At 43.7% G+C, this 57,671-nt stretch carries 55 protein-coding genes (2 of these 55 running past the window's edge); 37 read left to right on the forward strand and 18 right to left on the reverse strand.

Annotated features, from left to right (window positions below):
* The 7 genes from AC5JPO_RS11330 to AC5JPO_RS11360 form a co-directional block, all read left to right on the forward strand.
* Positions 1–219, forward strand: the 3' portion of a protein-coding gene (locus AC5JPO_RS11330; RefSeq protein WP_443525785.1) for a C13 family peptidase. It extends 1,236 nt beyond the left edge of the window; the window shows 219 of its 1,455 coding nt (coding positions 1,237–1,455); its start codon lies off the left edge, out of view; its stop codon occupies positions 217–219.
* 139 nt (positions 220–358) lie between these two features.
* On the forward strand, positions 359–1,249 hold the full coding sequence (gene fghA / locus AC5JPO_RS11335; protein WP_443525787.1) for an S-formylglutathione hydrolase: 891 nt from the start codon (positions 359–361) through the stop codon (positions 1,247–1,249).
* A gap of 223 nt (positions 1,250–1,472) precedes the next feature.
* Positions 1,473–1,754, forward strand: a complete 282-nt coding sequence (locus tag AC5JPO_RS11340; protein ID WP_443526050.1) for a TIGR03643 family protein — start codon at positions 1,473–1,475, stop codon at positions 1,752–1,754.
* Between the two features lie 100 nt (positions 1,755–1,854).
* Positions 1,855–2,547, forward strand: a complete 693-nt coding sequence (rpe, locus tag AC5JPO_RS11345; protein WP_319051446.1) for a ribulose-phosphate 3-epimerase — start codon at positions 1,855–1,857, stop codon at positions 2,545–2,547.
* A gap of 63 nt (positions 2,548–2,610) precedes the next feature.
* Complete coding sequence (locus AC5JPO_RS11350; RefSeq protein WP_443525789.1) at positions 2,611–2,988, forward strand: hypothetical protein; 378 nt, start codon at positions 2,611–2,613, stop codon at positions 2,986–2,988.
* A gap of 113 nt (positions 2,989–3,101) precedes the next feature.
* Positions 3,102–3,413: a hypothetical protein gene (locus AC5JPO_RS11355; RefSeq protein WP_443525791.1), complete on the forward strand. Its 312-nt coding sequence runs from the start codon at positions 3,102–3,104 to the stop codon at positions 3,411–3,413.
* A 250-nt stretch (positions 3,414–3,663) separates the two neighbouring features.
* The gene (locus AC5JPO_RS11360; RefSeq protein WP_443525793.1) at positions 3,664–3,975 is read left to right on the forward strand and encodes a hypothetical protein; all 312 of its coding nucleotides are present in this window, start codon (positions 3,664–3,666) and stop codon (positions 3,973–3,975) included.
* Positions 3,976–4,109: 134 nt separating this feature from the next.
* Here the strand turns inward: AC5JPO_RS11360 and rpmG are convergent, their stop codons facing one another.
* Both rpmG and rpmB read right to left on the reverse strand, forming a co-directional pair.
* Complete coding sequence (rpmG, locus tag AC5JPO_RS11365; RefSeq protein WP_010201403.1) at positions 4,110–4,265, reverse strand: 50S ribosomal protein L33; 156 nt, start codon at positions 4,263–4,265, stop codon at positions 4,110–4,112.
* A 126-nt stretch (positions 4,266–4,391) separates the two neighbouring features.
* A complete protein-coding gene (rpmB, locus tag AC5JPO_RS11370; RefSeq protein WP_057761372.1) occupies positions 4,392–4,628 on the reverse strand; it encodes a 50S ribosomal protein L28 in 237 nt (78 codons plus the stop codon).
* A gap of 483 nt (positions 4,629–5,111) precedes the next feature.
* Between rpmB and AC5JPO_RS11375 the strand changes: the two genes are divergently transcribed.
* Complete coding sequence (locus tag AC5JPO_RS11375) at positions 5,112–7,238, forward strand: Ig-like domain-containing protein (protein WP_443525795.1); 2,127 nt, start codon at positions 5,112–5,114, stop codon at positions 7,236–7,238.
* A gap of 201 nt (positions 7,239–7,439) precedes the next feature.
* Entirely contained in the window at positions 7,440–8,360 is a 921-nt protein-coding gene (gene purU, locus AC5JPO_RS11380) for a formyltetrahydrofolate deformylase (RefSeq protein ID WP_443525796.1), read from the forward strand.
* An 87-nt stretch (positions 8,361–8,447) separates the two neighbouring features.
* Here purU and AC5JPO_RS11385 read toward each other — a convergent pair whose 3' ends face one another.
* On the reverse strand, positions 8,448–9,239 hold the full coding sequence (locus AC5JPO_RS11385; RefSeq protein ID WP_443525798.1) for a cytochrome C assembly family protein: 792 nt from the start codon (positions 9,237–9,239) through the stop codon (positions 8,448–8,450).
* Positions 9,240–9,755: 516 nt separating this feature from the next.
* On the opposite strand from AC5JPO_RS11385, the gene ffh reads away from it, so the two are divergent.
* The 6 genes from ffh to AC5JPO_RS11415 all read left to right on the forward strand — a co-directional run bounded on the left by ffh (position 9,756) and on the right by AC5JPO_RS11415 (position 16,077).
* The gene (ffh, locus tag AC5JPO_RS11390) at positions 9,756–11,300 is read left to right on the forward strand and encodes a signal recognition particle protein (protein WP_443525800.1); all 1,545 of its coding nucleotides are present in this window, start codon (positions 9,756–9,758) and stop codon (positions 11,298–11,300) included.
* A gap of 300 nt (positions 11,301–11,600) precedes the next feature.
* Positions 11,601–12,302 (forward strand): tRNA (adenosine(37)-N6)-threonylcarbamoyltransferase complex dimerization subunit type 1 TsaB, encoded by a 702-nt coding sequence (gene tsaB, locus AC5JPO_RS11395; RefSeq protein WP_443526052.1) that lies wholly within the window; start codon positions 11,601–11,603, stop codon positions 12,300–12,302.
* Between the two features lie 115 nt (positions 12,303–12,417).
* Positions 12,418–13,260: an undecaprenyl-diphosphate phosphatase gene (locus tag AC5JPO_RS11400; RefSeq protein WP_319051453.1), complete on the forward strand. Its 843-nt coding sequence runs from the start codon at positions 12,418–12,420 to the stop codon at positions 13,258–13,260.
* Between the two features lie 57 nt (positions 13,261–13,317).
* Positions 13,318–14,217 (forward strand): class I SAM-dependent methyltransferase, encoded by a 900-nt coding sequence (locus tag AC5JPO_RS11405; RefSeq protein WP_443525802.1) that lies wholly within the window; start codon positions 13,318–13,320, stop codon positions 14,215–14,217.
* A gap of 290 nt (positions 14,218–14,507) precedes the next feature.
* Positions 14,508–15,425 carry a 4-hydroxybenzoate octaprenyltransferase gene (ubiA, locus tag AC5JPO_RS11410; protein WP_443526054.1) on the forward strand — a complete coding sequence of 306 codons (918 nt, stop codon included), beginning with the start codon at positions 14,508–14,510 and terminating at the stop codon, positions 15,423–15,425.
* Positions 15,418–16,077 carry a DUF4112 domain-containing protein gene (locus AC5JPO_RS11415; protein WP_443525804.1) on the forward strand — a complete coding sequence of 220 codons (660 nt, stop codon included), beginning with the start codon at positions 15,418–15,420 and terminating at the stop codon, positions 16,075–16,077. Before ubiA ends, AC5JPO_RS11415 begins: the two co-directional genes overlap by 8 nt.
* Positions 16,078–16,319: 242 nt before the next feature.
* Here AC5JPO_RS11415 and AC5JPO_RS11420 read toward each other — a convergent pair whose 3' ends face one another.
* The 6 genes from AC5JPO_RS11420 to ispZ form a co-directional block, all read right to left on the reverse strand.
* Entirely contained in the window at positions 16,320–16,961 is a 642-nt protein-coding gene (locus tag AC5JPO_RS11420) for a hypothetical protein (protein ID WP_443525806.1), read from the reverse strand.
* A 79-nt stretch (positions 16,962–17,040) separates the two neighbouring features.
* Positions 17,041–17,475 (reverse strand): secondary thiamine-phosphate synthase enzyme YjbQ, encoded by a 435-nt coding sequence (locus AC5JPO_RS11425; protein ID WP_443525808.1) that lies wholly within the window; start codon positions 17,473–17,475, stop codon positions 17,041–17,043.
* Between the two features lie 103 nt (positions 17,476–17,578).
* Entirely contained in the window at positions 17,579–19,651 is a 2,073-nt protein-coding gene (gene mnmC1 / locus AC5JPO_RS11430) for an FAD-dependent 5-carboxymethylaminomethyl-2-thiouridine(34) oxidoreductase MnmC1 (RefSeq protein ID WP_443525810.1), read from the reverse strand.
* Positions 19,652–19,786: 135 nt separating this feature from the next.
* The gene (locus AC5JPO_RS11435; protein WP_443525812.1) at positions 19,787–20,224 is read right to left on the reverse strand and encodes an SH3 domain-containing protein; all 438 of its coding nucleotides are present in this window, start codon (positions 20,222–20,224) and stop codon (positions 19,787–19,789) included.
* A complete protein-coding gene (locus AC5JPO_RS11440; RefSeq protein WP_443525813.1) occupies positions 20,221–20,538 on the reverse strand; it encodes a YciI family protein in 318 nt (105 codons plus the stop codon). The genes AC5JPO_RS11435 and AC5JPO_RS11440 overlap by 4 nt, the downstream gene beginning before the upstream one ends.
* Positions 20,539–20,658: 120 nt before the next feature.
* Complete coding sequence (gene ispZ / locus AC5JPO_RS11445) at positions 20,659–21,210, reverse strand: septation protein IspZ (protein WP_443525815.1); 552 nt, start codon at positions 21,208–21,210, stop codon at positions 20,659–20,661.
* 408 nt (positions 21,211–21,618) lie between these two features.
* Between ispZ and AC5JPO_RS11450 the strand changes: the two genes are divergently transcribed.
* Positions 21,619–22,500 carry a PHP domain-containing protein gene (locus AC5JPO_RS11450; RefSeq protein WP_443525817.1) on the forward strand — a complete coding sequence of 294 codons (882 nt, stop codon included), beginning with the start codon at positions 21,619–21,621 and terminating at the stop codon, positions 22,498–22,500.
* 290 nt (positions 22,501–22,790) lie between these two features.
* On the forward strand, positions 22,791–24,248 hold the full coding sequence (locus tag AC5JPO_RS11455; protein WP_443525819.1) for a GGDEF domain-containing protein: 1,458 nt from the start codon (positions 22,791–22,793) through the stop codon (positions 24,246–24,248).
* 109 nt (positions 24,249–24,357) lie between these two features.
* Here the strand turns inward: AC5JPO_RS11455 and truD are convergent, their stop codons facing one another.
* On the reverse strand, positions 24,358–25,608 hold the full coding sequence (gene truD / locus AC5JPO_RS11460) for a tRNA pseudouridine(13) synthase TruD (protein WP_443525820.1): 1,251 nt from the start codon (positions 25,606–25,608) through the stop codon (positions 24,358–24,360).
* Between the two features lie 234 nt (positions 25,609–25,842).
* Between truD and AC5JPO_RS11465 the strand changes: the two genes are divergently transcribed.
* Together AC5JPO_RS11465 and AC5JPO_RS11470 are read left to right on the forward strand one after the other, a co-directional pair.
* Positions 25,843–27,486 (forward strand): FAD-dependent oxidoreductase, encoded by a 1,644-nt coding sequence (locus tag AC5JPO_RS11465; protein ID WP_443525822.1) that lies wholly within the window; start codon positions 25,843–25,845, stop codon positions 27,484–27,486.
* An 86-nt stretch (positions 27,487–27,572) separates the two neighbouring features.
* Positions 27,573–28,196, forward strand: coding sequence for a GNAT family N-acetyltransferase (locus AC5JPO_RS11470; RefSeq protein WP_443525823.1), 624 nt, complete (start codon positions 27,573–27,575; stop codon positions 28,194–28,196).
* A 52-nt stretch (positions 28,197–28,248) separates the two neighbouring features.
* On the opposite strand, the gene AC5JPO_RS11475 is transcribed toward AC5JPO_RS11470, so the two are convergent.
* The 4 genes from AC5JPO_RS11475 to AC5JPO_RS11490 all read right to left on the reverse strand — a co-directional run bounded on the left by AC5JPO_RS11475 (position 28,249) and on the right by AC5JPO_RS11490 (position 31,433).
* Complete coding sequence (locus AC5JPO_RS11475) at positions 28,249–28,410, reverse strand: hypothetical protein (RefSeq protein ID WP_319051467.1); 162 nt, start codon at positions 28,408–28,410, stop codon at positions 28,249–28,251.
* 249 nt (positions 28,411–28,659) lie between these two features.
* Positions 28,660–30,015: a glutathione-disulfide reductase gene (gene gorA / locus AC5JPO_RS11480; RefSeq protein WP_443525826.1), complete on the reverse strand. Its 1,356-nt coding sequence runs from the start codon at positions 30,013–30,015 to the stop codon at positions 28,660–28,662.
* Positions 30,016–30,191: 176 nt separating this feature from the next.
* Complete coding sequence (locus AC5JPO_RS11485) at positions 30,192–30,644, reverse strand: threonine/serine exporter family protein (protein WP_319051469.1); 453 nt, start codon at positions 30,642–30,644, stop codon at positions 30,192–30,194.
* Entirely contained in the window at positions 30,645–31,433 is a 789-nt protein-coding gene (locus AC5JPO_RS11490; RefSeq protein WP_443525828.1) for a threonine/serine exporter family protein, read from the reverse strand. It lies immediately after the preceding gene.
* A 131-nt stretch (positions 31,434–31,564) separates the two neighbouring features.
* Between AC5JPO_RS11490 and AC5JPO_RS11495 the strand changes: the two genes are divergently transcribed.
* On the forward strand, positions 31,565–31,846 hold the full coding sequence (locus AC5JPO_RS11495) for a DUF503 domain-containing protein (RefSeq protein WP_443525829.1): 282 nt from the start codon (positions 31,565–31,567) through the stop codon (positions 31,844–31,846).
* Between the two features lie 137 nt (positions 31,847–31,983).
* Here AC5JPO_RS11495 and AC5JPO_RS11500 read toward each other — a convergent pair whose 3' ends face one another.
* From AC5JPO_RS11500 to uvrA, 3 genes are all read right to left on the reverse strand, one after another.
* Positions 31,984–33,285 carry a PDDEXK-like family protein gene (locus AC5JPO_RS11500; RefSeq protein ID WP_443525831.1) on the reverse strand — a complete coding sequence of 434 codons (1,302 nt, stop codon included), beginning with the start codon at positions 33,283–33,285 and terminating at the stop codon, positions 31,984–31,986.
* A gap of 877 nt (positions 33,286–34,162) precedes the next feature.
* A complete protein-coding gene (locus AC5JPO_RS11505; protein WP_443525833.1) occupies positions 34,163–34,432 on the reverse strand; it encodes a hypothetical protein in 270 nt (89 codons plus the stop codon).
* A 319-nt stretch (positions 34,433–34,751) separates the two neighbouring features.
* Complete coding sequence (gene uvrA, locus AC5JPO_RS11510; protein WP_443525835.1) at positions 34,752–37,658, reverse strand: excinuclease ABC subunit UvrA; 2,907 nt, start codon at positions 37,656–37,658, stop codon at positions 34,752–34,754.
* 699 nt (positions 37,659–38,357) lie between these two features.
* Between uvrA and AC5JPO_RS11515 the strand changes: the two genes are divergently transcribed.
* From AC5JPO_RS11515 to AC5JPO_RS11580, 14 genes are all read left to right on the forward strand, one after another.
* Entirely contained in the window at positions 38,358–39,722 is a 1,365-nt protein-coding gene (locus AC5JPO_RS11515) for an MFS transporter (protein ID WP_443525836.1), read from the forward strand.
* Between the two features lie 149 nt (positions 39,723–39,871).
* Positions 39,872–40,429, forward strand: coding sequence for a DUF3833 domain-containing protein (locus tag AC5JPO_RS11520; protein WP_443525838.1), 558 nt, complete (start codon positions 39,872–39,874; stop codon positions 40,427–40,429).
* A 374-nt stretch (positions 40,430–40,803) separates the two neighbouring features.
* Positions 40,804–41,427 carry a single-stranded DNA-binding protein gene (gene ssb, locus AC5JPO_RS11525; protein WP_443525840.1) on the forward strand — a complete coding sequence of 208 codons (624 nt, stop codon included), beginning with the start codon at positions 40,804–40,806 and terminating at the stop codon, positions 41,425–41,427.
* Positions 41,428–42,040: 613 nt separating this feature from the next.
* Positions 42,041–42,688, forward strand: coding sequence for a hypothetical protein (locus tag AC5JPO_RS11530; protein ID WP_443525842.1), 648 nt, complete (start codon positions 42,041–42,043; stop codon positions 42,686–42,688).
* A gap of 140 nt (positions 42,689–42,828) precedes the next feature.
* Positions 42,829–43,347: a BLUF domain-containing protein gene (locus tag AC5JPO_RS11535; protein WP_201607541.1), complete on the forward strand. Its 519-nt coding sequence runs from the start codon at positions 42,829–42,831 to the stop codon at positions 43,345–43,347.
* Positions 43,348–43,404: 57 nt separating this feature from the next.
* Positions 43,405–43,842 carry a BLUF domain-containing protein gene (locus AC5JPO_RS11540; protein WP_201607542.1) on the forward strand — a complete coding sequence of 146 codons (438 nt, stop codon included), beginning with the start codon at positions 43,405–43,407 and terminating at the stop codon, positions 43,840–43,842.
* Positions 43,843–44,187: 345 nt separating this feature from the next.
* Complete coding sequence (locus tag AC5JPO_RS11545; RefSeq protein ID WP_201607544.1) at positions 44,188–44,511, forward strand: H-NS histone family protein; 324 nt, start codon at positions 44,188–44,190, stop codon at positions 44,509–44,511.
* A 229-nt stretch (positions 44,512–44,740) separates the two neighbouring features.
* On the forward strand, positions 44,741–45,586 hold the full coding sequence (gene gspN, locus AC5JPO_RS11550) for a type II secretion system protein N (RefSeq protein WP_443525845.1): 846 nt from the start codon (positions 44,741–44,743) through the stop codon (positions 45,584–45,586).
* Entirely contained in the window at positions 45,587–46,483 is an 897-nt protein-coding gene (locus AC5JPO_RS11555) for a type II secretion system protein N (protein ID WP_443525846.1), read from the forward strand.
* Between the two features lie 78 nt (positions 46,484–46,561).
* Positions 46,562–48,805 carry a type II secretion system secretin GspD gene (gene gspD / locus AC5JPO_RS11560; protein ID WP_443525848.1) on the forward strand — a complete coding sequence of 748 codons (2,244 nt, stop codon included), beginning with the start codon at positions 46,562–46,564 and terminating at the stop codon, positions 48,803–48,805.
* A gap of 214 nt (positions 48,806–49,019) precedes the next feature.
* Positions 49,020–49,190 carry a hypothetical protein gene (locus AC5JPO_RS11565; RefSeq protein ID WP_443525850.1) on the forward strand — a complete coding sequence of 57 codons (171 nt, stop codon included), beginning with the start codon at positions 49,020–49,022 and terminating at the stop codon, positions 49,188–49,190.
* Positions 49,191–49,373: 183 nt separating this feature from the next.
* Positions 49,374–50,327: a TatD family hydrolase gene (locus AC5JPO_RS11570; protein ID WP_443526056.1), complete on the forward strand. Its 954-nt coding sequence runs from the start codon at positions 49,374–49,376 to the stop codon at positions 50,325–50,327.
* 126 nt (positions 50,328–50,453) lie between these two features.
* Positions 50,454–51,323 (forward strand): tRNA threonylcarbamoyladenosine dehydratase, encoded by an 870-nt coding sequence (locus tag AC5JPO_RS11575; RefSeq protein WP_443525852.1) that lies wholly within the window; start codon positions 50,454–50,456, stop codon positions 51,321–51,323.
* A gap of 21 nt (positions 51,324–51,344) precedes the next feature.
* On the forward strand, positions 51,345–53,123 hold the full coding sequence (locus tag AC5JPO_RS11580; protein WP_443525854.1) for a GAF domain-containing hybrid sensor histidine kinase/response regulator: 1,779 nt from the start codon (positions 51,345–51,347) through the stop codon (positions 53,121–53,123).
* Between the two features lie 162 nt (positions 53,124–53,285).
* Here the strand turns inward: AC5JPO_RS11580 and efp are convergent, their stop codons facing one another.
* A complete protein-coding gene (gene efp, locus AC5JPO_RS11585; protein WP_443525856.1) occupies positions 53,286–53,858 on the reverse strand; it encodes an elongation factor P in 573 nt (190 codons plus the stop codon).
* A gap of 148 nt (positions 53,859–54,006) precedes the next feature.
* Here efp and epmB point away from each other — a divergent pair, with 148 nt between their 5' ends.
* The 3 genes from epmB to AC5JPO_RS11600 all read left to right on the forward strand — a co-directional run.
* Entirely contained in the window at positions 54,007–55,014 is a 1,008-nt protein-coding gene (epmB, locus tag AC5JPO_RS11590; protein ID WP_443525858.1) for an EF-P beta-lysylation protein EpmB, read from the forward strand.
* 387 nt (positions 55,015–55,401) lie between these two features.
* Positions 55,402–57,123, forward strand: coding sequence for a cyclic-di-GMP receptor FimW-related protein (locus tag AC5JPO_RS11595; protein WP_443525859.1), 1,722 nt, complete (start codon positions 55,402–55,404; stop codon positions 57,121–57,123).
* Between the two features lie 332 nt (positions 57,124–57,455).
* Positions 57,456–57,671, forward strand: the 5' end (the start) of a protein-coding gene (locus tag AC5JPO_RS11600) for an EAL domain-containing protein (RefSeq protein WP_443525861.1). It continues 1,884 nt past the right edge of the window; the window shows 216 of its 2,100 coding nt (coding positions 1–216); it begins with the start codon at positions 57,456–57,458; its stop codon lies off the right edge, out of view.

Genomic DNA, 57,671 nt, shown 5'->3' on the forward strand with positions numbered 1-57,671 from the left:
TTTAAGGATGCAGCATACCGTGTACAAGAGCGTGAGCTTTATATGGGATTTGAGCCATCAGAACCACAAATGGTGATTGGTAGTTTGATGGAGACGGCACTACCGGCGTTTGAGCAAGTATTGTTTGATAAAGCACGTCCATCAGTTGCTAGTATAACGAGTAACGCGGCTTCTGTTACTATTGATACTGTACCTGATAGCGTGCCAACCAGTCCGTAAATGAAGTTAATAGAGCGATTAAATACAGATACAGCGCAACTCAAAATCTTGTGGATATAATATCAAATCACGAGCGTTTATTATTTATCATCGCTATCTATCACCGTTGGTTTTATTTTGAATAAAAAGGATATCACTCATGCACAATGCTTATAGTCGTAGTTTGTCCAACAACAAGCAGATGACCCAAAAAAGTGTGAATCGTTGCTTTAACGGTGAGCAGCATTATTATAGCCACGAGTCGACATCGACCAAAACGGCGATGACGTTTAGTATTTATCTACCTGATGAAGCATTGGCTGGGCGACGTTGCCCTGCCATACTGTACTTATCAGGACTGACGTGCAATGCTGATAACGTCACTCACAAAGCGCACTTTCAGCAGAAATGCAGTGAGCTTGGTATGATACTGATTGCACCCGACACCTCACCTCGCAGTAGTGATGATATTGAGGTGCCAAACGACGAGCGCTATTTTGTCGGGCAGGGCGCAAGCTACTATGTTGATGCGACCCAAGCGCCGTGGTCAGACAACTTTAATATGCAAAGCTATATCGTTGATGAGCTATATGACTTATTACGCTCAGAGTTCCCAATAGACAGCATTGGTGTCACAGGGCACTCTATGGGTGGTCATGGCGCGCTGCTATTGGGATTTAAGTATCCGAGCAAGTTTGTCAGTGTATCCGCCTTATCGCCAGTATGTGCCGCTAGCGAGTCTGCTTGGGGGCAGGCGGCTTATACAGAGTATTTCGGTGATAATAAGGCTCTATGGTCTCAAGCAGATGCGGCACAGATGATTGAAAAGGTCGGTCAGCAGTATGCAAGTATCTTGGTTGACCAAGGCGCGGCTGATAATTTTTTAGACGAAGGACAACTACAAACTTCCAAACTACAAGAGGCTTGTGCAAAAGCCAAACAGCCCTTAACATTGCGTTATCAGGCGGGGCATGACCACAGCTATTATTTTATTCAGACAGTGATCAATGAACATATCGAACATCACTGGCATATGGCGCAATTGAGCTAAGGTGCCATATCAGCTAACGTGATACGTTTTTTGCTCTCTCATTCATGCCCAAAAGGTGATTTTTATGGCAAGTTATCAAGATTTGACAGCTTCCAATGGACAAGAAAAGTCAGTAGATACTGACGCTACAAAGGCAATAATGCAGGCCGACATGGATGCCGCCCTAAAACATAAACAGCGCAGTAACGATGATCAAGTGACTCAAGATAAGTCAGACGAGCTGATCGCAAAAACGCTCAATGATGCAGGCGATAGAGTACTTGATGAGACACAAATATCGCGTGTAATAGAAATGGCGTGGGAAGATAGAACACCATTCGGTGCGATAGAGCATAGCTACGGTCTCGATGAAACAGGCGTTATCAAGCTCATGCGTCAAGAGCTCAAGCCATCGTCTTTTCGCTTATGGCGTGAGCGAGTAAGCAACCGTGCTACCAAGCATGAGGCAAAGCGTTCTTTTGACGTGGGCCGTGCCTATTGCAAGACACAATACAAGCCGCGCTGATTAACTGAGTATGCGAAAGGTATAGAGTAACAACAAGCCCATTAATACGATTTTTTAATTGATTTACATTTGATATAAACACAAATTAGGTAGCCCTACTATGATCAGTCCTGCTAAACCTTATCTTATTGCCCCATCGATACTCTCAGCTGACTTTGCACGTTTGGGTGAAGAGGTCGAGCGCGTATTGGAGTCGGGTGCCGATGTGATTCATTTTGATGTGATGGACAATCATTACGTACCCAACTTGACGTTTGGCAGCATGATTTGTAAAGCGCTACGAGACTATGGTGTGGAAGCGCCAATTGATGTACATCTGATGGTCTCGCCTGTTGATAGCATGATTGAGCAATTTTTGGAGGCAGGTGCTAGTATCATCACCTTTCATCCAGAAGCCAGCGCTCATATCGATCGATCGCTGCAACTGATCAAAGATGGCGGTGCTGAGTGTGGTCTGGTATTGAACCCAGCAACACCACTACATTATCTTGATTATGTCATGGATAAAGTAGATCAGATTTTATTGATGAGCGTGAATCCTGGATATGGTGGACAGTCATTTATCGATAGTACCCTAGATAAGGTACGTCAGGTACGTCAACGTATCATCACCAGTGGTCGCGATATCCGACTAGAGGTGGACGGCGGTATCAAAGCCAACAACATCCGTGCGGTTGCTGAAGCAGGTGCAGACATGTTTGTCGCAGGTTCTGCGATATTTAATCAGCCAGATTATAAAGAAGCGATTGATGCCATGCGCGCAGAGCTAGCACTGGCCAACGGCAACGAATAAAGTCAGTTAAGTAGCCTAAGGTAGGCTGTATAATGGTAACGACAAACCATGCAAAGGTGAGATATGGACACGCAAAGACCCGTTAAGTCATCAACATCGCCTAATCCAGCAACAGGCAGTGAGCTGCCAGTTCAAAACGATCTTCCGAGACGTAGCTTAGTGCCAAAAGGCATTACCATTGGCTTGGCTACGTTTGCACTTGTCTTGAGTCTGGCAGGTTATGGTTTTCGTCTGATGATTGGTGATGATGTAGGTACAGTACTACGTCATGCTGCTGTGATTGTACCTGCCTTTGTACTGGGCATACCGTTGTTTTTTTGGGTTGGCTCGCGGGTATTGAACAAAGTCAAAGGTATGCATATTGAGACCAGAAACGCATTAACACTTGGCTGGTTGACGGCTTGTGTATCGATGCTATGGTTGATGGGTACTTATAGCTGAACAGGCTACAGTGGCGATTGCCTCTAGATATTGCGTTGCAAAACCCTTATAAGCTGTCTTTTATACTTTTTTAATCATTAAGCCATATTCTATAAGTGTGGCTGGAATTTTATATGCGAATCGTACCAGCCAGTATTGCTAATATTATCTATCCTAAAGACTTACCAAATGGCTTGTTTACCAGTTTAATTATAGCTTGCCTCTTAATGGGGCTAGCGTCATTGCGTAATGGAACAGATCTACAGGGCTGGCTAAATGTTATTGAAAACTGGCTACTTATGCTACTGATACTGCCCACCGCGACGGCCACCGTTGCACTACCTTTCAAATATCGTGATCCCACGCTTGAGCTCAAGCTCGTCTACTACTTAGGTATGTTTGTGGCTTTCTTATTTACGCTAGCAAAGCTGCGCTACTGGCGTTAACTGGAGGCAAGCTCTGTCATACCAAAACGGTACTGATGTCAAAGACTTGTATGACAACCCTTGAATTTAACTATCAAAGCGTCCATTGTATAAGTAAGACAGATTTACCCGCGTTACTGTAAGAAAATAGATTTGCCGAGTACCATTTCTCAAGTGCCATGTCTGTAGTGAGTAGCTTGTTTGCAATGAATAATTCGTTTGCAAGTTTTAATTTTTGCAAATCATAAGCGGGATAATAAGGAAGCAGTTAATGACATATGATATCGATAATGATATAGAAGTAGACAACGATGGTAGCGATCAATTTACAGGGTTTGCTAAGGAGACCACATTAGAGCTGGTGGAATCTGAAGATGGTAGATTGTTGTTACGTGATGCAGAACAAGACGAAGAACCCTTAATGACTATTGATTTTTCTGATAAGCTCAAAGAGTTATTGGGTAGCGATACTCAGGCTGTTGGTCAGCATATGATTCATGCAGCGATTCAGGTCATTATGCAAAAGCAGATGAGTAAGTGGCATGCTCACGTGTATGATAAAGAACCAACACACTATAGCTGATCTTTAGTTATCTCTCGATACTGATTGAGGCTTTCAGGTATTATCAAGTGATACACCAAGCTGCAGCCATAAAAAAAGGGTTTATCAATTGATAAACCCTTTTTTTTCAAATATTACCATTTACAAAATGGAGATTATTTGATTTTAGCTTCTTTAAAGATCACATGCTGGCGTACTTTTGGATCAAACTTTTTGATTTCCATTTTACCAGGCATAGTGCGCTTGTTTTTGGTAGTGGTGTAGTAATAGCCAGTACCAGCTGTTGATACTAATTTAATTTTATCTCTCATGATAGCTTTCCTGTAAATGAGGGGTCTTCAAACGATAGGTACGTGTCGAAAAGGCAAGTCGCTAACTATAATGTAGCAAAACGGCAGTCAAGTAATGAGAGTCATCACTTGACTGCTATTTTTAACTTAAACTTTTTGACCTTGTGCGCGTAGATCCGCTAACACTTTATCGATACCAAGTTTGTCAATGATGCGCATACCTTTGGTAGACACACGTAGACGTACAAAGCGGTTTTCAGACTCTACCCAAAAACGATGGTTGTGAAGGTTTGGTAGAAAGCGACGACGGGTTTTGTTGTTTGCATGCGAAACATTATTACCCACCATAGGGCGCTTTCCAGTCACTTGGCAAACTCGAGACATGGCGAACTCCTAATCTATGAGGTATGAGTTTTTCTCATACCAGTCTGGGCAAGTTGCACGTTTTTGCGGCATGGACACAGCAAGCGGCAGCTTTGCACCAAACAAAACTATATGAAGGTTGAGCTGGTTTTGCTGTTATCTAAAGGCAAATAACAGGCTGACCAATTCAGAAAATTTTAAAGCCGACATTTATACCATAAAATAGATGAATACTCAAATATTTTTATGATAAACGTTGGTTTAAAGGATGGCTATTATACCCTGAAATGAGCGCGCTATGTTGTTGATTATCTAATAGCAAAGATTAATTTTTAGTTGTAAGTTATAACAAAAGTCAGTAAAGTTGCTGTTATATATTTAATACAATCTGTTAATACACTGGCATTACTGTAAAACCATGTATCATCAACAGTCTCTCTTGATTCTGTGTAATGATTATTGCCTCTTTGTTTGATAAATCACTGCTCATGCGGAGTTAAAACCATGTCATACCACTCGCTACCTACTTCTAAGCTATTTCAACTGACAGCGCTCACATTATCATTAGCCCTGGCAGGTTGTGGCGGCGGTGATGGCACTGATACGATTGCACCGGCGCCTGATTTGGGTGTAGAACAGCCTGATGGAGATAATGGAGATGACGGTGGTACTGAAGAGCCAATAGGTGCTTTAAATATCAGTAGCAGTCAATTAGTCGATGTAGACGATAATACGATAACCTCTATTGGGCTAGAAGGTGCTTACTATGAAGTGGTAGTCACTGATGACAATGGTCAACCTCTTGCCAATACAAAAGTAACCTTCTCAATTGATGCACCAGGCGTTGATTTATCACAGACGACATCGGGTGCTACTTTGACCAACAGCGATGGCGAAGCCCGTATATTTTTGAAGCCTAATGCACCTGATGTATCTGGCGCTTACGTCATTACTGCAAATGCTAGTAATGATGACAATACCGCTATTAGCAATTTAACTTTTTTGGTACAAGCTACCAATGTTAATCTAAGTGCATTACAGATTACTGACTTACAGCTGACGGCAGGTGGACAGACGGCGGTATCTTTGAAAACCACTGATACAAGTGGTAATGCCATTAGTGGTGTACTGGTCAACCTAAATGCTGCTTGCGGTCAGCTACCTGAGCAAGTTACTTCCGATGAAAATGGTATGATTGATTTTGTGTACAAAGCCATTAACGTCGATAATACTTTATGTAGTGGTGCTGTGCGAATATCAGCCAGTACTGGTAGCGTCACTCAATCGGCTAGTGTTTCTATACAGGCTCCTGAAGCAACCTCTATTGTCTATACGGCCAATGATCTAACACTAGGCATTCAAGGTAGTGGGTCTTCGGCAACAGGCGCAGTTGAGTTCACAGTATTTTCAAATACGACACCACTGGCTAATTCAGAAGTTATCTTATCGCTAGAAAAATCACCGTTAGGCTTAACGTTTGGTGTGTTAGGTAATAATCAACAGTTTACAGCTAGAACTGATGAGAACGGTCAAGTCTCAGTCAACATCTACCCGGGTACAACACCTGGACCCGTAGAGATCAAGGCCACCTTAGCCAGTGATACTCGTATCAATGCGTTATCAAAGGGTATCTCTATTGCCAGCTCTAGAGTGACTCAAGATGGTATTAGTTTATCGTTTGGCAAGAACGTATTAGATTGGAGCTTAGACGGTGACAGTACGCCAGTAGTAGCAAGACTGGTTGACCGCAACGGTAATGCCGTGCCAGATGGTACCGTAGTGAATTTCACCGCTGAGGGTGGCAAAGTGTCACCTGCGAGCTGTAACACTGCTGACGGAGAGTGTGAGGTCACATTTTCAACACAGAATCCGCGTCCTGGCGATGGTCGTGTGAGTCTATTAGCGGTAGCTGAAGGAGAGAAAGCTTACATCGATCAAAATGAAAATAATGCATGGGATGAAGGTGATATTTTTGTGCATAATATCGGTGATACCTTCCGTGATGATAACGAGAATGGTACTTTTGAAATCGGTGAGTTTACTTATCCGTTAACGACACAAGCCGATCAAACCTGTGAAAACAATGTTGGTCAGTTCATACAGTTGAAATTCCCGTCTTCTAGTGAACAAATAAAAGAAGCGTTCGAAAACAACTTTATTGATAACTTTGTGTCTCCAAACAAACCAATGACTTGTAATACAGAGCTTGATGCTATCATTCGCTATGAGCGTATTCAGTTATTATCAAGCGGCAATAACCCTACTTTTACTTTATTGAACAACATAGGTATTCCTCTACAATCTCAGATCATTACTGAAGGAGATACTCGAGTTAATATTCGTATCAATAGTGGTGGTTTTTATGAATTGAATCCAATGCCATCTGGCACAACGATTTCTGGCTCTGTGGTTGATAAAACCGACGGAGAGGATAGCGGGAGTTGTGAAGTAGAGATGATTGGAGGACCTGAAGAAGTACCAGCAATAGTATCCCCTGGTAGTCCTGGAGATAATACAGGGACGATTAATACTTATGCCTTAGATCAATGTGAGGCTGGGGATTTCTTTAGAGTGTCTGTCACTAGTCCTAACAATGTTACTACTGCAGTGACCTATACTATAGTCAACTAGAGGCAGTAAAGTAACAAACTAAAAACCCCCAACCCTACGTTGGGGGTTTTTGCATTGTATTCTAAATAGCTAAATCATCCTAAATAACCAAAAACAACTAACTCGCTCAGCAAAATATCACAAAAAAGATTAAAATAACCGGTTTACTACGCTGACAGCCATTCTCAGCGATCAGTCATCATTTTTTATATTGGGCGTATTATGTCAGACAACACCAAAACAGTTTCACCATCAAACATCGCTTCTCAGAGTAAGCAGATTCCTAGTGCTATCGATACAGCAACGCTACTCATCAAATGCAAAGATCAGGCGGGTATCGTCCAAGCAGTATCAGAATTTATTCATCGTTATGGTGCCAACATCATCACATTAGATCAGTACTCAACGGCACATGAAGGTGGTCAGTACTTTATGCGTTTGGAGTTCGCTTTAGCAGGCTTGAGCGATATCATCGATAATTTTGAAGCCAGTTTTGCCCATACTGTTGCCAAGCGCCACGATATGGATTGGCGCTTACATAACAATGCCACTAAAACCAAAGTCGGTATCTTGGTCTCAAAGTTCGATCATGCGTTGTTAGATTTACTATGGCGCCATCAGCGCGGCTTGCTGGACTGCGAGATCACTTGCGTGGTCAGCAATCACCCTGATTTACAGCAAGCGGTCGAAAACTTTGGTATTAGTTTTCATCATGTACCAGTGACCAAAGACAATAAGGTAGATGCAGAAGAGCAAATCCATAAGCTGATGGCAGGTAATGACTTATTAGTGCTGGCGCGTTATATGCAGATATTATCGTCAGATTTTGTCAAACGCTGGCCAATGCAAGTGATTAATATTCATCATTCGTTCTTACCTGCGTTTGTGGGGGCAGATCCTTACCGCCAAGCTTACGATAAAGGCGTCAAACTCATCGGTGCAACGGCGCATTATGTCACCGCAGAACTGGATCAAGGGCCGATCATTGAGCAAGACGTACACCGCGTGACGCATCGCCAAGGTGTGGTAGAGCTACGCGCTATTGGACGTGACATAGAGCGCAACGTATTGGCTCGCGCTGTCAATTGGCATGTGCAGAATCGTGTGATCGTGGCGGGCAACAAGACAGTGGTTTTTAACTAAAAAATATCTAAATTAGTGATTAAAAAAGGCGGCCAGTCGCAACAATGACTGACCGCCTTTTTTATAACATGACATTTTATGTCAGTGTTATATCAGCATCTCCAAAACAAACTTACTACCCACAAAGCCAATCGCTAACAGAATAAAAGCGTAAATGGTGATGTTAGCGGCACGTTTGCCTCGCCATCCTGCGCGCCAATTGCCAAATAGCAATGTACCAAATAATAACCATGACAGCAGACTAAAGACAGTCTTGTGTACGATGTGTTGTGCCATCAAATCTTCTACGTATATAAATCCAATGCCTAGCGCGATACTGAGCAAGACAAACCCGACCAAAAGCATATCGAATAATAAACTCTCCATGCTCTGCAGTGAGGGCAGTTTATTGACCCAAAAGCGGTGAATGGTATGATGCTTGAGCTCGCGTATTTGCAGACGCAAAAATAGCGCTTGAACCGCAGCCATCAACAGCACACAATAGGCCGCTAATGACAACAGAATATGAATCTCAAGTCCGATGCTGACATCAGTTAATGGTTGGTAAGGCGCGCGGCCAACATAGCCGACAGTCATGCCTACGAGTGCTGTGGGTGCAGCCAAGATACCAAGACTAAGGATAGGTCGGTACAAACAGAACAGCAGATAAAAGAATAAAAAGAACAAACTGGTCAGGCTGATAATATTAAATAAATTAAAATTCAGACCATACAGGGTCACGACGTACGGATAGAGCAATATTGCGTGTGCAGCCATGCCGACCAGTAATAGACTCAAACTGACGCTTTTATGGATAGGTTTATCCTGAGTCAGCGCCCAACCAATGTGAAGGCTGACTAAGACATAAGCCATGCTAGCAAGTAAAAATGCAAGGTGCACAGATAAAAAGCCTCGTCTTGAACTGAGCGTAAACTGACTGCTCAATGTATTGCTAAAGTGGTATTATCAGAATGATTAGAATAATCGTCCAATTTATCATAAAATGGGTGCCAGTTGAGCGCCATATTTCTTATTCCTGATACATCATCATATAAGACACCCTAAGCAAAGTATAGTCAATCCCCTATAAATCGGATACGGTGTCAGGCTCGCTTAGTCTACGACTTGTAGTACTTTCACTTGCCTTCCTTGTATCCAAATTATACTGAACTGACTATATAAACCAGTTACCTAAAACTAATAAGAGTCGAGCCTTTTGCGAAACGACTATAATTTTTGCATCGTGTTGATGCTATAGTACTGATAATATGATTTTTATCTGATTTGTTATGACAGAGTGTCCCAGTATTTTATAATCTATCCTAATAGTATTTACGAACCATTTGATTGGTTTGATTTAGCATTATTTTAATGACGTTTTATTTAATTGAAAACTATTTTAATTGAGAGTTATTTATGTTTGATACCTTAACAGAACGCTTGTCGTCGAGTCTACGCAATATCGTAGGCACGGGACAATTGACCGAAGACAATATAAAAGACACCCTACGTGAAGTACGCATGGCGCTGTTAGAAGCTGACGTGGCACTGCCTGTCACTCGTGACTTTGTAAAACGCGTCAAAGAGCAAGCACTAGGTGCTGAAGTGCTCAAAGAGCTAGCACCCGGTCAAGCGTTTGTCAAAATCGTCCACGACGAGCTGACCGAAATGATGGGCAGTGCCAACCAGCAGCTAGAGATGACAGGCAAACCGCCTGTTGTTTATTTACTAGCAGGTTTGCAAGGTGCGGGTAAAACAACCACAGCTGGTAAATTGGCCAAGTATCTACAAGAACGCCAAAAGAAAAAAGTCATGCTGGTCTCTGCCGACGTTTATCGTCCAGCGGCGATCAAACAGCTTGAGCAAGTCGCCGGTCAAGTAAATGCTAAATTTGTGAACTCAAGCACGGATGAGAATCCAATCGATATCGCAAAGCGTGCGATTGAAGAAGCCAAGATCCAGTATCAAGATATCCTTATCATCGATACCGCAGGTCGTCTACATATCGACGATACTATGATGGATGAGATTAAGGCGCTAACTGCTGCGGTCAACCCATCTGAAACACTATTTGTCGTTGATGCAATGACGGGTCAAGATGCTGCCAATACTGCAAAAGCCTTCAACGACGCGTTGCCACTGACGGGTGTTATCTTAACCAAGACTGACGGCGATGCTCGCGGCGGTGCAGCGCTATCTGTACGTGCTATCACAGGTAAACCAATTAAGTTCTTGGGTCGCGGCGAGAAACTAGACGAGCTAGAGCTGTTCCATCCTGAGCGTATTGCGCAGCGTATCCTTGGTATGGGTGATGTACTGAGCTTGGTCGAAGAAGTTGAGCAAAAAATTGACCGTGATAAAGCCGAAAAAATGGCGAAAAAGATGCAAAAGGGCGGTGATTTTGACCTTGAGGATCTATTGACCCAGTTCCAGCAAATGAAAAGCATGGGCGGCATGGCAGGCTTTTTAGATAAGATGCCTGGTATGGGCGGCTCGGATATGCAAAAAGCCGTCGAAGACGCCAAGCCAGAAGAAAAAGTGCGCGAGATGGAAGCATTGATCAATTCAATGACGCCATTTGAGCGCAAAAACCCTGACAAAATTAACCCAAGTCGTAAGCGTCGTATTGCTGCAGGTTCAGGTCGTGAAATCCAAGACGTCAACCGTTTGCTCAAGCAGCATAAGCAAATGGCAAAAATGATGAAAATGATCTCAAAGCCTGAGGGCATTAGTAAAATGATGAAGTCTATGCAAGGGCTCATGGGTGGCGGCAGCGCTGGCGGTGGTGGCGGTCCTTTGTTTGGCGGCGGTCAGCAAGGCGGCGCTAAAGACGTGAACCCAGAGCAAATGGCAAAACAGATGGGACTTGATCCAAATAACATGCCAAGCACTGAAGAGATGCAAAAGCAAATGCAAGACATGCAAAACCAAGCGCCAAAAAAGTTCAAAACACGTTTTTAAATTAGTACTTTTTATTTTTAAGTCACTTGTTCAAAAATCCAAAGCCTCAAAGCCAATTAAGCTTTGGGGTTTTTTCATTGCTAGCCTTAAATTACGACCAACGAATAATAACCGATGAATAAAATGTGGAAAACGTAGAAAGTAATAAAATTTTTGTGACCTAAATGCTATGATAGGCGCTGTTTTACCCTGTCAGGATTTTTGCAGTATATCGATTAATAATGACCATTAATAATGATTGTAAATACTCATCAAAATCTGACATGCCCTAGACTGCCAAAAGTATAAGCCGAGGTTGTGATGTTTTTAGCAATGGATACCGTGTTCGATCAGTGTTCGATCGCGATTTTAGATTCGAGTGGGCAGGTGCTGTCGAGCCATACCGAAACAGGTAAACGCCAGCAGACTCAGCAGATTTTACCGATGATTGATGCTGCACTATCTGAGGCGCAGCTAGGTCTTGCTGATATACAAGCATTGATATTCAATCGCGGTCCAGGGGCGTTCAGTGGTATCCGTATCAACACGGCAGTTGTGCAGGCACTATCGGTCGCACATGACTTGCCTTGTGTGGGCGTCTCTAGTCTACAAGCGATTGCACAATGTGCGTATCAGAAATACGGTCTAACACATATATACAGCGCCCTTGATGCGCGTATGCAGCAAGTCTATTTTGGACAGTATGAAGTAGCTGTAGATGATCAGTCAGATCACGGTATCATGCAGCCAGTATTGGATGATAGTAGCGACAGTACAGAACAGCTATTAGATTATGATCGCCAAACCGCACTAAACCTACCTATTGCGGGTAATGGTGCGACGCTATTAGCGCTACATGACCAGCAAGCTTACCATGAAGATGTCTGGCCAGATGCGGTCATTATCGGACAGCTTGGTATAGCCCAGTTTGCAAAGTCTGGTGGTACTGAGGCTGCACAGGCTCTACCAAAATATCTACGTAATCAAGCTTGGAAAACACTAAAAGAGCAAGGTAAAGCATAGATCTTACTGTGGAAAAATACCAATTACTATAAGACCAACGTCAACATAGGACAGCCAATCGGTCTGTTCTTAGCTCAGCCTGTTTTTGGGCCCCTCTATTTTTAGGAAAGTCACCGTGGATATCATTTTATTAATTCAAGCTGTCATCATGGGTATCGTTGAGGGTATCACTGAGTTTTTACCCATCTCTAGCACGGGCTACTTGATTTTATCAGCAGATGTCATGGGGTTTTGGACCAAAGAAAAAGTTGATCTGTTTGTGGTCGTCGTACAGCTTGGCGCTATTTTGGCGGTGATATATGACTATTGGGGTAGACTGTGGCAAGCGCTAATGGGCCTCATAACAGGTAAAGCAGACGGCATGACCAATCCAAGGCAGCTGGGACTGAGCCTAATTGTCGCGACCATCCCTGTCATGATCGTTGGCTTTACCTTTGCCGATGAAATCAAAGCGTATCTATTCAACCCTATTGTTGTAGCCATCATGCTTATCATCGGTGGTCTATTGATATTTTATGTTGAAAAACGTCCTAAGACAGTCATCGCGGCAGAGGCAGAAGATGTCAGTATGAAAACGGCACTCATGATTGGACTATTTCAGTGTCTGGCATTGATACCAGGGACGTCGCGCTCAGGCGCTACGATTATTGGCGCGTTATGGCTTGGGGTTTCGCGCAAGGCTTCTGCAGAGTTTTCCTTCTTTTTGGGTATCCCTGTCATCGTCGGCGCAGCATTATTAGATTTGCTCAAGCATGGAGATGTCCTGAGTAATAGTGAAGACTGGTTGGTACTGGGTATCGGAACTATCGTATCATTCGTGGTGGCATTACTCTGTATTCGCTTACTGGTAGCATGGGTGAGCCGTCGTGATTTTACTATCTTTGCTTGGTTGCGCATCATCACAGGTGTCATCGTATTGGTAGCGGCTTGGGGTTTTGGCTATCAAATGGCAGGCTAGAGGTGCATGATGGTGTCAGGCAGTACCGATAAAATCAGTAGCAAAAGGATGATGGTTATGACAGCTCTGCCTCAAACACACAGTAAAACGTATGCTGTAGTACATTGTCAACTGTTCTATGTCAATGATAGTCAGCACGCACAAATTGAGCATCTGCTGTCATTGATAGACGAGCACGAACTGCCAATTGTCTTGGACACTCAACTCTCCACAGAGAAACTCACGCAAAAGCGTCGGCAGCAATTGAGCGAAACAACCTCTAAGCCTATATTATGGCTCGATGAGAAAAACAAGCTGTCATGGCTCAGTGATGGGCTCAGTGTGGCACCTGAATGGGACAAGTTGCAGCGCCGCGTAGTCAGTGCTGGCCGGAAGTCTGAACTGCTATTACAAGCAGCAAAAATCACAGCAGACAGTCAGGTTATCGATGCAACGGCTGGCTTTGGTCATGATAGTTTGATATTGGGTAGTACGGGTGCACGCGTGACGATGCTCGAGCAGCAACCTTTGATGGCGCTACTTTTACTTGCAGAGCAGCAGCGTATGAGTGCGTACCCCAATTGGCAGAAGCTTATGGGGCGTCTACAAATTATTAATACCGATGCACTCAGTTATTTTGTCAGACTGGATACTGAGTTGGCAGTAGATGATACGACTGCAATTGATGTGGTATACCTAGACCCTATGTTTCCAGAGGATAGCTATCAAGATACCAAAACAGGCAAAGGTGCAAAAGTAGGTAAGCACATGCAAGCGCTGCACCAGTTGGCTCATCCACCAACGCCAGATGAAGAGCGACAACTGTTAAATGGTGCGCAGACAGTGGTGAGTCGAAACTTGTCAGGGCAGGGTCGCGTGGTCGTAAAGCGTCCTCAATTTGCACCATTGCTTGCTGAACAGCCTGCTAGTGAAAGCTGGCATAATGAAGCCGTACGCTTTGATGGGTATTTCGTTTAACCAAGACTTTGTTCAAATAGGCAATTTGCTGAATGGCTTAACATTACCGCCTTTAATGTTACAGGGTTTAATATTAAAGCAGCAGCCATCAAAGTACTTAGCATTCAAGTGCTTAAAATTAGAATACTTAGGATTACAGTACCTAAAAACACTTAACATGAACATCAAAGCATTCGAAATAAAAATATCGTATCAATGAAGCATTCTTACCATTCAAGCTTTAGTCGACGTAGACCAATCAAAGCGACAAGCATAGAGACCATCATACTATGACACAAACCAGCTCTTCCATGACGCTCAAGGACAAGCTTTACGCTTATATGCAGCTGACACGCTTTGATAAGCCAGTGGGTATTGAGCTATTGCTGTGGCCAACGTTATGGGGCGTGATGTTAGCAGCGATGGGGCAGGCGCAGCAGCAAGGAATGACAGCAGGCTTGCCAAGCCTCAAGATATTTGTGATATTTGCGCTTGGGGCGATTTTTATGCGCGCCGCTGGCTGTGCGATTAATGATTTTGCTGATCGCAAAGTAGATGGACATGTGACTCGAACTAAAGGTCGTCCATTAGCAGATGGACGTTTATCTGGTAAAGAAGCCATTGCTGCGTTTTTGGTATTAGTGTTGCTAAGCGCCAGTTTGCTATTTTCCTTACCGATTGCTGTATTTTATTGGTCGCTTGGCGCAGTCATATTGGCGTTCATTTATCCATTTATGAAGCGCTATACGTATTTGCCGCAAGTATTTTTGGCAGCGGCTTTTGGATGGGCAATACCAATGGCTTATGTGGCGGTGCAAGGTGCTCCTGATATATGGTGTTGGTTGTTATTTTTAGCATATATGTGCTGGACAGTAGCGTATGACACGCAGTACGCCATGGCAGATCGCGAAGATGATCTTAAGATAGGGGTCAAGTCAACAGCAATATTATTCGGTCGCTATGATGTGATTATCATCTCAATACTTCAAATGCTATTTTTGCTCATTATGGGCACGGTGATGTGGCACTATTTTGCGCCAACCACGCTAGGTATTACGCCAATATTCGGATTGGCATTGGTGGCGATGATGTTTGCCAAACAGAATAGTGCGTGTGCCAGTCGTCATGCACAGGCTTGTTTTCAGGCATTCTTAGCCAATATTTGGGTAGGGCGTTATGTTTTTGCGCTTGTAGCAGTGACGTGTATATGGACGACGCTAAATGGATAAGTTCAATAAATTGCCGAGATTTAAAGCAAAAAAAACATCTGGGGCGAACAAGTCAGTCATAGATTATCAGGAAAAACTTGCTGAGCATGGACTGACGCGCGAGCAAGCGATCGCCACTGAGCGTAAATTAGCAAAGTTTGCCAATACGATGGATTCGCTAGTACGAGTGCCTTTTACCAAACAGGGCATGGGTGCCGATGCGGCGCTCTCAACCATTCCTCTCGCAGGTGATTTGGCGGGGCTGGCATTGACCAGCTATGCTTTTATATTAGGTCGTCAGTTGGGTGTGCCTGCCCATAAAATGACGCCCGCTGTGAGATTGGCACTGATTGATATGGTCGTGGGTATCGTGCCAGGTATCGGTACGCTGCTAGATGTTTTTATTCGTCCTAGTCGCAAGACGCTGGGTATCGTGCACGAGCATTTACACCATGAGTATGGTATTACTGAAACCATGCATATGGATCGGCCTTTTTTGCATCAGTCACTAGAGGACAAACAGCAGCATAGCCGCTTCGGCGCTTTTTGGCGCAATCCTATCGTGGCTTGGCTGTACTTGCATATCCCTGATATGCTGGGGCTAATCGTGCTTGTATTCATCGGCTGGGGTGTATGGACGATAATAAGTTGGCTGGTCGGACTCTTTAGTTAATCGGCTGGTTTTAGTTAATTGACTGTTTTTATTCAACTGACTGTTTTTACTAAACTGACTAGGCTCGGTTAACTATAATCACGTATCAAAAAACTGAGTCGTATAAATAAAGTCCAGTAAGCAGTTATGAATACACAACCATAGAAAAGGCGGCAACGATAGTAGCGTTCGCTGCCTTTTTTGGTTCAAAATAAAGGGTTGAATAAAAGAGTAAAGCCGTGAATAAAAGAGAGTATGAAGCGTTACTCAGTGATGACTTCGGCTTCAGCACTGATAGCATCAAAACTGGTCACGGTATCGTTTTGGATAAAATCAATGGTGCCACCTCCTGCATGACTCACTAGTTGGATACTGCCGTCAGTTGAGCGATAAGTGGGATTGTTCCCTTGACCTTCTGGCGCGCTGAGCGTGATTTTCGGTTGGTTAGGACGGGTGACAATCGCGTTGAGTAGTCCTGCAGCTGAGGTCTCAAAGACGACCGATAAGCTATCGCCCGCGTCATTTTTATAACGGACATCGGTGATTTGTGCACCTTTAATGGCTTGCTCTGGATTAGGTGCAGCAGCACTGTTCGTAGCAGGGGCAGTGCCTTCTAGATTTTGTTCTAGTTCAGCCAAACTCATATCGCGCTCTGAATCAGTGTCAGTCTGTACTTGGTCTTGGGGTTTGTTCACGCCGTTATCGTCAGATTCATCTACATTGATATTTGTCGTGACAGGCGCGGTTTGTGTTGATGTCTCAGCGACAGGCTCATTTGATGTATCAGGTTCTGGCGTTTCTTGGCAGGCAGTCAATAGCAGTACACTCAAAACAACAGCAGTGGTCTTGAAGTAGTCAGGTTTAGCGTTTGCAAAGCCTAGAGATCTTAATATAAAAGCTATCATAGTCGGGTTTATCCGTTAGCGCGCGATGTCAATGAGGTAATATGCAAGCATTAACCTGCTATCTACTCACCGTATATTATTACGTATTGATGGTAATAACCAGCTTGCGCTGTCCGCCATATCCAGTCATGTTCCTATGCTCACATAGATAGATCCCTTGCCACATACCCAGTCCTAACCTACCGTCGATGAGTGGGATGGTTAAACTGACGCCCAGCATCATGCTTTTGAGATGAGCTGGTAGATCATCAGAGCCCTCCAAGGTGTGACGATACTGTGGCTGATTCTCCGGTGCAATTTTATTGAGCCACTCTTCAGTGTCTAATCTGACATCTGGATCAGCATTTTCATTGATAGTGAGACTGGCTGATGTGTGCGGTAGAAATAAATGAACCAGCCCTACCTTGGCAGTGCGAGGTATCAGCTGAGTAATTGCATCTTCGATAATAGGAGTGATGATATGAATGCCACGGGCATAGGCGGGTAGCGTGATGGTCGTTTGGTGATAGCTCATAGGATAGTGTCTCATTGTTGGAACCAACGTTGAGTAAAGATACCACACGACAGTACGAACCGTGAATAGTACGGTCTTTACGTAGATATCATATTAGGTTACCTCAAACGAGCGGTGTTTGTAAGCGTGTACGATTGGGAGATAGGCGTGCGAGCATCGCCTCAGATAGCGGTGCAAATGATCCTAGCATCATATCTGCTAATGCTTCAGCGCATATAGGTGCTAATGCATAGCCTTTTGCGCCCATCGCGCTCATGGTCCAAATTCGCTGACTGTGTGCCAGCTGCCCTACGATTGGATGATAGTCAGGCGTCTGAGTGCGAATACCAGCACGTCCTTGCCACTTACTAGTATCTACTGGGACAATAGACGCCATCTCGGGAATAGCAGTGATCAGCTTGTCTCGGCTAATCTGATGCTCTTCATCTCTTACATTAGTATCCGTATCGTTACGTATAAAGCTTGCACCTAGTAATAGATAGGGCTCGCCAGCGATGACAGTGTTCAGCTCACTATCGCCTGTTTGTGCGTTAAATAGCGCACAGTAACCGTTATATTTCAGCGGTATTTTGGGCAGGTTTGCCATCTGCTCTACGGTAGGTATAAACCAAGACAGTTGCCCACGAATCTTACGGCAATCAAATATCCGCTCATCCAATTGATGACTCTCAAACGCCGCGCAAATGACGATATTATCAGCAGTGATAGTGTCATGATTTTTATCAATGCCTTCGATACGAACTTGCTGCTCAGTTTCGGTAATTTTATTCACTTCTAACTGCTGAAAGCGGATGAGTGGATGCGTCAGTATGATGTTCTTTAACGCTTGCGGGTTGACCAACCCAGATTCAGGCAAATATAGATTATCTAATAAGTTCTGATTTTTTAGCGTAGTAAGATCCTGCGCCTGTTTAGCGGGCAGGGTAGTTGCCATCTCATTAGGATAGTCTGCAATCTGCTCGGTACCGACATTAGACTTTATCAATAAATCGAGTGCACCAGTTGGTTCCAGTACTGGCGCTGTATCAATCTGCGAGGCTTTCTGGTTGAAGTCTCGATAGAGTCTATTGCTATACAGATAACCGATAGTGTGCAGGTGTTCATCGACGTGATGAATCGGTGTCATTTTGGGCGCAAGTAATGCGCGCGGATTGCCTGAAGCTCCTGCTAAGGGTGCTGATTTATCTAATAAGGTGACAGTAATGCCGCGATTGGCAAGAGACCAAGCCGTGAGTAGCCCTGAGACACCAGCCCCAATGACGACGGTGTGATCGAATATAGTGCGGGTCGTTTTTTGATATTTATCGTCACGATCAATATCTTGATCAATATTAACATTAACATTGTCATGACTAGCATCAAAACCGTCTGCATCTATCATCACAGCCGTGAGCATCTCACGTTTTCGTCCAAAGCCTTTTACTTTTTTAATTTGAAAACCGTGTTCTTTCAGTCCGCGTTTGACGATGCCGGCACAGCTATAAGTGGCGGCAGTAGTGCGCGGGCCTGATAGACGCTGCATTTGTGCAAAGATACTGTCAGCCCACAAGGTGCTATTGCAAGAAGGCGCAAAGCCATCCAAAAACCAAGCATCGATATGAGGCACAGACGAATACTGATGACTGACTGCCAGTTTGCTCAGGCTATCCGCGGCATCCCCAAACCACATATCGACGGTTAAATTGTCATAAGAAAAACTTAAGCGGTGACAACCTGCAATAAGTGGCGGGTATGCTGCCAAAAGTAATTCGATAAATCTTGAGAGCTCGGGGGCGCGCTGACGCCATAAAGCAAGTATATGAGTCAGATCTGCATATGGTATAGGAAATTTTTCAGTGGTAATAAAGTGGAGACGCGCATCTGCTAGGTGTGAATGAGTGTCGCGCAGCTGTCGCCATAACTGCCAGGTTGCCAGTAGGTTTAGCCCAGTACCAAATCCCAATTCCGCAATCGTAAAGCATTGTTTTGGTGCAAGGCGGGTCAAACGTTCTGACAACTGATTGTGTGCCAAAAACACATGACGTGTCTCTGCTAGACCATCCGCATGCGAAAAATACACATCCCCAAACTCATCAGATACCGGCACCATGTTGCCAGTATCATCCATCTGCCAATCAATCTTAGCAGGCGTGATAACGTTTGAGAACTTAGCATTTTGAGGGTTAGCGATAGACATGGGAGGTTCTTAGCTGCAGTAGTTGTATCGTCAGGGTATTGTTGGTGATAGAGCTGATATCTCAAAGTACAGTATGGTATAGCAGAAAAAGATAATCGAAAGCTAAAGTCATGAAAGTCACGTATAGCAACTAGCCTACCAGCGCTCACGGCGAACAAACACCAGCCACGAGATAAAAATACCGACCAACAAGCTAATCAATACCGTAAATGCACCATACAAAAACAGCTGACCTTTACTCTCGTACACTAAGACGTTCGCTTGGGTCTGTAAGTCGTTCACTTGACGCTGCAATTGCGCATTACGGCTGAGCAGCTCTTGATTGGCAGCTGACAGTGCTTTCGAGGACGGTTGCAGTTGTGCAGCCAACGTATCATTGATATCTAGCGCAGAGTTTTTGGTTGCGCCAGTGCCCGCTGCAGGTTGGGTTGTCATCGGCGTCGCTGATGGTTCGGTGACATTAGTTTCAGTCACTATTGGCGCGGCATGCGCTGAGGCAGCTGCCAATAGCAATAGGCTGGCCACGCTGTTTTTTGAGAATCGATTGTTCAAATAATGGACGCTCCAACTCACGATGCAGCTACTTTGTCAGTTGGCGCTGGCAATGCTTGGATAAAAGGTTTGATATCCACATGGCTATATACGCCATCACGTAAGTAGGGCTCATCATTTGCCCATGCCTGCGCCGATTCGATAGAGTCAAAATCAGCAATAATAAGGCTGCCTGACATGTCGTTTTTTCCATGTTCAATAGGCGTTGGACCTGCAATAACCAGACGGTCTTCACGACTCAAAGCCTGTAACCGCTCAATATGCTCTGTACGAGTAATCAGACGTTGCGCGCTGCTGTTGGCCACATCATGGCCAATAATGACAAATAAAGACATGAGACTTCCTTAGTGAGTAATAGAGCATGATAATTGATGCAAAAGACATTTTACAACGCTAAAGGTTTGTTACTATTGATATTTAGCGGTAGCTTGATTGTCATCATAAGACAACCTGTGTTATTTGGTGGCTTTATCTGTCAATGCAGGATTTAGGTGTTTTTTCAGTACAGCAAACTGAGCCACGACGAACACCAGCATGATTGGAATCCAGCCATAAGTTTTGAAGTTAATCCACGCTTCATCTGACATTGTGAACGCTGTGATATAATGTAATACAGCCATAAGCGCAAAAAACAATGCCCAAGCGACGGTCAGCTTTTTCCAACCGCTGATTGTCAGGGTAAATACCTCTTTCATTGCAAGCTGCATCAAGGGCTTATTAATAGCAGCACTAACAAATAGCGTTAACGCAAAGATACCGTTGATAATGGGCGACTTCCAGCGCAGATAGATGTCGTCACGCAGCAGCAACGTACCACCGCAAAATAAAATGGTTAATAATAGGACGACCCATTGCTGCTTATCAAATTTGCCTTTTTGGCGAATAAAGTGAATGGCATAAACGATGATAGTGGCGATGAGCAAAGCCCCTGCCGCTGCCAGGATACCACTGTAACGAGCAGCGATAAAAAAGGCAATCAAGGGGATAAAGTCTAATAATGCTTTCATAGCAAAGATGGTGTCCAACAAAAACGTATGGGGTAGTTTACACGTCTACCGCACCAAAAAAAAGCAATCAGCATGATAATACTTCGATATAAGCAACCTATCGAGTACCCCTTTCTTACGGTGGCTAATGACTTTTGACCAGTACTTGCAGCTAGGAAATAAGCGACTGGGCAAATATAACGTCATAAGTTAGACATAACGATTAAATACGGCAATGATAACTCTCACGTTTAGCAGCTGTCCGAGGCGTTATTTGTAACAATAATAACAATAGTAATTAGTGATAGCAGCATTGACGTTTGCCACTGAACTTACCTTGCACTTTATAGCATTCAAAAAAATATAATATTCAAACAAATCATAGTACTTAGAAAAACCATAGTACTCAGAAAAATTAAGGCTAAACTTATGAAATACGATTTACATTGCCACAGTACCTGCTCGGATGGGACTTATGCGCCAACTGAAGTGGTCAGTCGCGCTCACGCCGCGGGTGTCAATATTCTGGCATTAACTGACCATGACACGCTGGCAGGAATTGACGAAGCAAGAGCCGCTGCTACTGCCTATGATATGCAACTGATCAATGGGGTTGAAATCAGCTGTGAACATACACTGAGCGGCGGCTACGGGAAGAACAAATCTACCAACAAGATCATTCATGTGCTTGGGCTAGATTTCGCTGATCGCGACAAAATGCACGCGACTTTGCAGCAATTACAAGACAGTCGGGCGACACGTGGTCAGCGTATTACCGAAAAGCTCAGCGAGCTGTTGGATATTGACTTCGATGAGCTATGGCAAGCGATTCTCAATAAGGCAGGTGGTAATCCGCAAGCTGTTGGACGGGCTCATATTGGGCAAGTGCTATTTGAGCGAGGCGAGGTCAAAACCGTCCAAAAAGCCTTTGATAAGTATTTGGCAGATAACAAGCCTGCCTATGTGGCAATCGAGGCATTGACGATGCAGCATGGTATTGATCTGATCCATGCTTGTGGGGGTAAAGCAGTACTTGCCCATCCCACGCGTTATCAGCTATCAGCCACACGAGTCCGTAAGCTGATACAGGAGTTTGCACAGCTTGGCGGTGATGCTTGTGAGCTACCAGCGACCAGTGAGCCGGTAAGTACGCGTAGAATGGTTGATCGTAGTATTGCTGAGCACAATCTTGTCACCTCAATCGGTAGTGACTTTCATGGCAGCAATATGCCATGGCGACGCTTGGGAGATGTGCCTGTATTAAATGCAGATCAGCAAGGCGTTTGGGAGTCATTTAAAACGCTGTCTTGATCCAAAAAATATTCTATTTTTATCGTCTTGTTAGAACAATGTCAGATACTGGTGCTGGCTATTTAGGTGACTGATTAAGCAGCTGGCAAGACTCAATACTTATAATTAGGCATTATTACAACCATAAAACAATTATTGATAAATAAATGCATAAAACAGATTGATAATGCAGACAGAACTTGTAACACTTGAAGCGTTAGTTATAGAGTTTATCAAGGATATTACAACTTTTAGTTTGGTCTCAACGCCTATAAATTCAGGGCGTTTAATTTTTCTGTGGTAGCCCGTTTATGGCTGTATCGATCTCTCATCTTGGATACAAAAAGCTCTCTCAAATGATTTTTGAGTGGCAAGCGGTTGATCGAACGTCATTGTTGGCGCTATTTATTGTCATGGAAGTGTCACTACATTGGCTATGGTGTTTGTTGGTTTGGTTGCAACAAGATGCCGTTGAGAGCTATGTCAATATACATTATCTGTATCCGTTGTGGTTTGGCATCAGTTTGACGGGCTTGTTTTTTTTGTGCATGTACAAATATCTGCCGCATACGGAGAATAAAAACGACGCTCTGGATGAGTGGCAGATTGCTTTAGTTTTGATCTATACCTTCTATATTGCCACTGTCATCGTCGTCATAGGCTATAGCAGCTTGTTTGCAGGTGTCTCAGTGGTCGGCGGTGCGATGCTAGGGATGATGCTGATCAAGCGTCGCTATGCTTGGCGGATGTTTTGGCTACAAATAAGCCTAATGCTAATAGCTATTATCGTACCTTATTTTGGTGTTAGTTTACCCAATTTGCGCCAGTTGACAGTTATCCATCCTCTGATAGATACACATAACTACCTGACTTACAACGAGCTCATGGCGATTGAAAATGCCATCGCTGCTTCGGCTTTTGAAAACAATATATTAGAGTGGGAAAGCATCAGTGAGGTGCAGCGCTCATCAGCTTTCTTCTGGCGTTCAACGCATTTGTATCTGGCGCTACCCAAAGCAATTTTTATTGTATATATGTTTCGCTCTTTGCTATTGGTGTTAGATGATAGCCGACAAGAAACCTTGCAACATGCCAATCAAGACGGACTTACCCAGCTAAAAAACCGCCGCTATGGTCTAAAAAAGATGAAGTATACCTTGGCAACAGTACAAGATCATCAAGATTTGAGCGTTATGCTGTTGGATTTGGATTGGTTCAAACGGATCAATGACAACTATGGTCATGATGTGGGCGATCAGGTTTTGATTGAAGTATCTCAGACGCTATCCCAGTCGTTATCGGATGAAGCAATCATTAGCCGATATGGTGGTGAAGAGTTCTTGATTGTACTACCAAACACACAGCATGATAGCGCTATGGTGATTGCTGAGCAGTTGCGATTGAGCATCGCTGACAAGGCGATTAGTCTCAATAACATGTTTGAATTTAATGTCACAGCAAGCTTTGGTTTGTATACCTTAACTCATGAAGAAAGAGCGTGTATCGCCAAAACATACAAATCCATTTTGCAGAAAAGAATATTGCCTCAATCAGAGACAGTGCCGCTCATTAAACCAATTGCCACCCAACGAGCTGAAAATATGGCATCCATGCAAAAACTGCCAAGCGACATCTGTCAGCGGCTTATCAGTGCTGCGGATAAAGCCCTATATGAAGCCAAGCATCGTGGTCGCAACCAAGTCGTGAGCGCCAATAAAATGCTCAACGACACAACTGGCGGGACGCACACGCTCTATAAAAAACGCTAGTGGTTACGTTATGGCTAGTAGCTACTATAAAAAAGCAACTATATAAAAATAGCCGTTACGTAAAAGTAGCCGCTATGTGAATCCTGCTATATATCAGTCAATCACGCAATCATGACTCAAGCTGCTGTACCACGCTTGCTAATACACTTGTCGCAAAGCTACCTGTGGTCAATGTGAAATTCAATACCAGCGTCTGATCATCAGACCACTGCCATTTTAGCTGCTCAATAGGTAGTCTCAGCGCGCGTCGTTGTGCTTTTATATCACGCTGCTCTAATCCCGTTGCTAGCTGTTTGAGTAATGCGCTGTGCTGAATTACTTTCTTTTCTTGCTCAGCGGCACTACTACTGACTTTATCATTGTCGGTGCCCCACATGGCAGCAGTGGGATGTATATCGCCACTATCAAGGCGTGCACGCAATGTCTCATCCAAGGTCTCACTGGTAAATATAGACCCTGAACCGTCCAGATTAAACACTTCACCTGCTAGCCCTTTATTCCAGCTCTCATCACGTACGCGCGCTGCCAGTATCTCATTAAATATCAAGCTGCGTGCTGCAGATAGCTCCATAGTGTTTTGTTCTCTCGGCGCACGCTTACTCTTTTTTGGTTGCGGACGATGCTCGCGCGGTGGGCGGGCAAACAGAGACAACGCTTCTTTGATGTTATTGCCTTGCCAACCAAAACGCTGCGGACCAAAGTAATTGGGCACACCGCTGTCACTGATGCACTGCAAATACTGCTCGACACGCTGCTTAGCAGACTGTAATTGCTCAGGCGCTGCTGTATCGTCCTCATTAGACTTTGCGAGGTGAATATCACGCAAGGTAATAATAAAGTGGTTGGCACGGTGGGTACCACGATTAAGCTTTTTATTATGCCAGTGCTGGGCAAGGATAGTGACGGATTCGTGCTCGCCAACGTCTATCGGTGCAAACTCGGTAGGCGGTAATTGTTTTTTGGGTATGCGCAGACTAAACCACTGGGTCGTCAACGCATGACGGTCTTTCAGTCCTGAGTAACCCACATCGCGCAGAGGGATGTCTGCCCACTCTGATAGTAGTTTTGCCAGATATGCGGTGTTCATACCTGACTTCTCTACATGCAGCCACAAGTGTTCGCCTTCGCCCGTAAACTCTAGCGGCAGTATCTCATTGACCACAAAATCTGCAGGACTTGCTTTATAGGTGGCTTGTTGTATCGGCGGGCGATTAGGCTGCGGCAGTCTCGCAGTGTCAGTAATCGCTGCAATATCGATAAGCGTGAGATCCAAACGGTCGATTGAATCGCTAACTGTAGCAGATTGAGTGGCAGAGGTAGGGGTATTGTTGATATCAGTAGAGGTGTCTTGAGAAGTCATAATCTGGTCTTTTATTTTGTGGTGATAAGCAAGAGGGATAACATAAGCAATCGGGTGAGCAATTACGTTTTGCAACGCAGGTAACATACAAAAAAACATCGTGTGTGATGCGGTCTTGCTACTATCAGTACATAGCATACTTAGACAATAGAGTAAGTTGAAATTGTCAGGCTCGGTCTGGTCATTTTCAATGCGCTGTTATTAGGACATTATTATAACTGTTAAGGAAGCATTATGACCAAGGCGATGATCAACACAGTCACCATTAGTAAATCTGATATTTCAAGTGGTGGCATGAAATCTTATAAGCAAGAAGACGATAGTATCATTTTAATCACTCGTGATGACGATGAGTTCCGCGCATTTGATGGCAAGTGCCCACATGCTGGGGCTGATTTGGGCAACGGTCTGCGCTGCGGCAATCGAGTCGTCTGTCCTTGGCATCATGCGAGTTTTGATACCCGTGATGGGTCGTTATTAGAGCCGATAGCAACAGAGGGTTTGACTCAATATGAGCTCATAAGTGATGGTGACAATGTGACCGTTGATACCTCAGCTCAGATAAACAAATCGACAGATAACGATCAGCTCACAGATACACATACCATTATCGTGGGCGGCGGCGGTGCAGGATTTATGACAGCCAATCAATTACGTCACGGTGGCTATGGTGGCAAGATTACATTGATTAGCAAAGAGGATACCGCACCTTATAACCGCCCTTTACTATCAAAAGCATTTTTAGCTGGCAATATGGCCGAAGATAAACTGCTATTAGGCGGCGCAGCGTGGGCCAAAGACAACGATATCGAGTTGCGACTTAATCAAACGGTCAGCGAAGTATTGCCCAATGAGGCGACCATCGTCATAGAAAATGAAAACGGCACTAGCGAGCGAGAGACTGCGGATTTCTTGGTGGTGGCGACAGGTGCATCACCTAGCATTCCGCCCATTACTGGGGCAGATATCGATGGCGTCTACACGTTGCGCAGTATGGCAGATGCCAAACTGATTAAAGCGGCCAGTCATGATCAGCGCGTGGTAATCATTGGTACAGGCTTCATCGGTATGGAGGTTGCCTCTGCATTAGCGCAGGCAGACACGACTGCTTCTATTACGGTGATTGGGCAAGACGACCGCGTGATGGGCAATATCGTATCGGAGACTGTGAGTAATGCGCTGATCAAATTGCATGAAGAAAAAGGCATTAACTTTGTATTTGATGCCACCGTCAATGAAATTACCAAGATTGACCGTCAAGCTGACCAAGACGAAGATAACGAAGCCTTTTCACATGTGGGCGGTGTCACGCTGGCAAGTGGTGAGCACATTGATGCCGATATCGTGGTCTTAGGTACTGGCGTCTCACCGCGCACAGAGATACTGAACGAGGTTAATGACCCAGATGGCGTACAGGTCGATGACCATCTACAGCTGCGCGATGGGGTATATGCGCTAGGCGACATCGCCAAAGCTAGCAATCAGATGGGCCGTATGCGCATCGAACATTGGCGTGTGGCATTGCAGCACGGCATGGTCACGGCAGCTGCTATATTAGGTGATGACAATGTCGACTCATTGGAGGCGCGCATTCCATTCTTCTGGACCATGCAGTATGGCAAGAGCCTACGCTATAGCGGTCATGCCGAGACCCCAGAGCACAATATCCTATTTGGCACGCCAGATACGCTCGACTATATCGAATATTACTTCGATGACGACAGCGAGAACACACGAGCTAGCGCAGCGAGTACGCTCGGACGTGACAAAGAATTGGTCGCGTTCTCTGAGCTATTGCGCCGTGGTCATGCGCCAACGCGCGCGCAGCTCAATGCAGGGTTTGATATTATTGAGCAAGCGCAGGTATTATCGCGCTAGTACTACAAAGCAATACGTATTAATATTTAGACTGGCTTAGGGAACTAAGCCAGTTTTTTTATATGAGTAAAAAGGGAAATTATAATATGAGCGAAAATAATATAAATAACAGTAACATACATATAGACTCTTCCAATAAAGAATCCGTATTTCTACGTAAAGCCACATTGGATGATATCGCTGCACTTGAGCGCTTATTAAATCGCTGCTACCGAGAGACAGCTGGCTGGACCAATGAGGCAGATTTGATTGGTGGTATTAGAACCACGTCAGCCGAGCTTGCTGCCGTTATCAATGACCCTAACCACTATTACTTTGTTTATCCAAAAACAACAACAGGCGAGCGTGAGGCAGAAGAGACGGGCGAGCTACTTGGTTGTATCGCTGTCGATATCAAAACAGATGCTGACGCTAATAAAAAAGCCTATATCGGCATGTTTGCGGTACATCCTAAGCTACAAGGGCAGGGCATAGGGAACGTCCTCTTACAAGCGGCAGAGACTTTTGCAGATCGTCACTTGCAGTCACAGAACCAGCCCAGCCGTCTGACCATGTCTATCTTGAGTCATCGTCCTGAGCTCTTGGCATACTATCAGCGCCGCGGTTATCAGTTCAATGGCAACAAAATGCCGTTTCCAAACGATGGCAATAATGGCGAGCCCAAGCGTGAAGACTTAGAGCTGTTGGAGTTAGAAAAGATAGTGAGCTAAATGTAGGTCTAGCAACAAGTCACTTGAAACGACAATAACATCAAGGCCTCATTTAACCCCAAAAGTGTCCAAAGGTCATAAACAACCCCAAACTTAATAGTAAAAATGCCACAATGATCAAGCGCTTGAACCAGTTAAATGCTGGCAAGCGCGTGGCATTGTCATCAGACATCAGATAAGCAAACAAAAACAATAGGCTCGCTGCTAAGGTCATGATTCCGATGCCAATCGGCAATATAAATAAGTACACCTGCCACACAGTGATCTCTCAACGGTTAGTATTCATCGCATCATAGCAGTATTGGGATTGTACTGTCAGTAAGTGACTCTTTTGTATTTACTATCTGTATTTTTTGATGTTAAAAAATAGAGATATCGGCTATCAGAATATAAAAAGGATGCACAAACGGCATCCTTTTTATATTCAATAAGATTATGAGTAATAGTGCTCGATGCTTAGCGCTCAACGCATTGTCACAAATTCTTCTGAACCAGTCGGGTGAATAGCGACTGTATTGTCAAAATCAGCTTTGGTCGCGCCCATCTTGATCGCGACGGCAAAACCCTGAATCATCTCATCGACACCGAACCCAAGACCGTGTAGACCAATAACCCTCTCCTCATCACCCAAGCATACCAGTTTCATCATGCATTTTTGACGATGCTGAGTCACTGCGCTATACATAGAGGTAAATGTTGATTTGTAGCATTTGATGTTTTCTTTGCCATAATGCTCAATCGCGTCAATCTCAGACAAGCCAATCGTACCGATAGCAGGGTGGGTAAAGATCACGGTCGGTATCAACGTATAGTCCAAATGCTCATCAGGTTTATTATTGAACAAGCGCTCGGATAGACGGCGACCAGCGGCAATCGCTACTGGGGTCAGATCGATACTGTCTTCGATAATATCGCCAACGGCATAGATGTTTTCAACATTGGTATTTTGGAACTTATCGACCTTGATCTTGCCAGTCTCGGTAGTTGCAACGCCAGTCACTTGCAAATTGATATTGTCAGTCGATGGTGCGCGTCCAATCGCCCAAATCAGACAGTCTGTCGTATCTAGGCTGCCGTCTTTGCTACATAACGTCAGGCTATCATCTTCGTTTTTATGAACCTCGGTCAGCGTGGTGTTGGTATGCAAATGTATACCGTCTTGCTCCATCTCTATGAGCAGAGCCTCTACCACACTATGATCAAATGCACGCAGCGGTGAGTGCTGACGGACATACAGGTGCACTTCAGCGCCCAGACTGTTTAACACGCCTGCAATCTCGACAGCGATATATCCAGCGCCCACAATCGCTACGCGCTTTGGCAAATGCCTCAATGCAAAGAAGCCATCAGAATCGATGCCGTACTCTGCGCCTTTGATATCTGGGCGAATAGGATGACCGCCAGTCGCAATCAAGATATGATCAGCGGTAATGAGCTCACCATTGACCTCTACGGTATTGGTATCAACAAACTTAGCAAAGCCTTTGATGACTTCTACGCCGTTTTTGGCCAAGTTATTGTCATAAGAGCGGTGGATATTTTCGATATACTGTTGACGACTCTGTACCAGCTTTTGGAAGTCAAAATCTCGGACATCGACATCAAACCCATAGTCTGGCGCATATTTATGAATGGCTTCGGCAACTTGCGCGCCATACCACATGACTTTTTTGGGGACGCAGCCCAAATTCACACACGTACCGCCCAACTGGTCGGCTTCGATAATGGCGCACTTTTTGCCATAGCTTGCTGCACGGTTGATTGAGGCAATACCGCCGCTACCGCCACCAATGGCGATATAGTCATAATGTTTGGTCATAATAAGGTCTCTTTACTGAGTTGTTGTACGTATTGTTTTGGATGCCAGCATAACGGGTCATGCTATCTGTGCTATCCATCTTACAAGTTTTTTGTGCTGAAGGCATGGCAAATAGCCTACATGCGGACAGCACATAACTAGGAGTAGGCTAGGGTCTATATACTTGACCACATTTATCAAACAATGGGGCGCCGTCTATAAAACAACAGCCCCGGAATGGACAAACCTAGCACCAAAGCGGAGGTCACAAAAAGTGCTTCAAACAAATACACCATCATTTGGCTAAATAATTCGTCTGAATAACCAAAATAGCCAATCTGCACCATACTGACCATTGCCTTATAGGCGGCGATACCCGGCATCATACAGATGACGCTGGGCGAGATGAGCGCTTTGGGCGGTAGGGTATATTTCTTAGAAAAATATACACCCAAAAAGCTGGCAAGCATCGCCCCAAAAAAGCTCGCGATCACCAGATGGACATGCTGATAAACAAGCGCCGTTTTTAACCCAAATCCCAACGCTGTCATCAGCAGACACGGCAAGATATAGCGTTTGGGTACGCTAAACATCAGCGTCCACCCAAGGGTAATGATACAAGACAGCACAACGGTCTCAATAAACCACATCTAAAACCCCCAGTGCTGTATGCGTAGTAACACTAGCGCCATTACGATGCCCACACAAGCAGATAAGGTAAGCATATAGGTAAATACCGCGCGCCCAACGCCAATATTAACATAGCCTTTTAGGATATCGGATAACGAGTTAATCAGTGGAAAGCTAGGAATCAGTAGCAACACACTAGAGGCCACGGCAATATCGGCATTATTGCCAATATCAAAATAATAGGTCGTCGCGCCAATGAGCGAGGCAATAAAAGCCGTCACAATAACAGTGATAAAAGGGTTAAAGTGGTGTTTGGACAGGTAAATACGGGTAAACATCGCCACCATACCTGCGATAAAGGTCACTGCTGTAATCGACCAGCTGCCGCCATTTAGATAAGCAAACGCGGCACATGAGGCACCAACAAAGATGCTTACTAGCCATGTCGGATACACGGTCTTATCCAACTCATCAAAGGCAATCGTCGTGCGGTCAATCAAGTCGGTACTATCTATAGTGGCTTCAGTTTTATTAATGATTTGCTGAATTTGCACCAATAAATTGACATTGATGCTCTGATTGATCGTATCTCGGGTGGTGGTAATACAGCGCTCATCGCAGATGGTCGTTAGGGTGATAGCATTAAAGTTCAGCGAGCATTCGACGCTGTTCATCCCCAAGGAAAGCCCTAAGCGTTTGGATAAGTCCACCACCACGGCAGACTCAGCGCCATACTGCATAAGGAGTAAGCCGCAGCGCACGCATAGTCGAGTAATACGCTGCTGCTTGACGTAGCTGATAGAGGTCATGGGCGAGATACGCAGATTAGTTGGCGACTGATACGCTATTATAAAGGGTCTGGATGCTGACGCGCATACAATATCAGAAATACCATTAAGTGATACGATACAGTATAAGCTTTTTTGGTAAGGAGCATAAAATGCATATCGCTATTTTGACAGTGAAGTTTTCATTGCCCGGATGTGGCTCGCTAAAAGAAAAACGCCAGCGTATGGGCGGCTTGCATGCGCGCTTTGGCAATACGCCAAGCGTCGCGGTCTGTGAAAGCGGCGGCCGCGCGCGCCATGATGCCAGCGAGTGGACGTTTGTGATCGTTGGACTGTCTAAACGTGAGGTCGAGTCGCAATGTAGTCAAATTGAGGAAAAGCTAGAACGTACGGTAGATGCAAGGGTAATGAATGTTGAGAGGGAGTTTGTTTAGGTTGGGCTTTTTGGGGAGAGAATCCTGCTTCTCGCTCATATCTTGGTTGCCTGCTAGAGCGGTGACTAATAACCAGTGGCGTTCCTATTATCTTAATACCGCTCCTAGCTAAGTTATCAAAAATAGTGTCAAGCTTTCTACATATGAATGCTCTTTACATCATCAATCATTTGAATAATACCATTAGCTGTTTCAGTCACCCATTCTTCTCGACTTTCCTCATTGATAATATCGAAAAAATTATCATCAGGGTTTTTAAAGTTAATTGACCGTGGTGGGTAAACTTGCCCACCTAAATTTTGCTTCTTATTTTGATACTTCCAATTTTTAGGTAGTTTCTCAACTGCCGCTTCGAAACTTTGCATATTGCTTGGACATTCTGATAGACGTCCATCTTTGTCTACTAACGTTATGCTGTAATATAAACGATGATTTAACTCAATATAACAATAAACTCCCACATTGTTTTTTTCGGTTATTTTATAGCATAGACCATATGCCTTAGCTTTACCTTTCGTACCACCACCTGAAAAATACTGTTTTACTGCTTTTTCTTGGCTATAAGGAGACAGCTGGTTATCGCAAAAAGTAAAATTTAAATTTTTCTTATTGAAATAAGCCAACAAACTATTCCACATCTCATTCTGAATATTCTTTTGAACGGTTTCAAAATTCTGGCTTAGTTCATATACTGTCTTAAGGTTATTGTCATCTGCCAAAAAATCTACATACTCTTGCTTCATTTTCGCATTCCTTGTTTGACCTGTAATTCTAGCAACGGTATTAATGTATTGCTCGATAGTCTGCTCTATATGTGGATAATCTACTACCTTTTGCTTACATAGCGTCAAAAAGTTAAAGATGTCTTCTTTATAGCTAATTACACCATAGTCTTCGTTATTAATACTACCCTTGCCATAGTGTGATACGTCATCACCAAAACGATTTAAATATACTATATAGATATTTTTATCATCATAACCCATTTCTTGGCAAGCTCTATAATATCTTCCCAGCTGGTTTTTTTGATCTGGAGCATAAATCTTATTTTCGATAATAATGACATTTTTTTTGATCTCATTGTCTTTGCCTTCGAAAATAATATCTGCTATTCCATGATTTGAGTGATGGAATTTATATTCAACTTCACAACTGTAAACGACCTTTGAGTCTAGTTTTTCTCGATCCCACTCTTGTGTCGCTATGGCATTATTCAATACCGCTTCAATGAATAATTTTTGGAAATCTGATATTTTATGACTAGCATTAGGATTCAGTAGTTCAGCGAGAAAGCGAGAATGTAAACCAACTTCTTCACCTGTCTTACGTAGGATCGTGAATATATTAAAATCTAGTTTTGACTTATCATGTTTTTGCTGGAATTCCTGCTCCTTTTTTTGTAAAGCTAAAATATTCTGTTTGAAACTATTACTAAGCATAGTCATCTTTCCTAGTGGTTTTAAGTTAGATCCTCAAGTTAAGTCTATCAAACTAACATAGACCTTCACGCTTTCCAAAACATGACAAAGAGTTAACTACTATAAGCAGTAACTCTAAATATATAATGAGTGATATTCCTAATTACAAAGCACCTGAAGGATTTATGCTCTTCATAATAGGTCAAATAACTAAGAAGGTAGCGCAAAATATTGGTAAGGATAGGTTTGATAAAGTTTCGAATAGATATTCAAAACTAGGCATTCATGATTCGGATTTTAAAATAGTTAGTTTAGACGATTTAAAAAATATGATCGAAGTCGATAGAGATCAGTAACTTATAAGTCAAAAAGTCATAGTTTCTTAGTTGAAAAGGAGGCTAGCTTTGATTTTTACGCATCTTTCAAGAAGAAATAGCTACTATATCAGCACTGACTTTTGTAATTTTACCTTCAACCATAGATGAAATAAGTAGTTTCAAGACCAAATCCGAAAATGCTTTAAGCAATAAAGCAAGCACACTATCATATACTCCTACTTTTGCTATACCTTTTACCATATCACAAGCAAGAAGCGATTTTGTAAACAATATGAGCATAGAAAGTTATAAATTTTATGACTCTTTTATAGATTCAGTTGTAACTACAGTTTGTAGCGTTTACAAGCAGGACGACTCTATTATTGGCTATGATTTTAATGATTGAAAACATATATTCAGCGGTAACAGACTATTAAATATACTTCCAACAATTTACGCAAGAGAAGGTAACAAAGATAATTTCAAGAGTGATTATTAAGTACGAAAACTAAGTTTCGGACAATAAAAAAGCCACTCCCTAAAGAGTAGCCTTTTATCGATGATTTTCTAAAAAATACCAATTATTGACGACGACCTTGACCTTCAGGTTTCTCGTACCCTTTCGCACTCATACACGCTTCCGTTTTTTTCATGTCAGTTTTACTCGGGCGACTATCATGAGACATTTTTACATTCATGCGTTTAGCACAGTCATCCATAGCTTGTTTCATGTCTGCTGACATATTAGGTCTTTGATGGTTGCGATCGCTTGCGCCATTTGATGTGCCGCTTGACGCACAGGCGCTAACGCCAACAGTAGATGCCAAAATAACAAACATTAATTTTTTCATAAAGAGTCCTTAAAGGGTTTAGAGATTGTACAAGAGCAAATAGCATCATTTCGTACGTGCTATATCGTTCTTAATCAGATATTTCTATATCGTGTACATTTGCGCATGATGTTTAACTATTTAAATATTAATACAATCAACGTTTAAGTATCTTTAATAAAGATTAAGAAAGGTAACGCAGCAAAGCAACATGGGTGTTGGTCTAATACACATATAACGATTTAGAATTGCAGCTCAGAGCGTGTACAGTACTTTGTAGCAGCCAAAAAAAGGCCACTCTCTGAAGAGTAGCCTTTTATCAACTATTCACTAATTTGTCTTAGCTGACGTCTTTTAACCCTTGCTCAAGCATGGGCTTTAAGAACTCACCCGTATACGAGCCTTTCACTTCCGCCACTTCCTCAGGCGTACCTTCAGCGATGATTAGGCCACCACCTTTACCGCCTTCAGGGCCTAGATCAATCACCCAATCCGCCGTTTTGATGACATCCAAGTTATGCTCGATGACCACGATAGTATTGCCCTTATCGCGTAGGGTATGCAAGATGTGTAGCAGCTTGTAGATATCATGGAAATGCAAGCCTGTGGTTGGCTCATCCAAGATATAGAGCGTCTGTCCTGTATCACGTTTGGCAAGCTCACGTGCCAGTTTGACACGCTGTGCCTCACCGCCAGAGAGCGTTGGCGCAGACTGACCCAAACGAATATAGCCAAGACCGACATCCATGAGCGCTTGCAGACGACGATAGATCGCAGGTATCGCTGAGAAGAACTCAGTCGCGTCTTCGACAGTCATCTCTAACACTTCGGCGATACTTTTACCTTTATAGTGAATCTCTAGGGTTTCGCGGTTATAGCGTTTGCCTTCGCAGGTATCACACGGCACATACATATCAGGCAAGAAATGCATCTCGACTTTGATCAGACCATCGCCTTGGCACATCTCACAACGTCCGCCTTTTACATTGAAGCTAAAGCGACCTGGCTTATAACCACGAGCGCGCGCTTCTTGCGTTTGAGCAAACATCTCGCGTACAGGAGTAAACACACCAGTATACGTCGCTGGGTTTGAGCGTGGCGTACGACCGATAGGACTTTGATCGATATCGACCATCTTGTCCAAGTGCTCAAGACCACTGATGCTTTCAAACTTATCGGCAATCAGCGTTGAAGCATTGTTCAACTGCGTCGCTGCCAATGGCATAAGCGTACGGTTGATCAAGGTTGACTTGCCCGAACCTGACACGCCCGTCACACAGGTCATGATACCGACGGGGATGGTCAGATCTACGTCATGCAAGTTATTGCCTGATGCACCTTTGAGCTCGATAGTCATCGGTACTTTTTTAGCTTTAGCCTTACCTTTGACTTCCATATCCACGGTTTTGGCTTTATGACGCACGGCTGGAATCTCGATGCGCTTTTTGCCAGACATATATTGTCCAGTGAGCGATTCCTTGTTTGCCATGATGTCATCGACCGTACCCTGAGCGATGACATGACCGCCGTGTACGCCGGCACCGATACCGATATCGATCACGTGATCCGCTTGGCGAATGGCATCTTCGTCATGCTCAACGACCAGTACGGTATTGCCCAAGTCACGCAAGCGCGTCAATGTCTTTAGCAGACGATCATTGTCACGCTGATGCAGACCGATTGACGGCTCATCAAGTACGTACATGACGCCCATGAGACCTGCACCGATTTGGCTGGCAAGCCTGATACGCTGTGCTTCACCGCCTGATAATGTTTCGGCAGAGCGGGCAAGGGTCAAATAATCAAGACCAACGCTGACGAGGAAGTTTAAGCGCTCATTGATTTCTTTAAAGATTTTTTCCGCGACTTCGCCTTTATGACCGCCGATCTTTAGCGTTTTATAATATTCCGCAGAGTCGCCAATAGAGAGCTTGACGATGTCAGCAATGGTCTGGTCGTCAACACGCACATTGCGTGAGATCTCGTTCAGACGCGCGCCATCGCAGACATTACAAGTGGTATCAGCTAAGTATTTGGCCAGCTCATCACGGACGAGGTTACTTTGCGTTTTAGCATAACGGCGCTCTAGGTAAGGCAGCACGCCTTCGAATGGTACGGTCTTGTTGGTTTTGCGACCGCGCTCATCAGTAAAGTTAAAGGTGAGCTTTTCTTTGCCAGAGCCATGCATGATGATGTCTTGATGCTTTTTGGCAAGGTCCTGCCACGGCATATCCATATCGATTTTGAAATGCTTACAGACCGTGCTAAGCAAACCGAAATAGTAGGCATGACGTTTGTCCCAACCATTAATAGCGCCCTGATTGAGCGATTTTTCATGATGGGTAATGAGTTTTTCAGCGGCGAAGTACTGGCGTTTGCCCAGACCATCACAGCTTGGACACGCCCCGTATGGGTTATTGAAACTGAACATACGCGGTTCAAGCTCAGGTACCGCACGATCACAGACAGGGCAGGAATGCTTGGCTGACATGACTTGGTTATCGTCACCACCTTCTTTTGGATTGCCATCCATAAAGTGTAGCGTGACCAGCCCTTGACCTAAACGTAGCGACGTCTCTAAACTTTCAGCGACACGGTTACCTAAATCATCACGGACCTTAAAGCGATCGACCACCACTTCGATGGTATGCTTTTTCTTCTTATCTAGTGTTGGCAGCTCATCGGTATCATAGACGTCGCCATCGACGCGTACGCGCACAAAACCCTGACCAATCAGCTGCTCAAGCAACACAGTATGCTCACCTTTACGCTCGCGAATCACCGGTGCCAAGATCATGAGTTTGGTGTCTTCTGGTAACGCCATGACCTGATCGACCATTTCGGTGACCGACTGCGCAACCATCGGCTCGCCATGCTCAGGACAGTACGGCGTACCGATACGCGCATAGAGCAAGCGCAGATAGTCATAAATCTCAGTAATCGTACCGACAGTTGAGCGCGGGTTATGGTTGGTTGATTTTTGCTCAATGGCAATCGCAGGGGAGAGACCCTCGATGCTATCGACTTCAGGCTTTTCCATTTGCGAGAGGAACTGACGCGCATATGCCGATAAGCTCTCGACATAGCGACGTTGCCCCTCGGCATAGAGGGTATCGAAAGCCAATGAAGACTTACCAGAGCCAGACAATCCTGTGATTACCACGAACTTATCTCGCGGAATGTCTAAATCAATATTTTTTAAATTATGAGTACGTGCGCCGCGTATTGCGATATGGTCATGTGCCATCGTTTATGGGTTTCCTATTTGCTAAAAGGGGAGTGAAAATATGTCAAATAAAAAGCTAAATACAGATCAATACAATGTTTATTTGATAGTGGCATATTAAAGATATGCAGTGGTTGGTTGAAAATGCGAATAAGTTTTCAGTTTGTAATTGTGCTACCACTTATAATTTTACTATTAATAGTTTCGCTGCTGACTACCAGTGCTTTATATGGTTACTTACTATTTATTTCGCGAGGCAATTGATTCTGTATATCTGCCTTGTGCGTCTAAGCAAATCTAAATCAAATCCCTGTTAAGTAACAGGCATCGTTTGTTATGGTTTTGACCAAAAGTGTCATTTTTTGAAGGGGTTTGTCATTTAAATTATCGTCTGAGTCGAGTGCTAATAACGTTTGCGACGCCTTACTTTATTGTCATGGCGACAGCATTATTCAAGGTGTAATAAGGTATATGATGCAGTTAGTAACAAAATAATCTTGTAATATTAATGGCTTGAACGTGAGCCGTCTCTAAGGTCTGTTCGCTTGAATGGTAGCGTCAGCACAAAAACCCAAAAGTCTCGGCAACCAAACGGCGAATGTCTTATACTAGGGGGCTTGATTTGTAGGCTAATGCCTTGATAAACCAGTAGTGATAAATCATGGTGTAGTAAAAGTGCCAGCAGCGAAAAACCAGCAGTGATTAACCAGTGAGGCAATTATGAATAGCGTAGAGAAACGGGCAATTCTCGGGGTCGGTGGTATCTTTGCCTTGCGAATGATTGGCTTGTTTATGATTGTGCCAGTGTTCTCTGTTTATGGGAGCAATTATACGCATGCGACGCCGTTTTTGATTGGGCTGGCAGTCGGTATATATGGTTTGGGGCAAGCTATTTTTCAGATACCAATGAGCCTTGCTGCTGATAAGTTCCCGCGTAAACCCATTATATTTTTGGGATTGGTATTGTTTGCCATCGGCGGGATAATTGCGGCAAATGCAACCGACATATATGAGGTAATTATTGGACGGGCGCTAGCAGGTAGTGGTGCGGTCTCTGCGGTATTGATGGCGCTCTTAGCCGATGTGACACGTGAGGAGATGCGTACCAAAGCAATGGCGACCATGGGTCTGACTATTGCGACCTCTATCATGCTTGCCTTTGCCTTTGGTCCATTGTTAGTCGGTTCGCTCGGTATATCTGGGCTGTTTTGGCTGACATCAGGGTTTGCCGTATTGGCGATGTTATTGCTGCTTGCCGTGCCAACACCGATGCGTGTGCTCAAACACAATTTAGACAATAAAACCATCGGTCAGCAACTGGCAACTGTCCTCAAGATTGGCGATCTTAACCGCTTACATATGGCTATCTTTGCTTTGCATTTAACGATGACGGCTATATTTGTCATACTGCCGCATCAGCTGAGCGAAGTGATGGGGCTATCAGTACGTCAGCAAGGACTGGTATATTTGCCGCTGTTGTTCATTGGTTTTGCAATCGCGATACCTTTTATCATCATTGCCGAAAAGAAGCGCAAAATGCGTCAGGTGTTCTTGGCAGCGATAGCGCTAATGACCGCCGCATTGGCGCTACTTGCGCTGGGCAGTCAGGTTGGTGTCGGCATCATCTTGGGTTTGCTGCTGTACTTTATGGGCTTTAACTTACTTGAGGCCACCATTCCCTCATGGATCTCTAAGCGTGCACCGGTTGCCAATAAAGCAACGGCAATGGGACTTAACTCTTCGAGTCAGTTCTTTGGTGCGTTCGTTGGCGGTGCGATGGGTGGTATACTTCTAAACCAGCCGAACTTATTGGCATGGGGTATCTTGGCTATCATTATGGGCGCCGCGCTATTGATCATTCTTCCGATTGCGCAGCCGCCTTATTTATCAAGTACGACAGTGACGATACCCAAAAACATCAATATCCAAGAGTGGTCACGTCAAATGCTCGCGGTAGATGGCGTTGATGAGCTGGTCGTGATGGCAAAAGAGCAGGTAGCTTATTTAAAATTAGATAAGACGCAATTGACGGACGACTCGCGTCAGCAGCTGTCAAGTTTGGCACAGAGTCCACTCGATCTTTAGTACGTTATTTATAGACTCATAAATTCGTAGAAGCGAGACTATTGTAGAAACGAAGATAAATGTGCAGCGCTGAGTAGACAATACTCCTATAGATGGCCATTATGAGTAAGTAGACATTAACCCTTTATCTCTATTTACAAGGAATTGATATGAGTAAGTTTAAAAAGCTAGCGATGGGTTTTGGACTGTCAGCCACGCTATTGGCTTCTGGCTGTGCGACACAGAATATTCAAGCCTATCAGAACACGACGCCGACGCTCGATATGCATGAGTTTTTCTCAGGTCAAATTGAGGGTTGGGGAATGTTCCAAGGTCGCAATGGTGACGTCAAAAAACGTTTTTATGTCGACATCGATGCAACTCATGAAGGCGATGATGTCATCGTCTTAAATGAAAAGTTCTCATGGGCAGATGGCACAAAGTCTCAGCGCATATGGCGTCTGACTGAACAATCAGACGGTCGCTGGGTTGGTACCGCTGGAGACGTCGTAGGCGCGGCAACAGGGGAGGTGGTAGGCAATACGTTGCATTGGAACTATGTATTAGAGCTACCTGTCGAAGACAAGACTTATAAGGTCAATTTTGACGATTGGATGTATCTTATCAATGAAGATGTCATGCTCAATCGTTCAGTGATGACAAAGTTTGGCGTGGAGCTGGGCAGTGTGACGCTGAGTATGCACCGTCAAAACGCTACTGATAAATAACTACTGTCAAATAACTATTGTCAAGTAATGGTTTATAGGGCTGCGATTGGATAGCACTATAACTGGATAGCGCTGAATTTGGATAATGCGATAAATTATTAAGCACAATAAAATATGCTTAAAAGTACCCAGTATTCAGCGCATCTTGAAAACGGCAAAATACCCCTAATAGTGTAGAACTACGATAGTTTTGAGAAATTATTTAGGCGACATAGATTGACGTCTACCCTAAGTAGACTGTAGATATTTCGATAAAAATTGGTTAAAGTAAACTCATATAATTGATATTACTAAGAGTTGATAGCATCAAATGCTGCTATTAGATAACGATTAAAACAACGTATTAAATTATTCATCAATAAAAGGACGGTATCATGCGCGGAGTTAATAAAGTTATCATCATTGGTAACCTTGGAGCGGATCCTGAGGCACGCCAGTTCAATAATGGTGGCAGCGTGACCAATATTTCAGTTGCGACATCAGAGCAGTGGACGGACAAACAAAGCGGCGAAAAGAGAGAAGCGACAGAGTGGCATCGTATCTCGCTATTCAATCGTCTGGGTGAGATCGCCGCGCAGTATCTGCGTAAAGGCAGCAAGGTCTATATCGAAGGCAGTCTGCGTACGCGTAAATATCAAGACCAAAGCGGCCAAGATCGTTACATTACTGAGATTCGCGCTGAGCAAATGCAGATGCTTGATGGTCAGACTGGCGGTGGACAGGGACAAGGCAATAGCGGTGGTTTTGGTAATAACCAAGGTGGCTCAAATCAGGGTTATGACAATCAAAATGGCCAAAACAACTATGGTCAGCAAGGTAATAATCAGCCAGCACAGCAAGGCGGGTACAATAACCAAGCGAATGGTGGGCAAAACAGTTTTAGTAACCAAAACGCACCTGCGCCGCAAAATCAGTTTAATCAATCAGCACAAAAGCCAGCACAGTCTAAGCCTACAGCAATGCCAGATGGTCCTGTAGATGATGATATTCCGTTCTGATGATGATAAGACATAGAACGTAAAGATAAAAATAGATAAAGAACCTCGCCACTGGCGGGGTTTTTTAATGTGTAATCATAAATAACTAAAAACTCAGTCACTGCTAAAATTCTAATATCAGCTTTGGTCATATTACAAGTTGATTGCTAAGACATATAAAAGCATCTATCTTTAGAAATACATAAAGATAAAACTTCTGTTTGTTTTTGCCTACTTTATATTTTTAAATCATTCATTATCTTTATTTTTTTTGCCACAAGTAAATGGACAATAGCCACCTGCAAATAAAATTAATGCCATAAACTACTTTTCATGACTGTTTTTATTATCATTTTTTATATTGAAATTTATAAAAACTACCTTTCATACCTCATATAAACCGTTTGTTCTATCCAGTTTAATTGGGACTAACAGTTTATCGATGACATTGATATACTCAGCTCAAATAAAACTGCACACGACTTTAAGTATTGATGCTGCTACTAAAAAGTTATCTAGCAATAAATACGAATCAATTAAAGTTCGATCATGTGATGGTTTAAAACATAAAATTATTTGGGTTGGCATCTTACAGGCAGGGTGCTCATCTGACTGCCAGTACAGAGTATAAAGAATGAATGACGGTGATGTGTTTCGCAAAAGTGATGTGGGTAGAGAAGAGATAAAGTCTCAAAGTCTTGGTGTGTTACCAAGAGAGGCAAGAACGTTGTTGATTATGATCGACGGTAAGCGAACCTACCAAAACTACCTAGATACACTCGATAATAGCAAAATGTTTGCTGACTTTGGTGGTGTTGCACCTCTATTTGAGCTGCTTTTAGAGCTCGAGTGTATCGAAGTGGCGAATACCATAAATACGCGTGCCCGTATCAAGACAGACCCTCAAGCATCTAGCAGCACGCAAGTGCCAGAGATCTTGCGATCTCAATCAACACAAAACTCGTTTGATACCAGTACCGAGACAGAGTTCGATCGTACTTTTAATAGTAAATCACCTAGCAGCGTTATAGACGCTGGTAAAAAATCGCTAGGCGGTATTTTTAAGTCAAAAGTATCTGATAGCAATTATGGAACGATAAAATCGGACTTGGCGACTTATATTGAAAAAAACGCCCCACCTGCTGAGGCTTGGGGTTATCTGTTAAGTTTGGAGCAGTGCAATGACAGCTCACAATTGCTGCGATTGGCACAAGAGATACAAAAGAGCAGCAACGCAAATTTATCACGTGGTATGAATGAGTTTATTAAAAGAACTCAGTAGTAGAGTGGATAAAACAACTGGCTCATTATCAAAAGTAAATAAGCTGTCTTTGCTTATTGGGCTATCAAATATGTACACACTATTAAATATCTACAAGCTATTAAATATTTACAAGCCTAACAAACTAATTGGAAAAACCTATGGAATCAGTCGATCTTTCAGAGTCAAATCGTCAAAAAATGCAACATGGAGAGCATCTCATTGTACGTTTGACTTATATTAGCCGTTATAACAATGATAATCTCAACGGTGAGGTGACTCGTATTCTTGAACAAGCGCAGCAAAACAATGAGCGCAATGGTATTACTGGTGCTCTAGTATTTAACCACAACTACTTTTTGCAGAGTATTGAAGGGGCAAGACCAGTGATCAATGCACTGCTTAGAAAACTTGTCCAAGACGATCGCCACCACTCTTTACAGATCGTTGAGTGCCGCGAAGTTGATCAGCGTCACTGGAACAAATGGTCAATGAAATACTTGATTCCAAGCGATGAGAACAAAGGGATTGCTCTAAAGTTTTCGACAGGTAATGAGTTCAACCCTTACCTGATGAGTACCAACCAAATTATGATGTTGATTGATACGTTATCGGAGCTTCAAGAGCAAGAAGGACAGCGTACTTCTCAAAAGAAAAAACCTTGGTATGCTTTTGGCTAATTGGTTGATGCCTATAGAGTCTACCTGCTTCCATAACTTTTTTATAAGAGAAAAAATATGACATCAGTAAATACAGATGCTCACATCTTAATGAGCATGACCTATGCCAGTCGCGCAAACCCAGATGTATCGGCTACTGACTTCAATGAGATATTACAGCAAGCACAGATCAATAACGCCGCCAACGGCATTACTGGCATGTTGACATTTAATAAAGATTATTTTTTGCAGACCGTAGAAGGTCCAAGAGCGCAAATTAATCGTTTGCTATATAGCCTGATTGCTGATGAGCGTCATTACGATTTACAGGTTATTGAAACGCGAGAGTTAAAGCACAGAGAATGGTCAAAGTGGTCTATGAATTACGCATCTCCAACCGAAGAGAACGCTGCTGTGTATCTAAAATACTCTACTACGAATGGGTTCAATCCATATTTGCTGAATGCTGACTCTGCCAATGGCTTGATGAATGAGCTGAGTGCTCAAAAAGGATAGATAAAATATCTGGGTCTCGATAGCAGTCAATTACCCTAGAGTTAATCAAAAATATTTTGAGATAATAATTAGGATAACAGTCGATTGGCTTTGATTATATCTAGTATAATGAATATTTGTTGTGGCCAATAATGCTCCATTGCCAATAACGCTCAATTGATAGTATGACGAGATATCAAAACAGCAACGAATGGTTTTTGATAAATGAATAATCAAGCAAATTTTTGAAGATGTAATATCGACTTAGTTAAAAACAGTGTTAATGATGAATGAATATTCATTCAGGTCCTCAATAGGAATGATAGCTCTATTGAGGTGAATAACTTTTATACAATTGGATTTATTATGAGCAAAAACAACGCAATCGATTTAGACAACTTAAACGTAGACGAGCTACGTGCTATTACTGAAAATGCACAACAGCTTATCGCCAAAAAACAGCACCAGCGTTTATATGACGCTTATATGCAGTTCGAAAAAATTGCAAAAGAGAGCAACGCGACTATCGAAGAGATCTTAAAAGCTGGTGAGACGTTAGAGAAAAAACGCAGTATTAAGTACCGTAATGGGGATAACAACGAAGAGACTTGGACTGGTCGTGGACGTAAACCAACGTGGTTGGTCGAAGCACTCGCAGCAGGTCGTGATCTTGAAGACTTTGCGATCTAATGGTGTAGACCTAGGTAGTCATATGGCACGCAGACGAGCTTAGCAGTCTTGTAGATAGTGGTTTATTTACAAGCATTTAGTCGTAAGTGACGTAGCACCGCAAAACAGAGAAGCCAGTATCTATGTTGCCATTATTTTGGCAAAAAGATACTGGCTTTTTTTCTGTCATCTATAGGCCATTGTTTGTTATGATAATGACGTTTTGGTCTTATATAAGAGTTGTGCAACTGTGACCCAAGTATCTGAGTTGTCTCATAAACGTCCTCGTAAGCTTTGGTGGCTGATCGGGTTCGTATTGTTTGCACTATTTGCCGTGTTGCAGATGCCAGCGGCGTGGCTACTTGAGAAATACGCGCCCAATACCCCCTATGTACAGCATGTATCAGGCAATGTCTGGCAGGGCTCTGCTATCTGGCAACTTCCCATATCATCGACACCGCTCATAGGCATGGCCGACTGGTCATGGCAGCCATGGCAATTGCTCACAGGTAAGCTTGGCGCAGATATCAACATAAAAACAGAGCAAACAAGACTGAATGGACAGGTGAAGCTTGGTTTTAACTCATGGCAAGTCGACGATATGAGTGGGAAAATCGCGCCTGAGACTCTAAAAAGTGTCGTTGACTGGCAATTACCCAATACGCCTATTCAGGTCAATGGCGTCTCATTGACGCGCTTATCTGATGACGCCGACAACAAGGTAACATCAGAAACTTCTAACAATGCATCTACTCAGAGTACTACTGGATTCAGTGCTGCAGAGGGGCAACTGACATGGGTAGGCGGTGAGGTGGGCTATCCGAGTGGTGGCAAGGTTTTTTATCTGACTATGCCTGCATTACGCGCTGAGCTGAGCGCAGAGCAAAAAAACAATAGAAACCTGTTGCATATCAACTTGTTAAATGATCAGGATAAGCGTCTGGGTGATCTGTATATAGACGGTGATAATATGCTGGATGTCAGTCTGACCCAGCGCCTACTAGAAAACATGCCTGAGTATAAAGGACAGGCACCGCAAGATACGCCAGTCGTTAGTGTGCGTCAACCGTTGCTAACTGGTCTAGGGGCAAACTAAATGGCCAATATGACTGCAAGCCTAAAACCTATTGTCAATACTCTCAATCGTTTTTCAGGATGGTTGTTGCTGCTCGCCATTGCTTGGCTATGTTGGACAGCCGCCCGTCTTTTGTGGTTATTGTTGGCAGCGCCCTTAGCACCTGCATTACCGCTAGCCCCTTTGCAAAGTAATGCAAAGTCTACCAATGATTACAGTGGATTGTTTGCGATATTTGCTGATCCCGATCCCATTGCGGCGGCAGTCCAGCCACCACCCAACGTTGAGCTCAAAGGGGTATTGCTAGCGATACCTGAGACTATGTCTTCGGCATTACTTAATATTAATGGTGAGGTAAAAAACTACCGAATCGGTGATGGACTAAAAGATAGCGACTATATTCTTGTCGCTGTTGATTGGAATTCAGTTATTATCGCTGATACTGATGATAAAGAAACCATCATTAGCATGCCGGATGCCATGATACTAGATCAAAGCAAAATGCTGGCAGGTGGCATTAGTAATCAGCGCTTGCCTAATAACAGCCTATTGCCAACTGCTCCTCAGGTATTGCAAGAGACACCTTCTGAGCCTGCAGCAGAGACGAGTGAAAGTAGTCCGCAGTCAGCTATTGAGGAGGCGGTCACGGCGCTGCAAGAGAACCCTGCCAGTTATTTGAGTAGAATGGGGGTAATGGCGTCAGGTGAGAGCTATCAAGTGACAGCCGCGATGCCGTCAAAACTACGTAACCGATTAGGGCTTGAGCCGGGTGACAAAGTACTGACGGTAAATGGACAAAGCGTGGGTAATAATCCGGCTCAAGATGCGGGCGTGTTACAGCAAGTACAGCAAGCAGGTGAAGCACAGATCGAGGTTCAACGTGGTGAGCAAGTCATTACGATTCGCCAGCAGTTCTAGCATGGCGGATTTTTAGCACAGGTTGCTCGTTAAAAACTCAGTACATATTATGCAATATCATTGTAGGTAATTATAAATATGGTAAGTTTTCATCAATTTTCAGCCACACCTTTACATCGTGTTCTGCAGCGCTTGATGCGTCTAAGCCGTCCTATCTGCCTAGCGGTACCTTTGTGGGCAGCCAGTATGGGCCTTGCGAGTGCTGAGAGTTGGAAGGTCAACTTACAAGATGCCGATATCAAAGCTTTTATCAATGAAGTGGCAACCATCACTGATCAAAACTTTGTCCTTGATCCTCGTATCAATGGCAACGTAACTGTCATCTCCAACAAAGCCTTATCCCGCGATGAAATCTATCAGCTGTTTTTGAGTGTGATGCAGGTCAATGGTATTGCGGCGATTGAGTCGGGTACGACGACCAAGCTAGTGCCGGATAATGTTGCCAAGCAATCTGGCGTTGCTGTTGATTTGCGTGGCAACAGTGTTGGGGAGTCATTGGCAACCCGAGTGATCTATTTGACAAATACGCAAGCTGCGGAGGTTTTAGGGGTCATACGACCACTGATGCCGCAGTCAGCCCACGCTGCTGCGGTACCTGGCGTAAATGCGCTTGTGCTATCGGATCGAGCAGATAGCCTCAATCAGCTGACAGCGCTTATCCGTGATTTGGACAGTAACGTCAATGATAGTTTACAAGTGATTCCATTACGTCACGTCGATGCCGAACGTATGATGGAGCTCATTAGTGCGTTGGTCGCAAATGCTGGTAGCGGTCAAGCGCAAGGTAGTAACAATCAGCTAAAGGTCATCGCTGATACCTCAAGCGATAGACTGCTGGTCAAAGGCAGTCCTGAGATGATTGCCAAAGTTCAGGAGATGGTCAATCAGCTCGATACTACGCCTACAAGACGCCTAAGTGGCCTCCGTGTCTTTCGCCTAAAGTATGCTAGTGCCACTCACATTGCCGATATGCTAAGAGGGTTGCTGGCCAATCAGTCAATCAATAGCGCTGGTGCAACATCCACATTAGAATCAGCCTCTTTGAATGATGCAAGCAGCATAGGCGCATCCATCAATAGTGCTGCAAATGAAAGTATTAATAATAGCAGCCCCTCAGTGGTACCCACCAGCAATGCAGGCGTAGCGAGTACAGGCGTCGTGAGCCGACCGTTTAGTATCATTGCTGATGAGACGCAAAATGCCGTTATCGTAAACGCTGCGCCTGAGCTCATGTTTGAGATTGAAGATGCCGTCAATCAATTAGACAGTCGCCGCGCGCAGGTATTGATTCAGGCTGCTATTGTAGAAGTCTCAGGAGATGATGCGACTCAGCTCGGTGTTCAGTGGGCGCTTGGCAATGCCAACAGCGGTTACGGCGTTGTAAATTTTAATAATGTCGGCGCTAGTGCAACGACGCTGGCTGCCGCTGCACTGGCAGGGAGCAGTACGGGTATAAGTGCGGCTGCCAGCTCTATCGTTGGTGCATTGGTCGGTATCGGTGACAGTCGAACAGACAGTCAAGGGAATACTGAGTTTTATGGTGCTATTTTGCAGGCACTTGATTCTTCTACCAGTGCCAATCTACTATCTATGCCGTCTATTTTGACATTAGACAATGAAAAAGCCAGTATTCTGGTTGGACAGAATGTTCCTTTTGTCACAGGCTCATTCACCACTAGCGGAAATGATTCAAACAACCCTTTCCAGACCATCGACCGTCAAGACATTGGTATCAACCTTAATGTCATTCCGCACATTGGCGATAACGGCACAGTACGTTTGGAGGTGTCTCAAGAAGTCTCGTCTGTCGTACCAGGCAGTACTGGCAATGCTAGTGGCTTAATCACTAATAAAAGCCTTATTAATACGACGATTTTAGCAGATGATCAGCAAACCATCGCTTTAGGCGGTTTGATGCGTGACAACAGCACCACGCGCCAACAAAAAGTTCCAGGTCTTGGTAATGTTCCGCTAATTGGAAGATTATTCCGCTCTGATAATGACAGTACCCAAAAGAGCAATTTGATCATATTTTTGCAGCCAACTATCTTGCGTGATGGTGGTGCGGTAGCGAGTGTGACTGAGCGCAAGTTCAATCAGATGCGTGTACTGCAGCTGGTCATTGACAAAAACGGCACGATTAAACAACTGCCACTGAGTGGTACACAAGGTTGGGATGGCGATGTCAGTGCAGACTACGAGTTAATGCCACTCAACCCGCTCATTCCTAAGCGTGATCAGACCCCAAATTCAACTTCTCAAGGTTTTACCAAGGTAGACAGTCCTAATAGTGGTATAACGACCTATCCGCTAAGTCGTTAAAGCTAACGTAGTTCGCTACTAGTTATTTGCTACTGTAGATCGCCAATGTCCCTTAATTACTATGAGCCAATGCACGATATAATTGTATAGTTATGTCGTACATTGGCTTGCGTGTTCACAATATAGCCACTACTATACTAAACATTAGTAGAATAATATCGCGTATCCGATATCTGTTGATATGATTTATATTCAGGTAGTAAATGGAGCCAAAATGGCAAATCATAAAATGTTTAAGAAATGGCTGGTCCTGAGCGCTATTGCTACCGCTTTGACGCTCATTCCTCGGCGCAGCAGCCGCAACGCTGACACAGAGGTATCCAATAAAGACTGCAACAAAGCCAGTGATCAAAGTAGCTCTCATGATGATACGAACGCTAATTAGATCACGTATTAAATAGGCAGTGCAGGCTTTTTATATTGGGTTTTATAGTTAGCGCATCAGCTGTTAATATAGTCATTGGTATAATATGATGATTGATAAGGTATTTTGCTAAAACAGTTATTTTGGAGCATATCAATGGCGGCTACCGAGTCATCGACTCTCGATAAAAAAACATCAGTCAGGATGTATCCCCTCATTGATACACATACTCATTTTGATACGCCAGTATTTGATGATGATCGAGCTTGGCAGGTACAGCGTGCTTATAGTCAAGGTGTACGCCATTTAGTGTTGGTAGGTTACTTATATCAGTATTTTGAGCGGATGTACGACACTGAGCAGGTACTGAACAAAGTACTGAGCAAAAAAGCATCACAGTCTTCTGCCAGCGATATTCAATATCAGGACGAACTTTATATACATACTCATATTGCGCTGGGTTTGCATCCTTTTTACATCGAACAGCATACTGACGAGCACATGATAGCATTGGCACAGATGGTGATAGAGCGCCGCCCTTTAGCTATTGGTGAGATCGGCCTAGATACATTTACTGATGCGATGAAAGCGCCTAGTGTATTTGCTAGGCAAAAGCGCTTTTTTGAGGCGCAATTAGATATTGCAGTGACCCATAAATTGCCAGTGATGCTACATATTCGTAAGGCACATGCCGAAGCACTCGCTATATTAAAAGCGCATGATTATGATGCACATGAATTGGGCGGTATTGCCCATAGCTTTAGCGGCGGTGAACAAGAGGCCAAGGCTTTTGTAAAATTGGGATTTAAGCTGGGCGTTACCGGTCAGATTACCAATCCAAATGCCAAAAAACTCCGCCGTGCGATTACAGCCGTTGTTGAAGAGTATGGTATAGCATGTTTGGTGATAGAGACTGACTGCCCAGATATGACGCCTATGATGTGTCAAACATCGCATGATGAGCATTCAGAGTCTGGACAAAGCCCCTATAATGAAAGAGAAAATGCCCATAAGCACGATAGAAATGTCCCTGCTAATTTGCCTTGGGTGCTAATAAGTCTGAGTGAGCTATTGGGCGTATCACGTGATAAACTTGCTAAGCAGTTGTGGCAAAATAGCTGTGACGCCCTAAAAATAACATGGACCTATCCGGCATGACTAATCTTGCATGACCATGAGAGACGATAGGAAAATGGAAAAGGCGAGCGGCTAGACGCAAGTCATAAATGTCGTGGTTAGCACATAAAGCAATAGTTATCATTAAAAAGAGTAATTCGAACCGTTATGAATGAAACACAACAATTTGAGCCGCCAAAATTAAAAGAAAACGCTCTAGTACAACGCGACGCTGATCAAGAAAGTGAGCAGTATGATCGCCGTTTTCAAGGGACGCGCACGCTCTATGGTACGTCAGCGGTAGATACTTTTGCGGCAGCTCATGTCTACGTTATTGGCGTAGGGGGTGTGGGCTCTTGGGCCGCTGAGGCACTGGCTCGAACAGCAGTAGGTACCATCACTTTGATTGATTTGGATGTATTGGTCGCCTCTAATGTCAATCGGCAGCTACCTGCTTTAGACAGTAGCTTTGGTCAAAGTAAGATTGCGGCAATGGCAGCACGTATCAAAGAGATTAACCCCAAAGTGACGTTGAATCTTATTGATGATTTTTTGACAGTAGATAACGTCGCTGCCCTACTACCAAGTCTTGATGATGCAAAAGCTGCTGCCAAGCAAGGTAAGCCCATAGTAGTGTTAGACTGCGTAGATGACATGAATGCCAAGCTAGCAATCGCACTGCATTGCCGTTTTAATAAACTAAAGCTCGTCTGTGCGGGCGGTGCAGGCGGCAAAATAGATCCAAGTCAAGTTAGAGTAAGCGATTTGCGCGACAGCTATCAAGATCCACTACTGGCCAAACTGCGCAATAAATTACGTCATGAAAAAGGCATCAATAGCGCACTAAAAGACAAGTTCGGCATCAAGTGTGTTTATTCTATAGAGCCGCCACATGTAGACAAGAGTTGCCAAGCAGGCGGTTTGCAGTGTGGAGGCTATGGGTCAGCAGTGGTTGTCACATCGGTAGTAGCAATGATTATGGTCAATGAAGCATTACAATTATTGATAAAACAGACGAGCCATCAACCGAGCGTCTGATATTATTTAATGGAGTCTACCTTGTCTATATCTAACTCACCCAAACAAAGTTACCCAGTCGCGGTAGGTGAAATAGAGCGTATCAATAAGCTCAGAAAATATCAGGTGCTCAATGAAGACGAAGAGCCAGCATTTGATAGACTGGTCGACCTTGTAAAGTTATTCTTTGACGTACCCGTGGTCACGATCACTTTTATGGACGAAGAAACGCAGTATCTAAAACCAGCCTGCAAATTTGAGACGATGTCTGAGAGTGTCAGTACAGCACCACGCGAAATGGCTTTTTGTAATTACACCATACTGTCTGATGATGTGTTAATAGTACCCGATACATTGGAAGACAGCCGATTTAGCCAAAGCCCAATGGTCACAGAGTCGCCATACTTAAGGTTTTATGTTGGTGCCCCAATTTTGCTACATGAAGACAATAAAAACTATCGTCTAGGTACGTTGTGTCTCATGGATATCAAGCCAAACCATAATTTTGATGCCCAGCAAGAGCAAATATTAGCGCAGTTTGCCATGATGGCAGCAGACGCATTGCAATTACAAGACAAACAGCGTGATGCCAAGCATGCCAATGAAATGAAATCTAGTTTCTTGGCCAACATGAGTCATGAAATACGCACGCCAATGAATGGCATCATTGGTATGGTAGAAATGCTGGGTGATACCGAGCTTAGCGCTGAACAACGAGAATACGTGGATAATATTAAGGTCTCAAACGAGCATCTGATGGTGATTATCAATGGTATTTTAGACTTATCGAAGGTTGAATCGGGCAAAATGACCATCGATTCTATCCCATTGAATTTATCGACATTATGTAATGAAGTGGTCAGTCTGTTCTCTATCAAAGCACGTCAACGAGGTTTGACGTTAGATTATCATTATACTGAGTCATTATCGCCTTACGTGAAAGGAGATCCAGTACGCCTTAAGCAAATCATAGCAAATCTGGTCAACAATGCGATAAAGTTCACTCGTGAGGGTGGGCGCGTGAGCATCGATGTCAGGCATATGGACAACTGTTATTGCGAGGAGATTGACAAGACTGGCGGCAATAAGAGTGTGGTAAACAATAAGTCTGACAAAAATATGACCTTGTGTATTGAGGTGACAGATACGGGTGTTGGTATCAAACCTGAATCGTTAGAAGCAATATTTGATGCTTATGACCAAGCCAATAAGTTTACGCATCGCCTCTATGGTGGCACCGGTCTAGGTCTTTCGGTCTGTAAGTCTCTGGTTGATCTGATGGAGGGTTATATCCATGTGGAGAGTAGAGTGGGAGTGGGTACGACCTTTCGTGTTCTATTGCCTTTGCCAACTATTGATGAGAACAAGTACGAAACATGGCAAGACTCTAACGATCTAACATTGATAGAGCCGAGCCATGAGCGTGCAGGACATATCTTGTTGGTTGAAGATGATGCCGTCAATGCAATCATTGCCAAAAAGGCGCTGACCAATAGTGGTCACAAGGTGACGCATGTGACAGATGGTCAACAAGCCATTGAAGCTTTTGCACTATTCCCCAACCGCTATGATGTTATCTTGATGGATCATCACATGCCGATCTTGGATGGCGTACAGGCAACGATCAAACTCCACGAGCTTTATGACCCTCAAGATCTGCCGCCCATTATCGCACTGACTGCCAATGCTATGGATGGCGAGCGTGAAAAGTACTTAAAAGTTGGTATGCAGGATTATTGCACCAAACCCTTTAAACAAGAGCAGCTTAACGCTTTGGTACAATACTGGTTGATGCAGAAGCCGCCATTAGAAGAAGAGTAAACAGTAGACAGCATTTATAGTAACGCCGTGGTGTAAACGACTAATTTAGCAGTAAAGCGATAGTTATAAAAACAAAAAAGCTTAACCACTCTATTGGTGGTTAATCTTTTTTGTTGATGATAGTGATACAAGTATCAGCTGCCAGCTAGGCTTACAGATCGGTTAGCTCACACGAGTCTGATAGTCGCCAGTACGAGTATCAACACGAACAACTTCACCTTGCTGCACAAATAGAGGAACACGTACAACGGCACCTGTCTCTAGCTTGGCAGGCTTACCGCCACCACCTGACGTGTCACCGCGTACGCCAGGATCAGTTTCCGTAATCTGCAATTCAACAAAGTTAGGCGGCGTGACTGATAATGGGGAGCCGTTGAACAGAGTGATGGTACACAATGCATTACTGTTCTCTTTTAGCCATTTAGGAGCATCACCGATGGCGTTTTTGTCAGCTTGAATCTGCTCAAAGCTTTCAGGATGCATGAAATGCCAAAACTCACCATCGTTGTATAGATAGTTCATTTCAGTATCCATCACATCAGCGGCTTCTAAACTATCGCCTGATTTGAATGTTTGCTCTAATACCTTACCGCTACGAAGGTTACGCAATTTAACGCGGTTAAAGGCTTGACCTTTACCAGGCTTTACAAACTCGTTTTCAAGAATGGCACAAGGGTTGCCATCAAGCATAACTTTTAGACCAGCTTTGAATTCATTAGTAGAAAAACTTGCCACAAGAGACTCCTAGGGGTTGTAATAGATGAGGCTGACTATACCAAAAGCTATTGTTCAGCCAAGTATTTACGTATCAGCGGGTATACTTTGATAGGGTAGACACTAAGGGCGTATAATATCGGATTTTGGGTACAGGTAGTAGGCTGTCATGATAAACCATTTAATCACACAAAAAAACTGGCAAAATCAATTATCCGAAGCCATTACGTCCGTTGACGAGCTGCTGAGTATCCTACAGCTGGAGTCATTGCGTGCCGATGTCTATATACCCAAGCATTTTGCGCTACGTGTGCCGCGCGCTTTTGTAGCAAAGATGGTCGTGGGTGACCGTGATGATCCGTTATTAAAGCAAGTACTGCCGGATCAGCAGGAACAAATCAACGTCACAGGCTACGTGGCCGATCCTTTGAGTGAAAATACTCAAAACCCTATCAAGGGCATGCTACATAAATACCAGTCGAGAGTCCTGTTGACAATTACGGGGGCGTGCGCCATTCATTGTCGCTACTGCTTTCGTCAGCACTTTGACTATAGCGCCAATATGCCTACTGCGGAGGCAAAACAAAATATCATCAATTATATTGGCGAACACCCCGAGATTAATGAAGTGATTTTAAGTGGAGGTGATCCATTAAATGTGAACAACAGACGCTTATTTGCATGGTTAGATGCTCTTGAGTCTGTTGCGCAGCTCACTACGATTAGGCTGCATACCCGCTTGCCACTCGTCATCCCAGCGCGTTTAGATACCGATCTATTAGATAGACTGTCTCAAAGTCGTTGCCGTATCGTCATGGTGATCCATTGCAATCATGCCAATGAGATTGATGAATTAACAGCTGAATACTTGCAACGTGCCCGGGCAGCTGGCGTTACGCTATTGAATCAGGCAGTGTTATTAAAAAGTGTCAATGACACTGTCGACGCACAAGTGCAGCTTAGTCAGCGTTTGTTTGCTTCTGGCGTATTACCATACTATTTGCATGTGCTAGATAAAGTTGCTGGTGCCGCACATTTCGATAGCGACGAGCGGTCGTCAATTGAGCTTTACTGGTCACTATTATCAGCATTACCAGGATATTTGGTACCTAAGCTGGTGAGAGAGCTGCCGAATAGACCGTTTAAAGTGCCGATTGACATTTACAGCAAGACTTAGTTTAGGCAATATGGTGCTTTGAATAGCAAACAAAAAGCAATTATTGAAAGCGCGCGTACTATTAAAAGCGAGTGTGCCAGTTGTTGTGACAACATAGTGCATATGGTAATAGTGCGTAAGGGAGTTGTATTTGCTTATAAAAGCTACCTCGTTGTGCTTAGATACTAGAATTCATAATACAGCCTGTCCTTATATTTGATAATGTGTATCTATCAACTCGATTGTATAAATACTTATGAGTGTAGGTACTGCTCTTTATAGCGTTATTACATTTATATTCTGTACCTCATGGAACGCTATTTTTTGTGATTGCGTACTTTTGCACGTTCGTTCAAAGCGACTGATATTGACTGATAGTGAGTAGTAATACCAATGATAACGTTATCCATGTTTCAAGAGCATTTGTCTTCTACTGTAGCATTGCCAATATCGTCAAATCGATCAGTAAACGGTCAAGAGCGTTACTTAGTCAAGCTACTGACCACGCTACCATCACAAACGCCTGAGGAGCAATACCAGCATCTAGAGAGTGTACTCATAGCTTTACGAGAAGCTCATATAGATGAAGATCAGCGTCTCAAGTTGATGGCATCAGTACTTGACGCTTCAATTCGATTGATTGCTGCTTTACGGCAACAGTATATTTATGAGACAGGGGTGTTCGATGAGGTTCAGCTAGGCTATGTCGCACAAACCAAGTCGTTACATTATCTCATCATCATGGTCTATGATAGGATCATACGCCAACAAGATTCAGAGCCTAATACTGGGTCTAAACGCTCTTTGGGCAATGGCTGGCAGCGTTATTTCAATAATAAGAAATCTTCTAATACGTTTGCTATTGCTATTTACCAGTCTTTGTCCAGCTATCAAAAAATACTGGCAGAAGAGGTACTCTGCTATCGACCACCGGCAAGTTATCTGTGGTCAAAAATCAATCAGCTGTATCATCTGGCCTATCAGCACCGCATAACCGATATTGATTTGGGTATAGACGCGGCTGTCCCTCATGCAAACAATATCTATCAGCTATATTGTCAAATCTGTTTACACAGTCTGCTAAACCTACGCGGTATGCGTCGCACCAATATTTTGCTAGTGCAGCGTTTTTTGCCTGAATGGGCAAAGCACATGGTCGCGACAACAGAGCCTACCACCAGAACACGCGTATTTGTTGATTTGGAAGCTCATTACCCACCAAGCTATCTCACGGCTAACTCTGAGATAAACCCTTATGAAGAACATCGCACTTGTCTATTCTTAGAGCTGGCACCGATGATTGAGTATTTTGATTCACGCAAGCAGGCTCTACTTGGAGATAGTAGTGCAGCGTTAGAGTACGGTTTGCTCAATACAATCGCATCAACAGTCAGTTATCGTTACTTACAGCCTCCGCTTACTTTGCCTACCAAATATAGCAAAAAACAAGAAGCGCTATTGGTCACAGGTTTTAATGATATTCATTACCGTGTGGGCGATTTCAACAGCTTTGCTAATTTGGTATCAATAAAAGAGCTAGCAGAGGAAGAGAGACCTCGTTATGACACATTTGGTAAAGAGCAAAATAGCAACAATCCGTTAAATATTAGAGTATTTGATAGCCATGATCACCTTTCACTGTTTCGTGCGCTGCAACTGTTGCCAGAAGCAGATGGGCCCGAAAAAGAGAATGCTGATAGCCCTGATCAAGTAATAGCTGAAGATGACACTTCTAGAAATGCACCGCCACTATTACATCTCATGCGTTTGTTTTTGATCTGCCACTCTACGGCAACAGAACAAACTGACTGGTCAATAGGTGTCGTGCGCTGGACGAATCTTGATAGCAAAGCCCCAATCATAGAATGGCAAGTGCTCGGACATAAACTTGTGGCTTGCGGCTTGCGTCTAGAGGGTAGAGAGCTACGAAACCGTCACTTTGTACCTGCATTTATCTTGGGTAGGGACGAGCAACTAAAAACCACGAGTACGCTCATCGTACCGCCTTCTTACTTTCAGAACAATGACCGAGTCGTTATGCGTATTGGTAGCAAGCAAACACCATTACGCTTGGGAAACAAGATACTGATGACTGATGAGTTTAGTCAGTATGAGATAGTTCAGTTGTAGCCTACGGTATTTTTGTCAAAAAGCAGACACATGTTGATATGTGGAGGTTTTGGAGGGTTTCTTCGCAGAATCCTAATAAACAAGAAAGGTCATAAGTTAATCTGCAGCTTGCCGAGTTATTGTCTATAATGATGGATATTGTTATTCTAATTGATACCCTATTTAATGTAACCAAAATTAGTTAACCAAGCGTATTATACAGAGCAAGGCTCAGTTATTATTATGATAATCGCCAAGCTTATTGTTTTCTGTGCTAGGTTTATTTTTGGAAAAGGTGTCAGGTTATTAGAAATAATAGATAAAAATACGTCCATAAGATTAAAAGGCTTCCTATGCGCACTCAGTCTACCTTAAACTTGTTAGTTATCAATGATGATCAGCTTTACGCGGAACGTCTTGTGCAATTGCTTAGCGGTTATTATGACAGTGTGAACTTAGGATTTTTAGACGATAAAGAAGAGTTGTTAAAAGTACTACGTCAACAGTGGGACGTTCTCGTATTTGGCAAAGCCTATGATATGAGCTTTACGGATGTGGTGAGTATCGTA

Source organism: Psychrobacter sp. H25 (assembly GCF_059076335.1).

Bases quoted from the DNA above. Each gene is read 5' to 3' on its own strand.
- mnmC1 (WP_443525810.1), bottom strand. From the start codon at position 19,651: ATGTCTATCGCTAACCCTCAAAATGCTAAGTTCTCAAACGTTATCACG.
- ssb (WP_443525840.1), top strand. From the start codon at position 40,804: ATGCGCGGAGTTAATAAAGTTATCATCATTGGTAACCTTGGAGCGGAT.
- fghA (WP_443525787.1), top strand. From the start codon at position 359: ATGCACAATGCTTATAGTCGTAGTTTGTCCAACAACAAGCAGATGACC.
- AC5JPO_RS11545 (WP_201607544.1), top strand. From the start codon at position 44,188: ATGAGCAAAAACAACGCAATCGATTTAGACAACTTAAACGTAGACGAG.
- purU (WP_443525796.1), top strand. From the start codon at position 7,440: ATGTCAGACAACACCAAAACAGTTTCACCATCAAACATCGCTTCTCAG.
- AC5JPO_RS11360 (WP_443525793.1), top strand. From the start codon at position 3,664: ATGACATATGATATCGATAATGATATAGAAGTAGACAACGATGGTAGC.
- AC5JPO_RS11565 (WP_443525850.1), top strand. From the start codon at position 49,020: ATGGCAAATCATAAAATGTTTAAGAAATGGCTGGTCCTGAGCGCTATT.
- ffh (WP_443525800.1), top strand. From the start codon at position 9,756: ATGTTTGATACCTTAACAGAACGCTTGTCGTCGAGTCTACGCAATATC.
- AC5JPO_RS11490 (WP_443525828.1), bottom strand. From the start codon at position 31,433: ATGACCTCTATCAGCTACGTCAAGCAGCAGCGTATTACTCGACTATGC.
- rpmG (WP_010201403.1), bottom strand. From the start codon at position 4,265: ATGAGAGATAAAATTAAATTAGTATCAACAGCTGGTACTGGCTATTAC.
- AC5JPO_RS11455 (WP_443525819.1), top strand. From the start codon at position 22,791: ATGGCTGTATCGATCTCTCATCTTGGATACAAAAAGCTCTCTCAAATG.
- AC5JPO_RS11535 (WP_201607541.1), top strand. From the start codon at position 42,829: ATGGAATCAGTCGATCTTTCAGAGTCAAATCGTCAAAAAATGCAACAT.
- AC5JPO_RS11440 (WP_443525813.1), bottom strand. From the start codon at position 20,538: ATGTCTTTATTTGTCATTATTGGCCATGATGTGGCCAACAGCAGCGCG.
- AC5JPO_RS11500 (WP_443525831.1), bottom strand. From the start codon at position 33,285: ATGCTTAGTAATAGTTTCAAACAGAATATTTTAGCTTTACAAAAAAAG.
- rpe (WP_319051446.1), top strand. From the start codon at position 1,855: ATGATCAGTCCTGCTAAACCTTATCTTATTGCCCCATCGATACTCTCA.
- AC5JPO_RS11465 (WP_443525822.1), top strand. From the start codon at position 25,843: ATGACCAAGGCGATGATCAACACAGTCACCATTAGTAAATCTGATATT.
- AC5JPO_RS11375 (WP_443525795.1), top strand. From the start codon at position 5,112: ATGTCATACCACTCGCTACCTACTTCTAAGCTATTTCAACTGACAGCG.
- gspD (WP_443525848.1), top strand. From the start codon at position 46,562: ATGGTAAGTTTTCATCAATTTTCAGCCACACCTTTACATCGTGTTCTG.
- tsaB (WP_443526052.1), top strand. From the start codon at position 11,601: ATGTTTTTAGCAATGGATACCGTGTTCGATCAGTGTTCGATCGCGATT.
- AC5JPO_RS11415 (WP_443525804.1), top strand. From the start codon at position 15,418: ATGGATAAGTTCAATAAATTGCCGAGATTTAAAGCAAAAAAAACATCT.
- AC5JPO_RS11420 (WP_443525806.1), bottom strand. From the start codon at position 16,961: ATGATAGCTTTTATATTAAGATCTCTAGGCTTTGCAAACGCTAAACCT.
- AC5JPO_RS11570 (WP_443526056.1), top strand. From the start codon at position 49,374: ATGTATCCCCTCATTGATACACATACTCATTTTGATACGCCAGTATTT.
- AC5JPO_RS11595 (WP_443525859.1), top strand. From the start codon at position 55,402: ATGTTTCAAGAGCATTTGTCTTCTACTGTAGCATTGCCAATATCGTCA.
- AC5JPO_RS11350 (WP_443525789.1), top strand. From the start codon at position 2,611: ATGGACACGCAAAGACCCGTTAAGTCATCAACATCGCCTAATCCAGCA.
- AC5JPO_RS11485 (WP_319051469.1), bottom strand. From the start codon at position 30,644: ATGTGGTTTATTGAGACCGTTGTGCTGTCTTGTATCATTACCCTTGGG.
- AC5JPO_RS11515 (WP_443525836.1), top strand. From the start codon at position 38,358: ATGAATAGCGTAGAGAAACGGGCAATTCTCGGGGTCGGTGGTATCTTT.
- AC5JPO_RS11575 (WP_443525852.1), top strand. From the start codon at position 50,454: ATGAATGAAACACAACAATTTGAGCCGCCAAAATTAAAAGAAAACGCT.
- ubiA (WP_443526054.1), top strand. From the start codon at position 14,508: ATGACGCTCAAGGACAAGCTTTACGCTTATATGCAGCTGACACGCTTT.
- AC5JPO_RS11495 (WP_443525829.1), top strand. From the start codon at position 31,565: ATGCATATCGCTATTTTGACAGTGAAGTTTTCATTGCCCGGATGTGGC.
- AC5JPO_RS11405 (WP_443525802.1), top strand. From the start codon at position 13,318: ATGACAGCTCTGCCTCAAACACACAGTAAAACGTATGCTGTAGTACAT.
- uvrA (WP_443525835.1), bottom strand. From the start codon at position 37,658: ATGGCACATGACCATATCGCAATACGCGGCGCACGTACTCATAATTTA.
- gorA (WP_443525826.1), bottom strand. From the start codon at position 30,015: ATGACCAAACATTATGACTATATCGCCATTGGTGGCGGTAGCGGCGGT.
- AC5JPO_RS11470 (WP_443525823.1), top strand. From the start codon at position 27,573: ATGAGCGAAAATAATATAAATAACAGTAACATACATATAGACTCTTCC.
- AC5JPO_RS11355 (WP_443525791.1), top strand. From the start codon at position 3,102: ATGCGAATCGTACCAGCCAGTATTGCTAATATTATCTATCCTAAAGAC.
- epmB (WP_443525858.1), top strand. From the start codon at position 54,007: ATGATAAACCATTTAATCACACAAAAAAACTGGCAAAATCAATTATCC.
- AC5JPO_RS11450 (WP_443525817.1), top strand. From the start codon at position 21,619: ATGAAATACGATTTACATTGCCACAGTACCTGCTCGGATGGGACTTAT.
- truD (WP_443525820.1), bottom strand. From the start codon at position 25,608: ATGACTTCTCAAGACACCTCTACTGATATCAACAATACCCCTACCTCT.
- rpmB (WP_057761372.1), bottom strand. From the start codon at position 4,628: ATGTCTCGAGTTTGCCAAGTGACTGGAAAGCGCCCTATGGTGGGTAAT.
- AC5JPO_RS11475 (WP_319051467.1), bottom strand. From the start codon at position 28,410: ATGACCTTAGCAGCGAGCCTATTGTTTTTGTTTGCTTATCTGATGTCT.
- AC5JPO_RS11425 (WP_443525808.1), bottom strand. From the start codon at position 17,475: ATGAGCTATCACCAAACGACCATCACGCTACCCGCCTATGCCCGTGGC.
- AC5JPO_RS11520 (WP_443525838.1), top strand. From the start codon at position 39,872: ATGAGTAAGTTTAAAAAGCTAGCGATGGGTTTTGGACTGTCAGCCACG.
- AC5JPO_RS11530 (WP_443525842.1), top strand. From the start codon at position 42,041: ATGAATGACGGTGATGTGTTTCGCAAAAGTGATGTGGGTAGAGAAGAG.
- AC5JPO_RS11505 (WP_443525833.1), bottom strand. From the start codon at position 34,432: ATGAAAAAATTAATGTTTGTTATTTTGGCATCTACTGTTGGCGTTAGC.
- AC5JPO_RS11555 (WP_443525846.1), top strand. From the start codon at position 45,587: ATGGCCAATATGACTGCAAGCCTAAAACCTATTGTCAATACTCTCAAT.
- ispZ (WP_443525815.1), bottom strand. From the start codon at position 21,210: ATGAAAGCATTATTAGACTTTATCCCCTTGATTGCCTTTTTTATCGCT.
- AC5JPO_RS11540 (WP_201607542.1), top strand. From the start codon at position 43,405: ATGACATCAGTAAATACAGATGCTCACATCTTAATGAGCATGACCTAT.